At 60.0% G+C, this 56,450-nt stretch carries 62 protein-coding genes and 1 pseudogene (1 of these 63 only partly in view); 51 read left to right on the forward strand and 12 right to left on the reverse strand.

Annotation, left to right across the window (positions count from 1 at the left end; translation table 11 throughout):
• Window positions 1-11: 11 nt before the first annotated feature.
• The 50 genes and pseudogenes from H8K11_11365 (at window position 12) to H8K11_11610 (ending at window position 45,005) form a co-directional block, all read left to right on the forward strand.
• Window positions 12-3,359, forward strand: a complete 3,348-nt coding sequence (locus tag H8K11_11365) for an efflux RND transporter permease subunit (protein ID MCS6264344.1) — start codon at window positions 12-14, stop codon at window positions 3,357-3,359.
• Window positions 3,360-3,605: 246 nt separating this feature from the next.
• A complete protein-coding gene (locus tag H8K11_11370; GenBank protein ID MCS6264345.1) occupies window positions 3,606-4,964 on the forward strand; it encodes a TolC family protein in 1,359 nt (452 codons plus the stop codon).
• Between the two features lie 86 nt (window positions 4,965-5,050).
• A complete protein-coding gene (locus H8K11_11375) occupies window positions 5,051-5,389 on the forward strand; it encodes a cupin domain-containing protein (protein MCS6264346.1) in 339 nt (112 codons plus the stop codon).
• A 215-nt stretch (window positions 5,390-5,604) separates the two neighbouring features.
• Window positions 5,605-7,356, forward strand: a complete 1,752-nt coding sequence (locus tag H8K11_11380; GenBank protein MCS6264347.1) for a glycosyltransferase family 39 protein — start codon at window positions 5,605-5,607, stop codon at window positions 7,354-7,356.
• 317 nt (window positions 7,357-7,673) lie between these two features.
• Entirely contained in the window at window positions 7,674-8,099 is a 426-nt protein-coding gene (locus H8K11_11385) for a hypothetical protein (protein ID MCS6264348.1), read from the forward strand.
• Between the two features lie 50 nt (window positions 8,100-8,149).
• On the forward strand, window positions 8,150-9,304 hold the full coding sequence (locus tag H8K11_11390; protein MCS6264349.1) for a polymer-forming cytoskeletal protein: 1,155 nt from the start codon (window positions 8,150-8,152) through the stop codon (window positions 9,302-9,304).
• A gap of 39 nt (window positions 9,305-9,343) precedes the next feature.
• Entirely contained in the window at window positions 9,344-10,465 is a 1,122-nt protein-coding gene (locus H8K11_11395; GenBank protein ID MCS6264350.1) for an MlaE family lipid ABC transporter permease subunit, read from the forward strand.
• A 234-nt stretch (window positions 10,466-10,699) separates the two neighbouring features.
• Window positions 10,700-11,506: an ATP-binding cassette domain-containing protein gene (locus H8K11_11400; protein ID MCS6264351.1), complete on the forward strand. Its 807-nt coding sequence runs from the start codon at window positions 10,700-10,702 to the stop codon at window positions 11,504-11,506.
• 10 nt (window positions 11,507-11,516) lie between these two features.
• Entirely contained in the window at window positions 11,517-12,479 is a 963-nt protein-coding gene (locus H8K11_11405) for an MCE family protein (GenBank protein ID MCS6264352.1), read from the forward strand.
• Window positions 12,480-12,486: 7 nt separating this feature from the next.
• Window positions 12,487-13,137, forward strand: a complete 651-nt coding sequence (locus H8K11_11410; GenBank protein ID MCS6264353.1) for a membrane integrity-associated transporter subunit PqiC — start codon at window positions 12,487-12,489, stop codon at window positions 13,135-13,137.
• A 61-nt stretch (window positions 13,138-13,198) separates the two neighbouring features.
• Window positions 13,199-13,675 carry a hypothetical protein gene (locus H8K11_11415; protein MCS6264354.1) on the forward strand — a complete coding sequence of 159 codons (477 nt, stop codon included), beginning with the start codon at window positions 13,199-13,201 and terminating at the stop codon, window positions 13,673-13,675.
• Between the two features lie 52 nt (window positions 13,676-13,727).
• Complete coding sequence (locus H8K11_11420; GenBank protein MCS6264355.1) at window positions 13,728-15,002, forward strand: glycosyltransferase; 1,275 nt, start codon at window positions 13,728-13,730, stop codon at window positions 15,000-15,002.
• Window positions 14,999-16,720: an alpha-glucan family phosphorylase gene (gene glgP, locus H8K11_11425; GenBank protein MCS6264356.1), complete on the forward strand. Its 1,722-nt coding sequence runs from the start codon at window positions 14,999-15,001 to the stop codon at window positions 16,718-16,720. The genes H8K11_11420 and glgP overlap by 4 nt, the downstream gene beginning before the upstream one ends.
• A complete protein-coding gene (locus H8K11_11430) occupies window positions 16,710-17,264 on the forward strand; it encodes a hypothetical protein (protein MCS6264357.1) in 555 nt (184 codons plus the stop codon). The genes glgP and H8K11_11430 overlap by 11 nt, the downstream gene beginning before the upstream one ends.
• A gap of 454 nt (window positions 17,265-17,718) precedes the next feature.
• Window positions 17,719-17,889 (forward strand): hypothetical protein, encoded by a 171-nt coding sequence (locus H8K11_11435; GenBank protein MCS6264358.1) that lies wholly within the window; start codon window positions 17,719-17,721, stop codon window positions 17,887-17,889.
• Window positions 17,890-18,267: 378 nt separating this feature from the next.
• Entirely contained in the window at window positions 18,268-19,245 is a 978-nt protein-coding gene (locus tag H8K11_11440; GenBank protein MCS6264359.1) for a universal stress protein, read from the forward strand.
• On the forward strand, window positions 19,242-19,658 hold the full coding sequence (gene rnk / locus H8K11_11445) for a nucleoside diphosphate kinase regulator (protein ID MCS6264360.1): 417 nt from the start codon (window positions 19,242-19,244) through the stop codon (window positions 19,656-19,658). Before H8K11_11440 ends, rnk begins: the two co-directional genes overlap by 4 nt.
• A gap of 166 nt (window positions 19,659-19,824) precedes the next feature.
• Window positions 19,825-20,259, forward strand: coding sequence for an OsmC family protein (locus H8K11_11450; protein MCS6264361.1), 435 nt, complete (start codon window positions 19,825-19,827; stop codon window positions 20,257-20,259).
• 225 nt (window positions 20,260-20,484) lie between these two features.
• Window positions 20,485-20,853, forward strand: a complete 369-nt coding sequence (locus H8K11_11455) for a c-type cytochrome (GenBank protein ID MCS6264362.1) — start codon at window positions 20,485-20,487, stop codon at window positions 20,851-20,853.
• Window positions 20,854-20,874: 21 nt separating this feature from the next.
• Window positions 20,875-21,345, forward strand: coding sequence for a hypothetical protein (locus H8K11_11460; protein MCS6264363.1), 471 nt, complete (start codon window positions 20,875-20,877; stop codon window positions 21,343-21,345).
• A 197-nt stretch (window positions 21,346-21,542) separates the two neighbouring features.
• The gene (locus H8K11_11465) at window positions 21,543-21,761 is read left to right on the forward strand and encodes a DUF2892 domain-containing protein (protein ID MCS6264364.1); all 219 of its coding nucleotides are present in this window, start codon (window positions 21,543-21,545) and stop codon (window positions 21,759-21,761) included.
• A gap of 36 nt (window positions 21,762-21,797) precedes the next feature.
• Entirely contained in the window at window positions 21,798-22,349 is a 552-nt protein-coding gene (locus H8K11_11470) for a ubiquinol-cytochrome c reductase iron-sulfur subunit (GenBank protein ID MCS6264365.1), read from the forward strand.
• 19 nt (window positions 22,350-22,368) lie between these two features.
• Entirely contained in the window at window positions 22,369-23,694 is a 1,326-nt protein-coding gene (locus H8K11_11475; protein ID MCS6264366.1) for a cytochrome b N-terminal domain-containing protein, read from the forward strand.
• A gap of 50 nt (window positions 23,695-23,744) precedes the next feature.
• Window positions 23,745-24,095, forward strand: coding sequence for a cytochrome c (locus H8K11_11480; protein ID MCS6264367.1), 351 nt, complete (start codon window positions 23,745-23,747; stop codon window positions 24,093-24,095).
• A gap of 214 nt (window positions 24,096-24,309) precedes the next feature.
• Window positions 24,310-25,185 (forward strand): c-type cytochrome, encoded by an 876-nt coding sequence (locus tag H8K11_11485; GenBank protein ID MCS6264368.1) that lies wholly within the window; start codon window positions 24,310-24,312, stop codon window positions 25,183-25,185.
• Between the two features lie 99 nt (window positions 25,186-25,284).
• On the forward strand, window positions 25,285-25,719 hold the full coding sequence (locus H8K11_11490) for an OsmC family protein (protein ID MCS6264369.1): 435 nt from the start codon (window positions 25,285-25,287) through the stop codon (window positions 25,717-25,719).
• The gene (locus tag H8K11_11495) at window positions 25,719-26,900 is read left to right on the forward strand and encodes a sulfite oxidase (protein ID MCS6264370.1); all 1,182 of its coding nucleotides are present in this window, start codon (window positions 25,719-25,721) and stop codon (window positions 26,898-26,900) included. The genes H8K11_11490 and H8K11_11495 overlap by 1 nt, the downstream gene beginning before the upstream one ends.
• The gene (locus tag H8K11_11500) at window positions 26,897-27,532 is read left to right on the forward strand and encodes a c-type cytochrome (protein ID MCS6264371.1); all 636 of its coding nucleotides are present in this window, start codon (window positions 26,897-26,899) and stop codon (window positions 27,530-27,532) included. The genes H8K11_11495 and H8K11_11500 overlap by 4 nt, the downstream gene beginning before the upstream one ends.
• 37 nt (window positions 27,533-27,569) lie before the next feature.
• Complete coding sequence (locus H8K11_11505) at window positions 27,570-28,979, forward strand: c-type cytochrome (protein ID MCS6264372.1); 1,410 nt, start codon at window positions 27,570-27,572, stop codon at window positions 28,977-28,979.
• 87 nt (window positions 28,980-29,066) lie between these two features.
• A complete protein-coding gene (locus H8K11_11510) occupies window positions 29,067-29,426 on the forward strand; it encodes a DsrE family protein (GenBank protein MCS6264373.1) in 360 nt (119 codons plus the stop codon).
• Between the two features lie 105 nt (window positions 29,427-29,531).
• Window positions 29,532-30,515: a polyphosphate kinase 2 gene (gene ppk2, locus H8K11_11515; protein ID MCS6264374.1), complete on the forward strand. Its 984-nt coding sequence runs from the start codon at window positions 29,532-29,534 to the stop codon at window positions 30,513-30,515.
• Window positions 30,515-31,075 carry a c-type cytochrome gene (locus tag H8K11_11520; protein ID MCS6264375.1) on the forward strand — a complete coding sequence of 187 codons (561 nt, stop codon included), beginning with the start codon at window positions 30,515-30,517 and terminating at the stop codon, window positions 31,073-31,075. Before ppk2 ends, H8K11_11520 begins: the two co-directional genes overlap by 1 nt.
• Before the next feature lie 33 nt (window positions 31,076-31,108).
• Complete coding sequence (gene trxC / locus H8K11_11525) at window positions 31,109-31,543, forward strand: thioredoxin TrxC (GenBank protein ID MCS6264376.1); 435 nt, start codon at window positions 31,109-31,111, stop codon at window positions 31,541-31,543.
• A 321-nt stretch (window positions 31,544-31,864) separates the two neighbouring features.
• Window positions 31,865-32,173 (forward strand): YtxH domain-containing protein, encoded by a 309-nt coding sequence (locus H8K11_11530; protein MCS6264377.1) that lies wholly within the window; start codon window positions 31,865-31,867, stop codon window positions 32,171-32,173.
• 1 nt (window position 32,174) lies between these two features.
• Entirely contained in the window at window positions 32,175-33,092 is a 918-nt protein-coding gene (locus tag H8K11_11535) for a 2-oxoacid:acceptor oxidoreductase family protein (GenBank protein MCS6264378.1), read from the forward strand.
• Window positions 33,077-34,315 (forward strand): pyruvate synthase, encoded by a 1,239-nt coding sequence (locus H8K11_11540; GenBank protein ID MCS6264379.1) that lies wholly within the window; start codon window positions 33,077-33,079, stop codon window positions 34,313-34,315. Before H8K11_11535 ends, H8K11_11540 begins: the two co-directional genes overlap by 16 nt.
• A 63-nt stretch (window positions 34,316-34,378) precedes the next feature.
• Complete coding sequence (locus H8K11_11545) at window positions 34,379-35,308, forward strand: pyruvate synthase (protein ID MCS6264380.1); 930 nt, start codon at window positions 34,379-34,381, stop codon at window positions 35,306-35,308.
• A 684-nt stretch (window positions 35,309-35,992) separates the two neighbouring features.
• Entirely contained in the window at window positions 35,993-36,823 is an 831-nt protein-coding gene (locus H8K11_11550) for an arsenite methyltransferase (protein MCS6264381.1), read from the forward strand.
• Between the two features lie 53 nt (window positions 36,824-36,876).
• Complete coding sequence (locus H8K11_11555) at window positions 36,877-37,353, forward strand: arsenate reductase ArsC (GenBank protein MCS6264382.1); 477 nt, start codon at window positions 36,877-36,879, stop codon at window positions 37,351-37,353.
• Between the two features lie 47 nt (window positions 37,354-37,400).
• Window positions 37,401-37,763 (forward strand): arsenite efflux transporter metallochaperone ArsD, encoded by a 363-nt coding sequence (gene arsD / locus H8K11_11560; protein ID MCS6264383.1) that lies wholly within the window; start codon window positions 37,401-37,403, stop codon window positions 37,761-37,763.
• A 25-nt stretch (window positions 37,764-37,788) separates the two neighbouring features.
• Window positions 37,789-39,582, forward strand: coding sequence for an arsenical pump-driving ATPase (gene arsA, locus H8K11_11565; protein ID MCS6264384.1), 1,794 nt, complete (start codon window positions 37,789-37,791; stop codon window positions 39,580-39,582).
• Between the two features lie 480 nt (window positions 39,583-40,062).
• The gene (locus tag H8K11_11570; GenBank protein ID MCS6264385.1) at window positions 40,063-40,548 is read left to right on the forward strand and encodes a cytochrome c; all 486 of its coding nucleotides are present in this window, start codon (window positions 40,063-40,065) and stop codon (window positions 40,546-40,548) included.
• Window positions 40,549-40,562: 14 nt separating this feature from the next.
• The gene (locus tag H8K11_11575) at window positions 40,563-41,045 is read left to right on the forward strand and encodes a hemerythrin domain-containing protein (GenBank protein MCS6264386.1); all 483 of its coding nucleotides are present in this window, start codon (window positions 40,563-40,565) and stop codon (window positions 41,043-41,045) included.
• Complete coding sequence (locus H8K11_11580; GenBank protein ID MCS6264387.1) at window positions 41,042-41,428, forward strand: hypothetical protein; 387 nt, start codon at window positions 41,042-41,044, stop codon at window positions 41,426-41,428. Before H8K11_11575 ends, H8K11_11580 begins: the two co-directional genes overlap by 4 nt.
• Before the next feature lie 100 nt (window positions 41,429-41,528).
• Window positions 41,529-42,116, forward strand: coding sequence for a hypothetical protein (locus H8K11_11585; protein MCS6264388.1), 588 nt, complete (start codon window positions 41,529-41,531; stop codon window positions 42,114-42,116).
• A 3-nt stretch (window positions 42,117-42,119) separates the two neighbouring features.
• Window positions 42,120-42,674, forward strand: coding sequence for a hypothetical protein (locus H8K11_11590; protein ID MCS6264389.1), 555 nt, complete (start codon window positions 42,120-42,122; stop codon window positions 42,672-42,674).
• Between the two features lie 21 nt (window positions 42,675-42,695).
• Window positions 42,696-43,229, forward strand: coding sequence for a hypothetical protein (locus tag H8K11_11595; protein MCS6264390.1), 534 nt, complete (start codon window positions 42,696-42,698; stop codon window positions 43,227-43,229).
• Window positions 43,230-43,334: 105 nt separating this feature from the next.
• Window positions 43,335-43,625: a BrnT family toxin gene (locus tag H8K11_11600; protein ID MCS6264391.1), complete on the forward strand. Its 291-nt coding sequence runs from the start codon at window positions 43,335-43,337 to the stop codon at window positions 43,623-43,625.
• Window positions 43,597-43,818: pseudogene (locus H8K11_11605) on the forward strand (CopG family transcriptional regulator). Before H8K11_11600 ends, H8K11_11605 begins: the two are co-directional and overlap by 29 nt.
• A gap of 203 nt (window positions 43,819-44,021) precedes the next feature.
• On the forward strand, window positions 44,022-45,005 hold the full coding sequence (locus H8K11_11610; GenBank protein MCS6264392.1) for a hypothetical protein: 984 nt from the start codon (window positions 44,022-44,024) through the stop codon (window positions 45,003-45,005).
• Window positions 45,006-45,013: 8 nt separating this feature from the next.
• On the opposite strand, the gene H8K11_11615 is transcribed toward H8K11_11610, so the two are convergent.
• The 9 genes from H8K11_11615 to H8K11_11655 all read right to left on the reverse strand — a co-directional run bounded on the left by H8K11_11615 (window position 45,014) and on the right by H8K11_11655 (window position 53,053).
• Window positions 45,014-47,749 (reverse strand): GNAT family N-acetyltransferase, encoded by a 2,736-nt coding sequence (locus tag H8K11_11615; protein MCS6264393.1) that lies wholly within the window; start codon window positions 47,747-47,749, stop codon window positions 45,014-45,016.
• 3 nt (window positions 47,750-47,752) lie between these two features.
• The gene (locus H8K11_11620) at window positions 47,753-48,955 is read right to left on the reverse strand and encodes an NrdH-redoxin (GenBank protein ID MCS6264394.1); all 1,203 of its coding nucleotides are present in this window, start codon (window positions 48,953-48,955) and stop codon (window positions 47,753-47,755) included.
• 24 nt (window positions 48,956-48,979) lie between these two features.
• Window positions 48,980-49,342 carry a cytochrome c gene (locus tag H8K11_11625; protein MCS6264395.1) on the reverse strand — a complete coding sequence of 121 codons (363 nt, stop codon included), beginning with the start codon at window positions 49,340-49,342 and terminating at the stop codon, window positions 48,980-48,982.
• Window positions 49,343-49,391: 49 nt separating this feature from the next.
• Window positions 49,392-50,249: a universal stress protein gene (locus H8K11_11630; protein MCS6264396.1), complete on the reverse strand. Its 858-nt coding sequence runs from the start codon at window positions 50,247-50,249 to the stop codon at window positions 49,392-49,394.
• Window positions 50,250-50,575: 326 nt separating this feature from the next.
• Window positions 50,576-51,127: a nuclear transport factor 2 family protein gene (locus H8K11_11635; protein ID MCS6264397.1), complete on the reverse strand. Its 552-nt coding sequence runs from the start codon at window positions 51,125-51,127 to the stop codon at window positions 50,576-50,578.
• 31 nt (window positions 51,128-51,158) lie between these two features.
• On the reverse strand, window positions 51,159-51,653 hold the full coding sequence (locus H8K11_11640; protein ID MCS6264398.1) for an ATPase: 495 nt from the start codon (window positions 51,651-51,653) through the stop codon (window positions 51,159-51,161).
• Window positions 51,654-51,708: 55 nt separating this feature from the next.
• Entirely contained in the window at window positions 51,709-52,362 is a 654-nt protein-coding gene (locus H8K11_11645; GenBank protein MCS6264399.1) for a phosphoribosyltransferase, read from the reverse strand.
• A 51-nt stretch (window positions 52,363-52,413) separates the two neighbouring features.
• Complete coding sequence (locus H8K11_11650) at window positions 52,414-52,563, reverse strand: hypothetical protein (GenBank protein MCS6264400.1); 150 nt, start codon at window positions 52,561-52,563, stop codon at window positions 52,414-52,416.
• 16 nt (window positions 52,564-52,579) lie between these two features.
• Complete coding sequence (locus H8K11_11655; protein MCS6264401.1) at window positions 52,580-53,053, reverse strand: Hsp20/alpha crystallin family protein; 474 nt, start codon at window positions 53,051-53,053, stop codon at window positions 52,580-52,582.
• A gap of 1,149 nt (window positions 53,054-54,202) precedes the next feature.
• Here H8K11_11655 and H8K11_11660 point away from each other — a divergent pair.
• Window positions 54,203-54,679 (forward strand): hypothetical protein, encoded by a 477-nt coding sequence (locus H8K11_11660; GenBank protein ID MCS6264402.1) that lies wholly within the window; start codon window positions 54,203-54,205, stop codon window positions 54,677-54,679.
• A gap of 209 nt (window positions 54,680-54,888) precedes the next feature.
• Here H8K11_11660 and H8K11_11665 read toward each other — a convergent pair whose 3' ends face one another.
• The 3 genes in view from H8K11_11665 to H8K11_11675 are tightly spaced (each overlapping or abutting the next) and all read right to left on the reverse strand, a layout consistent with a single transcriptional unit that may run on beyond the window.
• Entirely contained in the window at window positions 54,889-55,569 is a 681-nt protein-coding gene (locus H8K11_11665) for a nucleotidyltransferase domain-containing protein (GenBank protein ID MCS6264403.1), read from the reverse strand.
• Window positions 55,566-55,823 (reverse strand): acyl carrier protein, encoded by a 258-nt coding sequence (locus H8K11_11670; GenBank protein ID MCS6264404.1) that lies wholly within the window; start codon window positions 55,821-55,823, stop codon window positions 55,566-55,568. The genes H8K11_11665 and H8K11_11670 overlap by 4 nt, the downstream gene beginning before the upstream one ends.
• A protein-coding gene (locus H8K11_11675) for a 2-oxo acid dehydrogenase subunit E2 (protein ID MCS6264405.1) crosses the window boundary here: on the reverse strand, window positions 55,820-56,450 show its 3' portion. The gene runs 542 nt beyond the window's last position; only the last 631 of its 1,173 coding nucleotides appear in the window; its start codon lies off the right edge, out of view; its stop codon occupies window positions 55,820-55,822. Before H8K11_11675 ends, H8K11_11670 begins: the two co-directional genes overlap by 4 nt.

The following is a 56,450-nucleotide window of genomic DNA, read 5'->3' on the forward strand; positions in this document are numbered from 1 at the left end:
CTATAAGCCATATGCTATCAGCTCCCCCACAGTCCCCGGCTCCCCTTGGAGTAAGCGGCCGCCTCGCGGCGCTCTTCGTCGGCAGCAAACTCACCCCATTGATCATCATCGCCAGTCTCCTGCTGGGGCTGTTTGCCATTGTTCTGACCCCGCGCGAAGAAGAGCCGCAGATCGTGGTGCCTATGGCCGACGTCTGGCTCTCGTTTCCCGGGGCCTCCGCGAAGGTGGTCGAAGAGCAGCTCACCAAGCCCATCGAGCGCAAGTTGTCAGAAATCAAGACCGTCGAATATGTCTACTCCATCTCCCGTCCCGGCGGGGCGTTGATCATCGTCCGCTTTTATGTCGGCGAACCGATGGAACAGAGTCTGGTGGATCTCTACGACAAATTGATGTCGAACCAGGATCTGCTGCCGCCGGGCGCACAACCGTTTCAAGTCAAACCGAGGGATGTGAACGATGTGCCGATCGTCACCCTGACCCTGTCCAGTGAAAGATATACGGATTTTCAGTTGCGGCAACTGGGCGATCAGGTCTTGGAAGATGCGAAGAAGGTCCCCGGCACTGCCGCTGGTTTCGTGGTGGGCGGTCGCGGCCGCGAGTTGCGTGTGCAGATCGATCCGTCACGCTTGAAGGCCTATGGCCTCACGCCGCTGCGGGTCGCCGGCGTCATTCAGGGCGAAAACCTCGCGTTGCCCACCGGCCGGTTCGAAAGCCGGAATGAAAGTTTTCTGGTGGAGACCGGCCGGTTCATCCGCTCGAAAGAGGATCTGGAGGGGGTCGTTGTCGGCGTCAACGAACAACGGCCGGTGTACCTTCGCCAGGTGGCCGAGGTGACCGATGGACCGACCGAAGCGACCAGTTATGTGTGGCATGGCGAGGGGCCCGGCGCTGCGCATGACACGGTAGACGTAAACGGTGAAACGAATACTCCCGCGTCTCACCTTGTACCGTTCACGTCTCACGAAAATCAGGCCGTCACCGTGGCGATTGCTAAACAGGCCGGCACCAACGCCGTGACGATTGCGCAGGGCGTCATTCGAAAAATCGAGGAACTCAAAGGAACCCTGATTCCCGACGATGTGCGGGTGACGGTCACGCGCGATTACGGAGAAACCGCCGATGAAAAAGCCAACGAGCTGCTCTGGCATCTCCTGATCGCCGTGGTCGCCGTCGTGGTGTTTCTCGGACTGACACTGGGGCTGCGTCCTGCACTCGTGGTCTCCATCGCCATTCCGCTCACGCTCGCCCTGACCCTGTTCATTTCCATGCTCATCGGCTACAGCATCAACCGCGTGACGCTGTTCGCGTTGATCTTTTCCATCGGCATACTCGTGGATGACGCCATCGTGGTGGTGGAGAACACCTACCGGCATCTCACGCTGCGGATTCGCCCGCACCGCGAAGCCTCGCTGTTTGCCGTCGACGAGGTCGGCAACCCGACGATTCTGGCCACCCTGACGGTGATTGCCGCGCTCCTGCCCATGGCGTTTGTTTCGGGCTTGATGGGGCCCTACATGCGGCCCATCCCGGTGAATGCGTCGATTGCCATGTTCGTGTCTCTGCTCGTCGCGTTCATTGTCATCCCCTGGTTCTGCCAGACCTGTTACCGGCCCGGTGTACACATGGCCGGGGTCGATCACGACTCGTTCGAGGGCAGCCGCAGTTATCGCCTGTATCAGCGGCTCCTGGCTCCGGTGTTGTCCCATCCGGTCGTGGCCTACCTGGTGTTGGCGGTCATTGCGCTCTTGCTGGTCGGGTCGGTTGCGCTGTTCTATACCCGGGCGGTGGTGGTGAAGATGCTACCGTTCGACAACAAGAGCGAGCTGCAGCTGGTGATCGATATGCCGGAGGGCACGACGCTTGAGGAAACGGCCCGGGTGACGAAGGCCTTGACGCAGTACGTGCGAACGATTCCGGAGACCCGCGATTACCAGGCCTATGTCGGCACGGCCTCGCCGTTCAATTTCAACGGACTGGTGCGGCACTACTATCTGCGCGACCAACCGTACGAGGCCGACATTCAAATCAATCTGGTCGCCAAAGAACGACGGAAGACGCAAAGTCATGACATCGCGCAACGGATTCGTTCCGCGGTGCAGGACATCGGGCGGCCCTTCGGAGCGAATGTGAAAGTGCTGGAGGTGCCACCCGGCCCGCCGGTGCAATCTGTGCTGGTGGCGGAGATCTATGGGCCCGACTACGAGCGGCAGAGGGCGATTGCGCGAGAGGTCCGCGGACTGTTCGAGACGACAGCCGGCGTCGTCGATGTCGATGACTACCTCGAAGCCGACCAGGTGAAGTATGTGTTCAGCGTGGATCGCGCGAAGGCGGCGCTGGCCGGGATTCCGTCGGAGGAAATCGTCCGGACGTTACGACTGGCATTGGAAGGCGCCGACATAGGACTGGTGCACATTCCCAAAGAGAATCGGCCGGTGCAGGTGCGACTACGCCTGCCGGTCATCGAACGGACCGGTTTGGAGCATCTCGGGGAGATTTCGTTGCGAACCACTGCCGGCCACATGGTGCCGTTGTCTGAGCTGATTCGAGTGGAACAGACCGTGCGGGATACAGCGATCTATCACAAGAACCAAAAGCCGGTCGTCTATGTGATTGCGGATGTCGGAGGAGTAGGCCCGGACAAAGGTGAGAGTCCGGTCTATGGTGTGATGGGCATCGGGAAGAAACTGGAGCAGCTGGTGTTGCCGGAAGGATATGCATTGACGCAGCACTATGCCGTGCAGCCCTGGTCGGAACAGCGGTTTGCGATGAAGTGGGACGGCGAATGGCACATCACCTATGAAACATTTCGCGATATGGGCATCGCCTTTGCGGCGGCGCTGCTGTTGATCTATTTGCTGATCGTGGCGCAGTTCCAATCGTTTCTCACGCCGGTCGTCATCATGGCGCCCATTCCGCTCACACTCATCGGCATTCTCCCCGGTCACTGGCTCACCGGCTCTTATTTCACGGCCACGTCGATGATCGGGTTTATCGCCCTCGCCGGTATCATCGTGCGCAATTCGATTCTGCTGGTCGATTTCATCCAACATCAGGAGGCGGAGGGGGTCTCGCTGTTGGAGGCCGTGATCCGCGCGGGCGCGATCCGCACGCGTCCCATTCTGTTGACGGCTGCGGCATTGATGGTCGGGGCGTTCGTGATTATTCTCGACCCGATTTTCCAAGGGTTGGCGGTCTCGCTGTTGTTCGGCGTCGGCGCCTCGACGGTTCTGACGCTGGTGGTCATTCCCGTGCTCTACTACCTGTGGATCGGCGGCCCTCCAAATTCGCCTGCCGGACTCATGCCGAAACCCGAGCACGCAGAGCTGCCGCAGCCGGTCGCGGGAAGCCAACCTCGATGAGCCGAAGCTGATTTCGTCCTGCCGGTCTGCCGCCATCTGCCACAACCCCGCGAGGAAGCCTGTAGCGAACCTCCACGATTCGGCGCGACGCCGGTCTCCGATCGACGACGATCCGCCCGTTCCATCGGCGATGATGCGGGCTTGGATGTCGAGGCGTCGGAGGGTGTCATCTTTGCACATCGATACGCTGTGGACGGGGATGTCGGAATGGTCCGTCTGCCTGTTCAGCGTTGAAAGGAGGGTACCGTGAGGCGGTTATGGAGACGCTGTGTATTGGTGCTGGTGTGTTCTGTCTTCATCGTCCTGCCATGGATTTCCAGCCCGGCGGCCGAGCCGACACCAGGGCCGCCCGAACTGCGATTGAGTTTGCACGAGGCGATTCAGGCAGCCATCGACAACAATGCGAATGTGCGGTTGTTGAAAGAGCGGATCGTGGCGGCCCAATCGGCGGCCAGCACCAGCCTGGGGGCACTATTGCCGAACGTATCCGGGTTCATGAGCGGGAGCAATCAAACCGTCAATCTCGCGGCCTTTGGATTTCCACCTGACAGATTGTCCGGTTTGGGGCTGCAGCGACCCGTGACCGAACCGTTCGATGTCTACAATGCACGGGCCAGTCTCGTGCAGAACCTATTCAGCCTGAGTCTGATTCAACGCTGGCGGGCGGCGAAAACCGGCGTCGATGTGGCGGGATTTGAAGCCGAAGTCACCAAGCGCGACGTGATGGCTACGGCGGGACTCTTGTATATGGAAGCCTCCCGGGCTGCAGCGGCGGTGAAGGCCCGGCTGGCGGATCTCGAACTTAGTCAACAACTGTTGAAACTGGCGCAGGATCGTAAGCAGGCGGGTGTCGCCACGGGGCTGGATGTCACGCGTGAAGAAGTGCAGCTGGAAAATACACGTCAGCGACTCCTTGTGGCCCAGAACGATCACGAGAGCGCGAAGCTGAACCTCATCCGTGCGTTGGGTATTGATTTTAACGTCACCGTCACCTTGACCGACGAGCTCACCCTCGCCACCGTCGAATCTCAAACTCCCGAAACGGCCCTGTCGGTAGCCCGCGAGAATCGCGCCGAACTGAAGGCGCAGCTCACACGCCAAAAGCTGGCGTCGCTCAGTCTCAGTTCCGTGACCAGTGAGCGGATTCCTTCTCTGTCCTTGAACGGCGACTACGGGTGGATCGGGCTCAAGCCGGATGAAGCCTTGGCGACGCGATCCGTCGGGCTGATGCTGTCGGTGCCCATCTTCGACGGCGGACAACGGGAGGGACGGATTTCAGAAAGCCGGAGTCGTGTGCGGCAGGAACTGATCCGTATGAAGGACGTCTCGGATCAGGTGACACTTGAAGTCCGAAATGCGCTGCTCACGCTCGACTCATCCACGCAGCAAGTGGCGGTGGCCGAGAAAGGATTATCCCTGGCGATGAAGGAACTGACCTTTGCGCGGGACCGGTTCGCTGCCGGACTCGCGACCAATATTGAAATTACGAACGCCCAGACCTCGGTGGCGCGCGCGCGTGACAATCTGATCGAAGCGCTGTTCCGCTTCAATGCGTCCCGCATCAATCTTGCGCGGGCGAAGGGCGAAATCGAGCAATTGTTCTGACTCCGCGCATGCCATCGTGCTCAACCATGCCGGATAAATCGCCGGCCGGTATAGTGTGCACCTTGTAGAGCCATAGGAGGCGAACCATGGAAGTGGTCAACGCACGAGAGGCCGATCTCACGGAGAATCCTCATCAGGTCAAGGCGAGTCGGTTGTACGACACGGAGCATGCCCAGGTCGTTCATATCACGTTGGAACCGGGTGAATCGCTCAAGAAGCACGTGACACCCGTCGATGTCTTTTTCTATGTCCTGGAAGGACGAGGGATCGTCGAGATTGGAGACGACACGAAGGAAGTCGGGCCGGACATGCTCATTCCCAGCCCGGCTCGCATTCCGCACAGGTGGTCCAACCGGAGCGACAAGCCGTTTCGCGTGCTGGTGGTCAAGGTTCCGCGCCCGACCGAAGCCACGAAGTTGCTGTGAGAGACCGATTGGGTCAGCAGTGACAGGTGCGTGATGAATTTGGTGCCAGAGCGCCGCCGCTCTGGCTATTTCCCCGTCGGTCTGGCATGCTTTTCCGCCGGATCGAAGCGCCGGGTTCCATGCCCGGTGCATCATTCTGCGCAGGCGAAGAAACCCGCCCTATACGTCGTGCCATAGGATCGTCTTCTTCGGGAGGCGCTTGTGATGGAACAGCCGTGACGTGCGTGGGCATATCGGACAACGGGGGGAGTGCTGAGGTGTTGGTCGAACAGATGATGAACCGGGACGGAGCGGATGAGCGGCCGCAGTCGAATACCGCCATTCGCCGGTACGTTGAAATTGCGCTGCTGGCGTTGGTCGGCGGGTGGGCCTATTTTGCCAATCTCCATCTGTCGTTATTGGAGGGGAGCGAAGGACTGTATGCCGGCATTGCGGGAGAAATGGGGCGCCGGCGTGAATTCTTCGACCTGACCTATCACGATGTGCCGTACTTCAATAAGCCACCGCTGTTTTTTTGGTTGCTCAACTTCTCGACATCGATATGGGGCGATCACGAAGTGGCCTTGCGTCTGCCCGGCTCGCTGGCTGCCGTGGGCACCATCATCCTAACCTATGTGCTTGGAGCCAGGCTGGTGTCTCCGACTGCGGGATTCTGGGCGGCGCTGGTCGTCGCCACCAGCCATGTATTTCTTTGGTACGGACGTCGCGTGCTGTTCGATTCGACCCTCACATTTCTGGTCACACTCGCCCTCTTCGCGTGGATTCAGGTGCAACTGCTGGGGCGAAGCTCACGCTGGTATCTGCTCGCCTTCATCAGCATGGCGCTCGGTGCGATGTTGAAAGAGATGCACGGGTTTTTTCTGCCGTTGCTCGTGATGGCGCTGTATGCCGCCATTCAGCGCGATACGCGGATGCTGAAAGACAGATACTTCTGGGCCGGTCTGGCCTTGGCTGTCGCGATGATAGGGACATACGCGCAGATGCTGGGGCCCGGGTATCAGCACCATTTTCGAATCGGCAAAGCCATCGAATCGACGTGGAATACCGGATTCATCGGCAAAACCGGCCCGGCCACCGACGGGCATCCCCTCTATTGGTATCTGGGAATGATGTGGGCCGACTTTTTCCCCTGGTGCGCGGTGCTTCCGTCGGCGCTCCTGTTGCTCCGGGCCCAACGCCCGTTTCGGGCTCATCCCACGGAGTTGCTCCTATTGGTTTGGGTGTTAGGCCTCTTTACGGCCTTCAGCCTGGCGACCCTCAAGCGGGAGCCCTATTTGACGACGATCGTGCCCGGTATCGGCTTGATGATCGGGTACTACTATCACCGGCTGTTTTCGTCGGCTGAGGACTCTGCTGCGATGACGCCCCTGCTCCGCCTGTTGCTGGGTGTATTGGCCGTGACGTTCGCCGCCGGGATGTTCTTCGGCGCAGCCCCGCTTCGCCGACGCTGGCTGGTGTCGTCCCCCATGGTGTCTCCGATGTTCATTGTAACGATCGTCTCATTGGCCGGCGTGCTCCTCTATGCCGTGGTCCGATCTCGATTACGTCTGGCACTCGGCATGGTCGGAGCCCTGGCGATAGCCTATGTGGTGCTGGTGGTGAACTACGTGTTTCCCGCGATCGATCAGGCCGCATCGCCCCGAAAGGCCGTGGAGGAAATCAAAACCCTGGCTCTGGGCACTCAGCCCGCCCTGTTCATGTATATCCCGGGGTGGCCGAAGAATGAAGATGCCCTGTATTATCTGAAGCGGGACAATGTGGTGCCGGATCTACCGAGTCAGGATGCGGTGCGTGATGCGGTGCGCACACATGGGACCATCCGGGTGGTGACTGAGGAGCAACATGCCGCTGCGCTGCAAGCACAAGCGGGGTTGGTCGTGGGAACGCTGCAGGAGTTTCGACAACCCGGCCGCAAACATCTATTCTTGCTTTCTGTGCAGGAACAGACCTCAGCTCCGGTGCTGTGAGCGGGGCGAGCGACGCGCCGTTCGATGCCAGGTTAATTGCGGTGTCATGTTTTGATCCCTTGGCTCTGTTGCATTCTGCCACAGAGCCAAGGAGTCCCTCTGTAGCAGTCCTCCCCGATTCCGGCCTCTCGTCTCATACTCTCGAATATCCTTCTCCGGTCTTGCTGTAAGCTTTCGGCTGCCTCTGCGCCGAGAAGGAGGAAGGTTCCATCCTTGCACTTCCGATCTGGATGGCGCCGATCTTCGGCCAGTCATCGGCGCGTTAGCGATTCCGGATGGGCCCAGGCTGAGTGACCCTGTTGAGCAAAGGAGCAAACGTGCATCCGATTCATCCGATGGTCGTCCATTTTCCTATTGCATTGCTGTTGGCAAGCACACTGTTCGATGCGTTGGCGTTTCGATGGCGGACTGAACAGTTCCGGGAGACCAGTTTATCCCTCCTGATCCTCGGTATTCTGGCAGCCGGAGCGGCGGTGCTCACCGGGCACTTCGCCGAGGAGGCGGTGGAGCGCAGCGGCATCCCGAAACAGGCCATTGAAATTCATGAGGAGCTGGGCGGCTCGGTGTTCTGGATATTTCTCGGCCTGCTCGGGTTGCGGCTGGCCTCCTTTTGGGGCTGGATTCGCGAACAGCCGAGGCTGGTGCTGGTCATCGGCCTGAGCGGCGGGCTATTGTTGTTGATTGCGAGTTATTTCGGCGGGGATCTGGTCTATCGATTCGGTGCCGGCGTCCTGCCACGTTGAGTGCGGTTCAAGGGTCGGGTGTGCCTGCGGCACTTTCGGAGGGAACTCACATGACGACACGTATCATGATGTTGTTGCTCCTGTGCATGCTGCCTGCCACGGCTCAGGCCGATGAACCGTCGTCTCGCGCGCCGTGGAAGGAGCGGGCCGTGTTACGCGCGGGGCAGGTTGTGCAGGGGGACTATTTCGCCTTCGGCCCGCATGTGGAAATTTCCGGCATCGTCAACGGCGATCTCTATGCCGCCGGTGGTGAGGTGCTGATCGATGGAGTGGTCAACGGCGATGTGATCGTGGCGGGAGCCAAAGTGATCCTGTCCGGCACCGTGGCTCAGGATGCCAGAATTGCCGGTGCGCAGGTGACGGTGAGTGGAACCATCGGGAGGAATGCCACCCTCGGCGGCGCAGACGTGCATCTGACCGAGACGGCCAAGGTGCGGGACAACCTCATCGCCGGCGGAGGCCATGTGCAACTTGCCGGGTCTGTGGGTCGGGATGCGAGGGTCGGTGCCTGGAAGGCGACGCTTTCAAACCAGATTGAGCGAGATTTGATCGTGGCGGCGGGGTCGGTGCGTCTCACCTCGAAGGCCGCGGTCGGTGGCAGGCTGAGGTACTGGGGTGAAGCGGCCCCCTCCATCGATGAAGAGGCGACGGTTCGGGGCCCGATTACGCAACGGCCGTTGCCCGAAGGGTGGAGCATTGAACGGGCGCGCCAGGGGCTCGTCGGCATCCGGCTCATGGCTGCATTCATCGGATTCGTCTCGACGTTGATCTTGGGATTGGTGCTCTTACGGGTCTACCCGCTGTTTGCCAGGCGGGCCACCGCGATGATTCGTGAACGTCCGACAGCCGCTCTCGGTTGGGGCACGGCCGCTCTGGTCGCGACGCCGGTGATAGCGCTGAGTTTCGTTGTTACCTTGTTTGCGCTTCCGATCGGCTTGTTTCTGCTCGCCCTGTATGGCGCGACGGTCTATCTGGCGAGAGTCTACGCCATCACCTATGTGGGACAAATGCTGATTCGCCGGCAGGATGATTCGTCGTCGCTTGCCTGGCCCTTCGTGGCGGGGCTGGTCCTGTATTCGGTGCTGTCGCTCATTCCGGTGGTCGGAGGGCTGTTGACGTTGTTGACGGTGCTGTTCGGGCTGGGTGCGCTGCTGGTCAGTAAAAAAGAACTCATTACGGCGTTGCGCGAACAGAATCAGGTCTAAGGCGCGAGTCGAAGCGGCGAATGAAGCGCGGTCAACCAAATGGCTAACCAGCAGCAGCCGGCGGGTGTGACGTGGCTGGAGGGCCGGACGCTCCGTTGTCGGGGAGCCTGGACCATGCCCGATGTGGCGCCGGTTGAACGTGCGCTCAGAGGAATGGCTTGGCCCGCTCGAAACCCGCTGGTCTTTGAGACGAGCGGCATTGAGGCCTTCGATACCGGCGGGGCGGTCGTGTTGTATCGCGCATTGATGGACGCCAGGCGGCAGGGGTGCGAGGTCTCGATCGAAGGCCTGCGGCCTGATTATGCGCAGCTGATGAGTCTGGTGTCGTCCCATTGGGCCGCGATGGTGGCTGAGGTCGCCCCGCGGTCGAACGGGAGTGAACGGTTTCGGGTGTCGATCCGGAATCGTGTCGCCCAGGGCGCCCGGGCGCTGGAGTTTCTCGGGGAGAGTGCGACGGCGCTGGTGCGATTGGTGGCGTCGCCCGGTCGCATGCGTTGGCGCAGTTGCCTGAATAGCCTTCGACTGGACGGGGTCAATGCGTTGCCGATCACCGGACTGCTGACGTTTCTCATTGGTGTGGTGATTGCCTACCAGGGCGCCGAGCAGCTACGGAAGTTCGGAACGAATATTTTTATCGTGGATCTGGTGGGCATCTCGCTGTTGCGGGAAATCGCCCCGCTGATTGCCGCGATTCTGATCGCCGGGCGGTCCGGGTCGGCCTATGCGGCGCAGATCGGCACGATGAAGGTGACCGAGGAGCTGGATGCGCTGCAAACCTTCGGCCTGTCGCCGATCGAGCTGTTGGTGTTGCCGCGGGTCCTGGCATTGGTCGTGGCGCTGCCGCTTCTGACGGCCTATGCCGATGTGCTGGGTGTCTTCGGCGGCATGTTGATCGCGTCGAATCAGCTCAACGTGAGTTTCACCGCCTTTCTTTCGCGCTTTGAGGAGGCCGTGGCGCTACGACATATGCTCATCGGTCTCGGCAAGGCGCCCTTCTTTGCTGTCATCATCGCGCTGGTCGGCTGTTATCAGGGGTTCCAGATTCGCGGCGGGGTGGATGATGTGGGCCGGCATACGACGATCAGTGTGGTGCAAAGTATTTTTCTCGTCATCATCTTCGATGCGATTTGCAGCATCTTGCTCAACTGGTGGGACCTATAGCCCGGACCACTCATGAATACCTGCTGCGTCATCCGATACTTTCGTCCGGCAGGGCGTTTCTCGTTCGGCCTCCTCAACGTATCGCGGATACGCCTGCGTCGGCCTCGCTTGCGAGACGCCCTGGCGGACTTCGGTCTCGGATGCCTCGCGACGGCATTCATGAGTAATCCGGGCTACCAAGATGTTTGAAATCCGTTCTCCGGCCCGACCTAATCTTGGGGAGTGACAGGTGTCATGTCTGTAGCTGTGCAAACTGAGACTCCCGTGATCGAGGTCAGCCATGTCTCCACGCGGTTCGGCACGGCGGTCGTGCATCGGGATGTGAGCCTTACGGTCGTGCGTGGCGAGGTGTTCGCCATTGCAGGCGGCAACGGTTGCGGAAAATCGACCTTGTTGCGGGAAATCATCGGATTGCTGACTCCGACGACGGGGACGATTCGTCTGTTGGGCACAGACAGTCGTCAACTGACACATTCGAACGGAAGCCCGCTGCATCGCCGGTTCGGCGTGATGTTCCAGCATGGCGCCCTGTTCAGTTCCATGACCCTGGCGGAAAACGTGGCGGTGCCGCTTCGTGAGCATACGCCGTTGAGCGCTGAAGCGATTCGGGATATCGTGGCGCTCAAAATCGCCCTGGTCGGATTGCCTCCGGACAGCGCGATCAAATTCCCGAGTGAGCTCAGCGGCGGGATGAGGAGACGCGCGGCGCTGGCCCGTGCGATCGTCATGGATCCGGAGCTGCTGTTTCTCGACGAACCGACGGCCGGACTCGACCCGATGATTGCCGCAGGATTCGACGATCTGGTCCTGGAGTTGAAACGATTGTTGGGTCTGACCGTCGTGATGGTGACGCACGATCTGGATTCGTTGTGGCGCATTGCAGATCGGGTGGCGGTCCTGGGCGAAGGGCAGGTGCTTGGGTTGGGAACGATGGACGCGCTGGCCCGTTCGGACGATCCGGTGATCCGGAGCTATTTCCACGGTCCCCGCGGGCGTGCGGCCCATCTGAATCATTCCGGAACGGGGCTGCACCGGGATTGAGAGGTGGCGGATGGAACCGAAGGTCAACTATATCCTGGTCGGCGCGTTCGTCGTCCTGCTGGGCGCCACGATCCTCGGTGCGATTTTCTGGTTGGGTAAAACCGATTATCGCGGGATCTACGATCGGTATTATGTCTATACGCGTGAATCCGTCGCCGGACTCAGCGTCGATTCGACCGTGAAGTATCGCGGGGTGGATGTCGGGCGGGTGAAACAAGTCATTCTCAACCCTGAGAATGCCGAAGAGGTGCGAGTGATGCTGGACATCGTCGTCGGGACACCCATCAAGACCGATACGCAGGCTGTGCTGGTCACGCAAGGGCTCACGGGATTGGTCACGCTCAATTTGACCGGTGGTTCCCGGGAGGCGCCTCTCCTGACGTCGATTGCCGGGCAAGACTATCCGGTCATCAAGAGCGTGCCCTCGTTATTCGGTCGTCTGGACGGGACGCTGGCGAAACTGTTGTCGGATCAAGGCCTGTCGACCCTCGTGGCCAATCTGAACGGGCTCGCCCAAAATGCTTCTTCTGCGCTGGATGAAGACAATCGGACGGCCCTGAAGCAGATCCTGAAAGATCTGTCGGAGGTCACAAAAGTGCTGGCGGAGCGCAGCGGCCAGATGGACCGCGGAGTTCAGCAGGCGGTGCAGGCGGCCGATCAGTCGGCGCGTATGACGGAGCAACTCGGTAAACAGCTTCCCGCGCTGGTGGAGCGTCTGAGCAGGAGCGCGGCCGGATTGCAGCAGATGACGGAAGACTTATCGCGGACAAGCCGCTCGGTCGGAGAGATGGTCGGCGCCAGTCGGCCCGGCATCGAACAGTTTTCGCGGCAGACGCTGGCCGATACGGGGCTGCTCGTCACGGAGCTCCGGCAACTGACCGCCACCTTGAATCGTGTGGCGCAGCAGGTCGAACGGCAACCGAATGTGTTGGTCCTTGGCCGATCCGCTCAAACGAAGGGACCCGGCGAGTGAGGGGCATGTGGGTGTGAACCGGCGCGTCATGAACTGGGTCGGAGTCCTGCTGTGGTCCTGCGCGCTGACGGCCTGTGTCGTGCCGCGATCGGGAGACAACCCAGTCCATACGTTCGTGCTGGCGATCGACGAGGCTGTTTCGTCGGCGAGCTCTCGAATGGGGCCGCCGGGAGTCCATGGCGTTCTGGTCGTGGGAGTGCCGCAGGCGGAAGCCGGATTCGAACAGCCGCGTATGGCCTATCTCCAGCGGCCGTATGAAGTGAACTACTACGCCACCCATGTGTGGGTCGATACCCCGCCACGGATGTTGGCGCCCTTGCTGTTGCAGTCGCTGGCGCGCGCGAGCGTCTGGCGTGTGGTGGTACCGATGCCGACGGCGGCCCGGGGAGATTACCGGCTGGACATTTCCGGCCTGGTGGTGCAACAGGAGTTTCTGCAGCGCCCGAGCGGCACCAGGATACGGTTGCGCGCCCAACTGACGGAAACGAAAGAGCAACGCATCATGGGCGCCAGGAGTCTTGAATCGTTCGAGTCGGCTCCGAGTGAGGATGCCTATGGAGGCGTGCTGGCGGCCAATCGGGCGGTGACCCGGGTGCTTGAATCGCTGAATGACTGGATCTCATCCTGTCTGAGAGGAGCGGGGAAGGACGCCTGTTGATCCTCGACTCCGACATCCTGCTCCCTCTGAGACGGTCTGCCGCGATGACAAGGTATGGGGTATGCGCACCGCGTTTAAGATCGGGTTCAGTTTCGGGCTTACCTCCGGCGTGATTACCACGTTGGGGTTGATGGTGGGACTGCATGCGGGCACCCATTCGAAGTCCGTGGTCCTGGGCGGGCTGCTCACCATTGCGGTCGCCGACGCCATGTCCGATGCGTTGGGCATCCACATCGCGGAGGAATCCAAGAATCACGGGAATACGAATGAGATTTGGGAGTCGACTCTGGCGACCTTCACGGCGAAATTCGTGATCGCCGCAACCTTTGCGGTTCCGGTGTTGTTCATGCCGTTGGATCTGGCTGTAGCGGCCAGCCTCGTCTGGGGGTTGTCGCTGTTGGCGGTGCTCAGTTATGCGTTGGCGCGTGCGCAGCGGGTCCCGCCTTGGAAGGTGATCGGGGAGCATGTCGTGATCGGACTCTGTGTGGTCGCGATCACGCACTACCTTGGTGATTGGGTTCGCGTGACGTTCGGGTAGAAGAGCAGCGATAGAAGTTCGGAGACGGATTCATGAGGGAGATTCAGGGACAATGGAATTGAAGACGCAGTTGCCGAAAGTCGGCATCGGACGACGATGCGGATCGATACAAGCCAATCTGGATGGGTACCGAAAACTGATGAGCGAGGAGGCCTATGAGGAGCTGAGGACGCTCGCGAAAGAACTGCAGGGCGTCAAAGTCTGTCATGTGAACTCTACGGCGGCCGGCGGGGGCGTGGCGGAACTATTGGCGCGGTATGTGCCGATGTTACAGGCGCTCGGTGTGCAGGCGGACTGGCGCTTGATCCATGGCGAACCGGATTTTTTTGCCATCACCAAGGCGTTCCATAACGCACTGCAAGGCGGGCACTACGGCTTAGGGAAAGCGGCGCAGGACCTGTACCTCAAGGTCAATGAACGCAGCGCCAAGGCGCTCGGCAATGACTACGATGTGTATATCGTGCACGACCCGCAGCCGGCGGCCATTCGACATTTTGCCGGGCCCCGTGATGCCAAATGGATCTGGCGGTGCCATATCGACAGCTCGGCGCCTGATAAAGAGGTCAGTCAGTTTTTGCGGCCGTTGCTTGAAGAGTATGAGGCGGTCGTCTTTACCCTGAGCCAGTTCGTCCTACCTCAGTTGGCGGCGAAGCGGGTGGCCTTCATTGCCCCGGCCATCGATCCCCTGGCCACGAAGAACATGGACTTGCCTGAAGACTTGTGTCGGCGCGCGATCGCGGACTCCGGGGTGGATCCGGCGAGGCCGTTGCTGTTGCAGGTTTCGCGGTTCGATCCCTGGAAGGATCCGCTCGGGGTCGTCCGGGCCTACCGCCTGGTGAAAGAGGCCATTCCAACCGTTCAACTGGTACTCATCGGTGCGATGGCGGGCGACGATCCGGAGGGCTGGGAGATTCTGGATCGAGTTGAAGAAGAAGCCGCGAAGGACCCGGACCTATTCGTCTTCACGAATCTCGCCGGGGTGGGGAGCATGGAGGTCAATGCGTTCCAGCGTGGCTGTGATGTGGTGATCCAGAAGTCCTTGCGGGAGGGATTCGGGTTGGTCGTGTCCGAAGCGTTATGGAAGGAGAAGCCGGTGGTTGCCGGGAACACCGGAGGCATTCCCATGCAATTCCCCGAGCCCTTTCAGAAGAATCTGGTCGACAGTGTGGACGCCTGCGCGGAGCGGCTGCTCCATCTGCTGCAGCGACCGGGCGAACGTGGAGAGTTCGGCCGGGCCGGGCGTGAACATGTGCGCCGGCATTTTCTCATGCCGCGGCTGGTGCGCGATGAGCTTCGGCTGATCAAGCAGGTGCTGGAGGCCTCATGACCCAGCAGAACAGCCACACCCTCGTGGCGTATTTTTCCATGGAGATCGGCCTAAATCCGTTGATGCCGACCTACTCGGGAGGACTCGGGGTGCTGGCCGGCGACACCATTCGTTCCGCGGCCGATCTGGGCGTGCCGATGGTCGGTGTCACGCTGCTCCACCGGCGGGGTTATTTTTATCAGCGACTCGATCAGAAGGGGTGGCAGTCGGAGGAGCCGGTGGCCTGGGCGGTCGACGATTTCGCCGAACCGATGGAGCCGCGAGTCTCTGTCGAAATCGAGGGCCGGGCCGTGCACGTGCGTGCCTGGCAGCATCACGTTACCGGCATGTCGGGCCATACCGTGCCGGTGTATCTGCTCGATACCGATCTGCCCGAAAACAGTCCCTGGGATCGGACCATCACGGATACGCTCTACGGCGGAGACTCGCATTACCGCTTGTGCCAGGAAATGATCCTGGGGTTCGGGGGGTTCGCTCTCCTGCGCGCGTTGGGGTACGGAAACATCTTTCGCTACCACCTCAACGAAGGGCATGCGGCGCTGCTGGTCCTGGCGTTGATCGAGGCGGCCATCGGGACGGAACTGCGGAACGGAGATGTGCCGCCGGAGGTGATCGAGCAGGTGCGGGAACAGTGCGTGTTCACCACGCACACTCCGGTGCCGGCGGGGCACGACCAGTTTCCCGTGGAACTCGCGCATCGGGTGTTGGGGAGTCGGCGATGCGATCTCGTGCAGGCCTGCCAGCACCAGGGCGCGTTGAACATGACCTTGCTGGCCTTGCGAGGATCCCGGTTCGTCAACGGGGTCGCCATGCGGCACGGAGAGGTGTCCCACTCGTTGTATCCCGGCTATCCGATCCATTCCATTACCAACGGCGTGCATGCCGTGACCTGGACCGCGCCTTCGTTTCAAAATCTCTATGACCGTCATTTGCCCGACTGGCGCTACGATCAATTGTCGCTTCGTTATGCCATCAGTATTCCCGGCGCTGAAGTCTGGAGGGCCCATCAGGACGCCAAGTTGGCCTTGGTGGACGAAGTGAACCGTCAGACCAACGCGGGATTCGATCGCGATGTCCTCACCATCGGTTTCGCCCGCCGCGCGACTGCGTATAAGCGGGGGACCCTGGTGTTTCACGATGTCGAACGGTTGCGGCGGCTCCTGAAAGAGGCAGGCCCGATTCAATTCGTCTTTGCGGGAAAGGCGCACCCGCAGGATCAGGCGGGCAAAGACATGATCCATCGCATTTACGGCATGCGCGGGCAGCTGTCGGTGGCCTATCTCGCCAATTACGACATGACGCTGGCACGTCTCCTCTGCGCCGGCGTCGATGTGTGGTTGAATACGCCGCTTCCGCCTATGGAAGCCTCCGGTACGAGCGGCATGAAGGCGGCGATGAACGGGGTTCCGAGTTTCAGCGTGTTGGACGGCTGGTGGGTCGAGGGCCATATCGAAGGGGTCACGGGCTGGTCGATCGGTGAGAAGATCGAGGCCTGCGGTTCGCCCGCGGAGGACATGGAGGCCTGCCATGCCCGGGCTCTGTACGACAAGCTTGAGCAGCGGGTCATGCCCTGTTTCTACAAAGACCGGGAGGGGTTCATCGAGATCATGAAGCATGCCATTGCCGTGAACGGGGCGTTCTTCAACACGCAGCGCATGGTGGGGCAGTATCTGCGCAATGCGTATCGGCTGGTCGGACAGGACGTCAATGGAGCGTAAGATGATGGCCCAGGAGCAAGATGGGTTACGATCCGATTACGCCCATCTGCTGACGTTGTGGACGTCCGGCGTGCGGGACTATCACACGATGCTGTCGGACTATCTGACCGCCAATTCGATTTTTGTCGCAGTGATCGGATTGCTGGTGTCACGAGAATCACTGGCGCTTCCCTTTACCCTCATCATCGTATTGTTCAGTGTCATCGGGATCCTCATGAGTGTGCAGATGGCGATCGTGCTCGGGCGGTTCTCCGGGCAAAATGCGCTCTGGGAGTGGCAGCTACGGGGTATCGAGACTATGCCTGAATGGCGCGAACGAAAGCCGGTGAGCAGTCTCTATCGACTCCGCGAACATCGTGAGACGATCGTCGAGGACACGAATGAGCCGCGCTCCTTCGAGCCCTCCTGGGCATTCAGGCAACATCGTCAATGGTGGGCGCATCGTGCGATCAGCTTCCCCTGGTTCTTCGGTACGGTCTATGGGCTTTTTCTGCTCTGGGGGCTGACCCAGGTTCTGCGCGCGAGCACGTTGTCGTGGGGATAACAGGCCCTGCCTGATCGAAGGTCTCTGCATCACCATGAGCACCAGCCGTAGGGATTGAGAGCGGTACCGTCAACAACGACCGCCGCCTGTCGCAGCCCCCTTCCAAGTGCCTCGCCTTCCGACGCTTGATACCAGACGAATCTCACGTGCGAATGGAGCCTCCATGAAACAATATTCATGGAGGAATTCTTCATGCTCTGTTCATCGGCGATTCATGTTCTGCGGCTACAGTGACATCGTGACGGGGCGGGGCGACGAGGATCCCGTCTCGGGCGGATCATGAAAGGTGAACGAGATGAACAAACAGACTACCATCGTGCCGGTCACGCTGCTGCTGTTGTTGGTCGTTGGCGCAATGGGGGTGATGGTCTTCTGGGGTTTGTCTCTGCTGAATCTGTCTCAGTAAGAGCCCCCTCGGCCTATATCGAGCGGCCGAGCGAGAAGGGGTGACGACATGCTTGTGCTGTTGGCAGTGGGAGGGATCACCTGTGTTGTGTGGGGGACAATGCTGTGGCTGTCCTTCCTCGACGAAAAACAGGTCCGATTACTGAGGCGGCCCGTGAAGCTCAGCAAGACGCCGTTCAAGACGGCGGAGGCCGAGCACCGGTCGACGGAGATATCGTAAGGAAGAGGATGAAACGCATGTCGTGTAGATCGGAATCGCACGCACCGGCACAATGCGACCAGGTGATGCAATCTCGTCGTGGCGGGGTGTATTGCCTCATGGTGCGAAGGGCCTCTGCTGCAAATGGCAACAGTGGGGGATTGGAATCGGGGCCCTCTGCCTGCTACCTGCCCAGAAAATAAGCAAGAGACCAAGCGCGCAAACGGGAGCGTCGCTGGCACTTGTCTTGCTCGTGAAGGGCGCTATCAGCCGTTGATCGTCGGCGTTCCGATTGCCACCACTCACGCGCACCGCTCCTTGATCGACCCGCCGTCGCCGCTTGCCGGAGACCGGTCGCCTCCACGGGAACAGTCGCCCAACCGTTTCAGGGGAGCTATCATGACTAAGCCACTGATGACACGGATCCTTCTGGCGACCGATTTTTCTGATGGCGCAGTCTGTGCGCAGGACTATGCCGTCTATCTTGCCTCCCGCTGGGGAGCCAGGTTGGAGGTTCTGCATGTGATCGAGGCACCCCACCGGTTGAGTGCCGAGGCGGAATCCCTGGTCGCGGTTGTGCAGGCGCGGGCTGAGGCTGCGCGGCAGTTGGAGCAGGTGCGTGACGATCTGGCGCGGTGTGGCGTCTCCGCCAAGGTGCGGCTGGTTCTGGGGAATCCGGCAGAGCACATTAGTGTGGCTGCAAAGAACGAGGGGGCAGAGCTTATCGTGTTGGGCGTCCAGGGACGTACCAACTTGCTGTATGGGCTGATCGGCAGCACAGTAGAACAGGTGGTAACAGAAGGGCCCTGTCCGGTGCTCGCGGTACCAGGGCTGCGTGAAGAAGGAGGCAAGCCCTCTGCGGCAATCGGAGAGACGTCGATCCGGCACATCCTGGCGCCGGTGGATTTTTCAAGTCCCTCGCTGGATGCCGTCGAATATGCCATTCAACTTGCGAACGGCCTCGGCGCCACCGTTACGCTGATGCATGTGTTGGAACCGGTCTGCTACGACTTGGATTGCGGCCTGGGTGTAGTCGAACAGGAGGCGCGAAAACGAGACCATTGGAACAGGCAACTGGCGGAACTCCAGACCCTCGTGACCTCGTTCGGATTGGCAGCCGACGTCGAGATTTCAGGGGGTATGGCTTCCGATGCGATTCTTGCCTCCGCGTTGCGCCATCGCTCCGATCTGATCGTGATGGGGACCCATGGCCGCCGCGGCATCTCCGCGCAACGGTTCGGAAGCGTGGCGGAGGCGGTGTTGCGCCGGGCAACCTGTCCGATCTTAACGGTGAAGACGCCGAAATTCGCCGCGGGCCACCGTCGGATCGTGCCGCAAGCGATGAGTGCGGCGGACATTAAGGGAGTAGAGCCATGAACCAGCGCGATATTTATATTACCGAAGTTGACTTGAGCCGACTCAGAGACGTCCTGAAGGCTCGCATCAGTATCGAGGCGCGCGACCGGGATCATCTGGAGAGCTTGGAGAATGAGCTCGATCGCGCCCATGTCGTGGACCCGTCCGCCGTTCCCCATGATGTGGTCACGATGAATTCCCAAGTCCGGATCGAAGACGTCGAGACCGGCATGGAAACGGTCTACACGCTCGTATTTCCTTCTGATGCCGGGATCCAGGAGAAGAAGCTGTCCATCCTTGCGCCGATCGGGACCGCTCTGTTGGGGGCCCGCGCGGGTGAGACGGTGGACTGGTCCGTGCCGGCGGGGGTGCGAACCGTGCGTATCAAGGAAGTCTTGTACCAGCCGGAAGCTGCAGGGGATTTTCACCTATAGGCCAGGCGGTAATGAAGGCATTCGCATGAGGTGCGGGTGAGGGGGCCGGCGATCAACGATTGCCGGGCCTGGTGCGCCAAAAATATCTGGCCGTCCGATCGATCGCAGGGGCGGTGATGCGGTGGTAGGCTGTGGTCCCACATCATAAACCATACCGGAGGGAACGATGGAAGTTCGCAGTAAGGTCTATACGTATCGAACGGCCGTGAAATGGACGGAACAGAAAAAAGGAACGATTACCTGCGAAGGAAAACCGGATATCCAGGTGGCGACACCTCCGGAGTTCAAAGGACATGAGGGGATCTGGTCGCCGGAGGACTTGTATGTGGCGTCGGCCAATATCTGCCTGATGACGACGTTTCTGGCGGTCGCCGAACGGGCCGGATTGACCTTCACGTCGTACCACTGTGAGGCGGAAGGACGATTGGAACTCGTAGAGGGAAAGTTTCAGGTCACCGTGATTACGTTGCGTCCGCAGATTGCGCTTCAGTCGGGAAGCGATGCGGCGAAAGCCAAGGAGCTCATCGAGAAGGCGGAAGCCAACTGCCTGATCTCGAATTCGATGAAAACACGCATCACCCTTGAACCGACCATCGCCTGACGTTCCGGATTGTGGCATCCTGCGCCAGCCGGGATCGGGTGGTGGGGTGATTCTCTCCACGGCCCGCCCGGCTGGGCGTCGAGTTCTTCCGCGAATCGGTTACTCTCACCCTGTTTCTCTTATTTCCCTTGGTTGTCCCTTCCTGTTCAACTGGCACGAGGATCGCATTCTCATCGTCGTATGTGGGGTGCCACGGGTGTGCGGCAGCTCCTTGCAAAGGAGAAGATGATGAACGCCAGAGTCACCGGTCCGGTTCTCCTGTCGATGCTCCTCATTGCGGCGGTCGGCAGCGGTTCGTATGCGGCCGGGGGGAATGTGGCCAAAGGCAAAGTGCTTTTTACCAATCTCTGTATCCGTTGCCATGGAGTCGATGGGAAGGGCGATGCCTACATGAAGTTTAATCCGCCGGTCGCCGATCTCAGCGCTCCGGCCGTGCAGAGCAAGCTGGATGGATCTCTCATGAAAGCCATTCACGACGGACGGAAAGATACTGCCATGGGAGCCTGGAAATTCGTCCTCTCCGACGAGGAGATCCGTGACGTGACGGCCTACGTACGAGTGCTCGGGAGTAACGCCAATCGCACACTACCGTAACCGAATGGAAGGGATTGTCTGATGAACTGGCGCGTGCTTGGGCTGGGAACCGCAGTGTTATGGATGGTCACGGTGGGCGTGATTGTGGCGTTGTTCGTACAGGGGCATACCAGGCCGGGGGCCGACGGGCGCACGGAAATTCTCCTGGCGCCGGCGGAGCGGGATCTGATCCTGGCGGAGATGCGGCAATTGCTCAAGTCGGTGCATGGGGTGGTGACGGTATTGGGAAGCCCGGACCAAAACCTCAAGGCCGCAGAAGCCGCAGCCCGCTCGGCAGGCATGGCGATGGCGGCAGACGTCAATCCCGCCGTCATGTTGAAACTCCCTCTGCCGTTTAAACAAATGGGCATGTCCATTCATAAGGATATGGATCATCTGGCTGACGGCATTGCGCAGGGGGAATCCTCCGTACAAATTCTCAATCGTCTGTCGAGTATGACGGCGCGCTGCACCACCTGCCATGACATGTATCGGTTTGCGACAACGAAGTAGCGGTCCGCGATCAGGCGTCGGCATCGGGGGGAGATTTGGAGCGTCGAGAGCAGGTCGGTTGAGTGAACACTGAATCCATTTCTTCTGCGATGACTCATACCCATCGAGATAGCGAGTAACCGGCAGTCTGTGAATCCGAATGCGCATGGTCGAAAGCCGGCGGCCGAGAGCGTGATCGCAACCAAGGAGGTGCTGTGATGTCATGCAATGTAGGTGGTATTGAACGGCCGGTCCGGATTGTGCTCGGCATCCTGTTGATCGGCATCGGTGTTTTCGCCGGGCTACCGCCGGTCGGTATGGGGATTGCGCTGGCAATGGGAACGATTGCGCTGGTCACAGGCGCGCTGGGGTTCTGCCCGGTATGGACGTTGTTGGGGATTAATACCTGTCCGCTCAATGCGGGGAAAAAGTCGTAAGCAGTAAGGCGATCGAGCGGCAGGCAGGAATGACTTGTGAGCCATCAAGAAGAGCCTGATCACCGGCCGGAGGGAGGATTTTCCACTCCGGTCGGGTCACGGCGGACATTTTTTCACTGGGTGACGGTTGCCGCGGCTGCTGTGGTCGGGGTGGGGTTGGCTGTTCCGCTGCTCGGCTCGCTGATCTCTCCGGCCTTCATACGCCGCCGACGGGCGTGGGTGGATGTCGGTCCTGTCGATGCATTGCCGGCGGGGCGCCCCACACAATTGGATCATGTCACGACTGTGCGTGACGGTTGGCTGGAAGCCACGTCGCATAAAGCGGTGTGGGCCGTGAAGCAACCGCAAGGCGAGGTGACGGTGTTTTCGCCGATCTGCACCCATTTGGGATGCGGGTATCGCTGGGACGACGCAGAAAAGAAGTTTCTGTGCCCCTGCCACGGCAGTTCGTTTGATGTGAACGGCCAGGTGTTAGGGGGGCCTGCTCCGCGCCCGCTGGACAGGCTTCCTGCAAAGGTGGAGGGCGGCCGGCTCCTCGTGATGTACCAAGACTTCAAATCCGGTCTTCCACAGAGTGTGGAGTTATAACCCGCGTCCCACGAGGAATATGCCGTCTCGCCTGTACGATTGGCTCGACCGTCGGTTGAACCTGAAGCCGGTGCAACGTACGCTGCTCGATGAGCCGATCCCCGGTGGAGCCAGTTGGATTTACGTCTTCGGTTCCGTGACGCTGTTTCTGTTCGTCCTCCAGGCGGCCACCGGTATGTTCCTCGCGCTCTATTATGCCCCCACGCCGGACCACGCCTACGACAGCGTCAGATTCATTGAAACCGACATCACGTTCGGCTGGTTCGTGCGCGGGCTTCACCACTGGGGCGCGTCGTCGATGGTCGTGGCGATCGGCCTCCACATGCTCCAGACGTTTCTCTATGGCGCCTACAAAAAACCTCGTGAAGTGATGTGGATGGTCGGGGTGGTGCTGTTCCTCGTCGTGATGACCTTTGCGTTTACCGGCTACCTGCTGCCCTGGGACCAAACTGCCTATTGGGCGACGCAGATCGGCATCAACATGGTGGGCACGGTTCCGCTCATCGGTGATTTCTTTTCACGGGTCTTGCGAGGAGGAGAAATCCTCGGGGCATTGACGCTCTCGCGGTTTTTTGCGATCCACGTGTTGTTTCTCCCCGCCATCCTGATCGGCGGGATCGCGCTGCATCTCTTTGTGCTGCGGCGGGTGGGGCCGGCCGGACCCTGGACCGACGATCGGGCCTCGCTGAGCAGCGAGACCTTCGCTCCCAGGCAGGTCTACATGGATGCGGTAGTGATCGCCGCGGTGTTTCTCGTGGTTGCTACGCTGGCGTTCAGCATCCCCCTGCCCCTGACGGATAAAGCCAACCCGTCCGATACGAACTTCGTGCCGGTGCCCGAATGGTACTTTCTCTTCTACTACGAGTTGCTCAAATACGTACACGGGCCGCTTGAGCCGCTTGCGACTTGGGTCCTGCCTCTTTGCGTGATTTTGATCATGTTGTGCTGGCCGTTCATCGATCGCAATCCGGTTCGCAACCCCATCCGGCGTCCGGTAGCGCTGGGCAGCGGCCTGCTCTTTCTGTTCGTCGTGTTCGGCCTCTTAGGCATCTCGCTCAAGAATCTGTACGCCGTGCCGAGAACCGATCCGGCCATCGCTCAGGGGCGGGCGATGTATGCCCAGCTCGGTTGTGTCGGCTGTCATCGCATTCACGGTGAAGGAGGCGCCGTCGCCCCCGACCTGTCCACGATCGGGGACACCAGGCCGGACCGGGCGTGGCATCTGAAGCATTTCCGCGATCCGCAATCCGTATCGCCGGGATCGTTCATGCCGAAGTTCCCGCTCACCGATCAACAGCTCAATGACTTGACCAGCTACATGTTGAGTTTGAAGCGGGCGACGTAAGGCGGGAGCAGATGAGTCTATTCCTGGAAACCTTTTGGGGGAGAATCGTCATGCGAACTACAGTTAGTTTGAGCCTCACGCTGCTGTGTGCGCTGGGAACGATTCCGATCAGTTTGGCCGCCTCCGGAAAGGGGAATCCCGAGGCCGGTCAGAAGTTGTATCGCGAGAGTTGCCAGAATTGTCATGGGCCGGCTGGAAAAGGTGACAGCGACATGGCGGCCTACCTGGCGCCGCCCCCCGCCAATCTCACGGCCAAGGCGACGCAGGAGAAGACCGATGCGCAGTTGCGCAAGGTGATTGAGGAGGGGCGTCCCGGCACAGCCATGATCGGCTATGCGGCCGCCTTCAATGAGGAGAAGTTGGCCGATGTGATTGCCTACATTCGCTCGCTCAAACCCTGATCTGGCAGTGGATCCGCGAGACTGATTATTTCCCGAATCCTTTTCCACAAACCTGTCCCTAATCACCACATTCAAGACGGTGGTGTCTGAGTTCTCTGTAGCACGATGCCGCAGGCGGGCGGGAGGGACTGTGGCTTTTGTCGCCAAGTATGCCGGTACGCATGCCCCGTAGGGCAAGTCGAAAGCTAATTCTCGTAGGTGAGCTCCTGTCGACGTGGTATGTAGTTTGCGAGACTATCTACGTATGAAACACATATTGTTCAGCGCCATCATGATCGTCGCGTTCATGGCAGGTTGCGTCGACTCGAAGGAAACACGCAGCGGCGCACAGTCTGCCATGAGTCAAGCCGAGCCGGACAGGCTTGATGCCCTCTTCAGCCATCCCTCCCCCGATTCCATCCCCGGCGGCCAGCGCGGGGAGCAGATCCGGCTGGGGTATGAGCTCGTCGTTCATACGCAGGAATTCGCCGCACCCTACGTAGGGAATCGGCTCACGTGCGCCAATTGTCATTTGGACGCAGGGCTCGATCCCAATTCGGCGTCCTATGTCGGGCTCTCGCGGGCCTATCCGGAATATCGCGCGCGGACCGGTCGTGTTGTGACCTTGGCCGACCGTATCAATGAATGTTTTGAACGCAGCTTGAACGGCAAGCCGATTCCGTCGGACAGCCACAAGCTCCGGGCCATCGTGGACTACATCGAATGGTTGTCGAAAGATGTTCCGGCCGGAAGCCGGATGGCCTGGCGCGGCATCCCGCGGATTCAAGCGCCCAAGCCGCCGGATGTGGCGAACGGCGCCAAGGTGTTCACGTCCCGTTGCGCATTTTGTCATGGAGCGGACGGGCAGGGCACCATGGCGGCTCCTCCCGTGTGGGGGCCTCAGTCTTACAACATCGGCGCGGAGATGGCGCGCATTCCGGTGGCCGCTGCCTTCATCAAATCCAACATGCCTCGCACCAGAGGATGGGCCCTGTCGGATCAGGATGCCTATGACGTCGCGGCGTATATCAACTCCCAGCCACGCCCGGATTTTCCCGACAAGGGCAATGACTGGCCGAAGGGAGGGAAACCGGCGGATGCACCCTATTGAACGAGTGAAACGCTCTTCGTGGCGCGTATCTCGTGGCACACCCCTCTTGGGAAAGAACAACGAGATGCGACGTATGAGATGCGAGCGGAGGAGGACGAAATGAAACTCAGTGTGGCGTATCAGGGGGGAGCGCGGTACGACATCCTGAGCGACCGGCATCGCGTGGTCACGGATCAGCCGGTTGAAGATGGGGGGGCCGATGCCGGCATGAGTCCCGTGGAATTATTTGTCGGTTCGGTGGCGAGTTGTGTCGGGTACTTTGTCGGCCAGTTCTGCGCGCGACACGATATCTCTCGCGAGGGACTGAAGGTAGAAGCGGAGTGGACGATAGCCGAAGCGCCGCATCGAGTCGGGCAGATCCAACTCGCCATTCGCCTGCCCCATCGAATTACGCCCGAGCTGAGAGAACGGCTGCTGAAGGTGGCGCACGGGTGTACGGTCCATCAATCGATCGTGGTCCCTGCCGCTATCGCCATCGAGCTGAATCCGCACGGGCATCCGGCGACGGTATCTGATCTTACGGAGGAACAGTGATGACAGTGTCCCGACGGGAATGGTTGCGAACGGTGCTGCAAGGAATCGGCATCGGAATGGCGGCCGGGTCAGGGGTTTCCTCGATCGCCACCGCGCAGGGGAGTGAGGCGGGGCAGGGAACCGGGCCTCTGACCGTGCGAGTGACCAGGCCGTTCGACGCAGAAACACCGGTCCGGGAATTTGCCTCCTGGCTCACACCCAATGAGCGATTTTTCACGCGCAGTCACTTCGGCCCTCCCCCGGCCGACTCGGTGAAGCCGGACGCCTGGCAACTGACGGTCAAGGGGCTGGTCAAAGAGGAGCTGACGCTCAACCTCAAAGACTTACAACAACTCGAAGCCGTCACCCTGACCGCCGTCCTGCAATGCAGCGGAAACGGACGCGCGCACCATCGTCCCAAAGTGCCCGGGGTGCAGTGGGAGCGCGGGGCGGTCGGCAATGCGCAATGGACCGGCGTGCGGCTTCGCGATGTGCTGCAGCGAGCCGGCGTGAAACCGCAGGGAGTCCACGTGCAATTGCAGGGGGCGGACCGGCCGGCGCTGGCGACGGTGCCGCTGTTCACCCGAAGTATTCCCCTCGCAAAGGCCCTCCATCCCGATACACTTCTGGCCTATGAGATGAACGGCCGTCCGCTGCCCCTGCTGCATGGCGCGCCGCTGCGGGTGATTACCCCCGGCTGGATGGCGGAGTCCTGCATGAAGTGGCTGACCGAGATTACGGTTCGGTCTGATGAAACGCCCGGCTACTACATGCAGCAGGCCTATCGTATTCCGGAAACGGCCGTTCGCCTATCATCCGGGTTGCCGGGAAGCGCAATGGTTCCGGTCGAGCAGATGCCCGTTAAGTCGCTCATCGCCGCTCCGGCGGAGGGAGACACGGTACGGATCGGGCCGGTCACGGTTCAAGGTGTCGCCTGGGCCGGCGAGGCGCCGGTGGTGAAGGTCGAAGTGTCCTGCGACGACGGAAAGACCTGGGAGCAGGCCCGGTTATTGGGAGAGGGGCAGCCCTATGCCTGGCGACAATGGCAGGTTGTGTGGAACGCCCGCACGCCAGGGCCCACTGCGATTCTCTGCCGCGCCACCGATGCGCAGGGGCAGGAACAACCGGCCACCAGCCCTTGGAATCCCGGTGGATTTTTATGGAACGGATGGGATCGCCTGTCTGTCACGGTGGCGGCATGACCCTGAGAACGGCGAAAAAGACCTCCGGGTTCGTGCTCGCTGCAGGGCTCTGTACGCTGCTTGGATGGGTGGTGATCACGGCGGCTCAGGAAGAGGACCGCGGAACGATTCAGCCGGCCCAGGCTCGTCAAGCCCTGACATTGATTCATGCCCGGTGCGCCGTCTGTCACACGACCGACCTGATCGTGCAGCAACGGCTGCCGGCCGACCGATGGAACGTGACGGTTGAAAAGATGATGCATTGGGGAGCGGATCTGTCCAAGGACGAGGCGGCCGCGGTCTTGCAATTCGTGACGGCACGGTATCATTCCGGTGCGCCGGACCATCTGCCGTCGATCGAAGAAGAGTTGGCCATGATGGCGCCTGCGGGAGGCCCACGTCAGGGATCTGAGGGGCCGGTGACCGGAGTGGCATCGAGAGGCGCGGGGCTCTACGCGCACAATTGCCAGGCCTGCCATGGCGAAGGAGCGGCCGGTGGCGCCGGACCGAAACTCGCGCGCAATACGATTCTGAAAAATGACGGTGCCTTTTGGGAAACGGTGCTCCACGGGCGGGGGCCGATGCCGGCCTGGGGCGCAGTGCTGAGTCATCAGGAGATCGCGGATATTCATGCCTGGTTGGCAACTCGCTGATCGGGACAGCAGTGGGAGCGAAAGAAAGGGGTGTTTCATGGGTGGAAGACGGACGGTAATTGTCGGATGCGCGTTGGTCATATTGGTGGGGTTGTTCTCCTTCCCCCGCTTGCTGTTAGGCAGTGATCAGACTCGCGTCAAGGAGCTGATTCAGAACAATTGCGCCGGTTGTCACCGCCTGGAAGGAAAAGCGGATTCGCGTTTCAATTTGAAGGCGCCTGATCTGATTTGGGCCGGGAGCAAATATCAGCGCTCGTGGCTGCTTCGTTACCTGACGGGGAAAGAGGCGCCGCTGTATCCAAAGGGATATCGCTGGGATTTGCCTGAGGGGCCGACGCGGCATCCGGTGGTCAGCGAAGACGACGCCCTGGGTATTGCCGAGTATTTCGAACAGCACAACAAAGACCCGCGGGTAAAAGTCGGGGCCTTCGATCTCTCGAAGGTCAGCAAGTTCGATGCGACGTTCGGCGGCATGGCGTACAAGGCCCACGCCTGTCTCGGCTGTCACCTGATCGAAGAGAACGGCAAACTCATCGGCGGGCCGCAGAGTGCCTCGCTCGTGGCGGCCGGTCAACGGTACGACAAGGATTGGCTGTTCCGGTTCGGGTTGAATCCGCAGGACTTTGTCCCGCACAGCGGCGAGTTTCTGGCCGATGCGACGGAACCGCAACTCCGTGCCGTCATCGGGTTCCTGATGGTGCAGGGCGTCAAGGACTTCAAGTATTACGAGCCCTGGACGGCGCCTGAGTTTGGAATGGCGAGTGCCGATCGCGGGAAGGTCTTGTACAAGGAATATTGCTCGCAATGTCATGGCGCGACCGGAAAGGGCGATGGGCCCGCCGCATCCGGCCTGGAGCCGAAGCCGGCGATCCATGCGAACATTCCGTTCGACAAGGTGCCGACGGACTATCTCTACAATGTGATCAATCACGGCGGTGCGGCGATGGGTAAATCGCCGAATATGCCCTACTGGGGTTTGACCATCGGACAACAGGGTGTCGCGGATGTGATGGCCTATTTGCGAGTTACGTTCAAAGGGGGAGCCGACGTGGCGCAGGCGGGCAGTGCTGAAGGCCCGAGCGGTGTGTGCCCGCAGCCGAGGAAAACGGCGAAGGCGCCGGCTGACTTCCTGTCCAAAACCAATCCGTTGCCGCATTCGGACGCGACCGTTCAGGCGGGCAAAACGCTGTTTCTCCAGACGGCCCAGCCGGTGGCGTGCGCGATGTGTCATGGGGAGAAGGGCAATGGACAGGGCTTCATGGGGGCGGCGCTGATTCCACCGCCCCGAAACTTTACGTGCGGCTCGATGATGAAAGATCTTCCGGACGGGCAACTGTTCTGGATCATCAAGAACGGGTCTCCAGGAACCGGCATGATGTCATTCGCCGGATTGCCGGATGAGCAGGTCTGGCAATTGATTGCCTATGTAAGAAGTTTGGCGAAGTAAGAACGGGAAGCGTGAAACGTATCTCGTGAAACGTTCCGGACGAACGACGAGATACGAACGACGAATGGCAGACGAAGGAGGTTGCTAGTGGCGACGTTTATCATTTCCGGGAGTCGGGGCACAGACGATCCGACCATGGCGACCCTTCCCTTTATGGCGGCCAAGACCGCCAAGGAGCAGGGCCACGACGTGGTGTTGTGGTTGTGGAACGAGGCGGTGACTTCAGCGCGTAAGGGCTCGGCGGATCATGTCGTCGGGGTGAATTTGACGCCGCTGAAAGACCTGTTGGCAGCCGTTCAGGCTGCCAACATTCCCATCTGGGTCTGCGGGGCCTGTGCCGTTGCCAGGCAGATCGGGCAGGGTGATCTCGTAGCCGGAGCTGTTATCAAAGGCATGCCGGACTACATCAAGGCTGTGGCTGAGCGCGACCGGACCGTGGCGTTCTAATTCAGCAGGAAGGGGACGGGTGTTCGCATGGCGGCCGACGGACAACCGAGTGGGAAAGTGAAAATTCGGAAAGATCGCGCAGGGGCAGCAGCGACGGACGCGGTCGTGCGGGGCAACGGGCAACTTGAGACCGATGACCTGGAGATCATTCCGACGGCTGTGCCGAAGGAAGGGGATGGTTACCATCCTCCTGCTCAAGCCGGTGGGGAAGTGACGGCCGGACTGATCGGCGAGGTCGGTCGATCGCTGACCGAAGATGATCTACGGCGCGTCAACACGCGGCGCGGGTTGCTGCAGTTGATCAAGAGCAAGAACATCGACCTTGAAGACGTGCGGAAGACGCTGCTGTATGAACAGGAATTGCAGCAGCTGCAGGTCGAGCTGGTCCGCCTTCAACGCTGGGTGCAGGCGGATGGGCAGCGTATTGCGATTCTTGTCGAAGGACGGGATGCGGCCGGAAAGGGCGGCACGATCCGCCGGTTTACCGAGCATTTGAATCCGCGCGCCATGCGGGTGGTGGCGTTACCGAAGCCGACGGACGATGAGCGGGGCCAGTGGTATTTCCAGCGCTACATCCGGCAACTGCCCAACAAGGGGGAGATCGTCTTTTTCGACCGCAGTTGGTACAACCGTGCGGTCGTCGAGCCGGTGATGGGATTTTGCAGCAAGAAGGAACATCAGCGGTTCTTGCAACAGGTGACGGAATTTGAGCACATGCTCTACGAGGACGGCGTGACGATCATCAAGTTCTGGTTCTCGATTTCCAAAGAGGAGCAGGCCAGTCGATTCGAAGCGCGCCGGCAGAATCCCCTCAAGCAGTGGAAGCTCAGTCCTGTCGATGAAAAGGCGCAGGAGCTGTGGGATTCGTACACGCGATACAAAGAAGAAATGTTCAGCAAAACCCATACGACCTTCAGCCCCTGGATCATCGTCAAGGCGAACGACAAGCAGGCCGCGCGATTGGAAAGTTTGCGCCACGTGCTCAACCTCCTGGCGTACAAGGGGAAAGATGAGGCGCAGATCCGTCTGACGCCGGATCCCAACGTCATCACTCGGTTCCATCGCAAGATGGTGGAATTGGATTTCTGATGCAGAAGCTGCTGGGTGTCACATTGGCGATCATGGCGGCGGCCGTGGTGACGGGTGTCCCTGCAGTCGCCCAACATATGCAGCCGCCCCGCGTCCCGATCGAGCACCTCGAGGAGGCGCGTGCGCTCAAGAGTCCATTGCCTGATTCGCCTGAAGTGGTCGAAAAGGGCAAGGCCCTCTATCACGGGAAAGGGACATGCGCCAACTGTCATGGACCGGAGGGAGCGGGCGATGGTCCTGTGGCGTCGCAGCTGAATCCATCCCCCCGCAATTTTCAGCATCACGGATTCTGGCGGCATCGGACCGACGGCGAACTGTTCTGGGTGATTAAGAACGGGTCGCCCGGAACCAGCATGGTCGGATTTGCGGGGCAGCTGACGGATGAAGAAATGTGGGCCGTGATCCAGTATGAACGCACCTTCGCTGAGGGCCATGGTCACGGGAGAGGAATGGGGCCTGCTGGGGGGATGGGGCATAAGGGGGGGCGGGAAGGTATGGGCGGTATGGGGCATCGAGGAGCCGGAAGCGGTGGCTGTGAAGGAGAACATTGCGATCGGTAATGGGGCTGGATGTCGCATGGACCAGGTGAAGCGGTGACGGAGAAACTCCATCTGGTCTGTCCGCATTGCCGGAGTATCAATCGTGTTCCGGCGGCTCGTCTGGCGGAACAGCCCAATTGCGGTCAGTGCCATGCTCCCTTGTTTGCCGGTCACCCGATCGCGTTGACGGCGGCGGATTTCGATCTCCATGCGCAGCGAGCGGAGATTCCCCTGGTGGTGGATTTCTGGGCCCCCTGGTGCGGACCCTGCCGCATGATGGCCCCGGCCTATGAACAGGCGGCGCAGATGCTGGAACCTCAGGTTCGCCTGGCCAAGGTGAATACGGAAGAGGAACAGTCCCTGGCCGCGAGGTTCGGCATCTCCAGCATCCCCACGCTGGTGCTGTTGCGAGGAGGGCGCGAATTGGCGCGTCAGCCGGGGGCGCTGGGGCTTCAAGATATTGTGCGGTGGGTTCGCAGCAAGATCTGACCGGTCCCTTCTTGCGTTCGCGCTTCGTTCGCATCCGTTCTCCTTTTCCTCGGTGCAACCTTCAGCCCTCCGGATTCTGAGAGATCCTGATAGCTGGCGCGTTTTGCGCCAGTGCCGAGTCCGGGCCGGTTCTGGAATTCCCCAATCGACATCCCCCTCCGTTGTTGCGGTGTGCTGGTCCCTGAAAACCCTTGCCAAAGCGGGTATTTTGTTGTTGCGCCGGCATCCTTGCCTGGCACGTCCTCTGCTTTCTTCCAAGAGGGGTATCGAGGGATAGGCTGAATTCCTGAGCAATCAATAGAGCAGGGAGGAAACATCATCATGGCGGACCATCATGACAGCTGTTCGGGACTGGGGGTGTCGATCGCGTTTTTGAGCGGGGCGATGCTGGGTGCGATGGCGGCGATACTGTATGCGCCCAGTTCCGGCGAGGAAACCCGTCGGGCGATCAAAGGCTATGCGCGTCGGACGGAGGACGAGGTCTTGGAAAGGGCCAAAGAGATCCGAGCGGATCTTTCCCACACCGTTGATGAGGCCAAGCGGTATCTGAAGGAGACCGAGGCGACGATTGCCGCGGCTTTGGCGGCGGGAAAGGAAGCGTTCAAGAAAGAAAAGACGGATCGGGCCTGAAATGTATGCCGTGCGATTTCACGGGCGCGGGGGGCAGGGCGCCAAGACGGCGAGCCGGATTCTCGGCACGGCGGCGTTTCTGAGCGGGTACCAGGCTCAGGATTCCCCGATCTATGGAGCCGAGCGCCGCGGGGCGCCGGTCGCGGCATTCACGCGGTTCGGCCGGGAGCCGATCCGCGAACGAGGGGTCATTGCCCATCCCGATCTGGTGGTGGTGGCCGATGCATCGCTGCTGAAGGATCCTGCAGCTCGTGTGTCGGACGGCATCACCGACCAGACCATCCTGTTCGTCAATTCGCCGCTGCATGCAGAGCAGATTCGCACGCAGAGCGGGTTGCCCGGTCGCATCACGACGTTGGGGGTGACGGAGATTGCCCTGCAGCATTTCGGCCAGCGGGAGGCGATCAGCGCATTGCTCGGTGCCGTCGCCGCTCGGTTGTCCGACTTGCAACAGGAGCCGCTCCGGCAGGCCATTGCGCGGGAGTTGGGAGACCTCGGAGTAGCCCCGCTGATCATTGAGCGGAATCAAACCGTCGCGCTCACGTGTTATGAGTCGGTGCAGGTGATGGAGCGGGAGTCTGTGGCAGAGTCGGCGACTATCGCGACGACTTTCCACATACCGGTCTATGAATCGCCGAGCAGGGGGACGGCCAGGATCAGCGCCACCGGGAATTCCGTGCTGCGTGAAACCGGCGGGTGGCGGACGTTTAGGCCTGTGCTGGTCGCCGGCAAGTGTAACGGCTGCTGGCTTTGTTTCGTCTATTGCCCCGACGGGGTGATTTCGATGAACAAGGATGACCGGCCAATGATCGATTATGCCCATTGCAAAGGCTGTCAGATCTGCGTGCACGAGTGCCCCACGCATGCCCTCGTCGCGGAGCGGGAACAGGAAGGCGGAGTGGCATGGACAGCCAAATGATGACCGGCAACCTGGCGGCGGCCTGGGGAGCGAGGCTGGCCGACGTGGATTACATTCCTGCGTTTCCCATCACGCCGCAAACGGAAATTGTGGAAGCGCTGGCCAAATGGTGTGAAGGCGGTGAACTGGCGGCGCGGTTCGTCACGATGGACTCTGAGCATTCGATGATGACGGCGGCGGGCGCGGCAGAGGCCACGGGGGCACGGGTCTTCACCGCCACATCCAGCCAGGGATTGCTCTATGCCTTCGAAGTGCTCTACTCGATCTCGGGCTGGCGTGCCCCGCTCGTGCTGGTCAACGTATCGCGGGCACTGGCTGCGCCCATTACGTTGGAGTCGGATCATAACGATGTGTTGGCGGCGCGTGATTCCGGTTTTCTGCAGATCCATGCCGAGACCTGCCAGGAGGTGTTGGATTCGATTTTGATGGCCTATCGGATCGCAGAGGATGAGCGGGTGATGTTGCCGGTCATTGTGAATCTGGACGGCTTTTCGCTCTCGTTCACGCGTGAGCCTGTTAGCATCCCGGATGCGGAGCAAGTGCGGACGTTTCTGCCACCGTTCCGTCCCGCTCACCTCGGGTTCAGCGCGTCTGTGCCCCACTCGTTAGGGGTGGCGGTGATCGGCGGGACGCCCTATGCCTATTTCCGGCATCAAATGCATCTGGCCTCGATCAATGCCCTAGAGGTGCACGGTGAAGCCGCTGCGTCCTTCGAGCAGGTATTCGGTCGGCGCTACGATGTGGTCGAGGGATATCGGCTGGACGATGCGGAGGATGTGCTCGTGATGACGAATTCCTGTGCCGGTACAGGCAAGGCGGCGGTCGATGCTGCCAGGGCAGAGGGGAAACGGGTGGGCCTGTTGCGGCTCCGGATGATTCGGCCCTGGCCGGCGGATGCCATCCGTGATGCATTGCGAGGGCGTCGCGCTGTGGCTGTGTTGGATCAGAATCTCGCGCCGGGGCAGGGTGGCATTCTGTTTCAGGAGATTGCCGCTTCCCTGTACCATGAAGTGGAACGGCCGCGGGCACTCTGTTCCTTCATCGGAGGGCTCGGGGGCCAGAATTTGTCGGTGGAGGAGTTGCGCGCGATCTTCGAGCAAACAGCGAAAGCCGGAGTCAGCAGAAAAGGAATCGGTCCGGTTCTCCTCTACACTCAAGCCGAACATCGGGAGATGACTCAGCTCCAGATGGTAGCGGCAGGAAGCGTGAAACGTGAAACGTGAAGAAGAAATCCTGCTGACCGTTCGGACGCGGCGAGATACGAACCGCGAGATACGAGAGACGCCATGTGGCAACGAGAGACGTTTAAGAAGATCAAGCAGGTTCCAGGTGAGGAGCATGTGCTTCCGGGAAGCGCGCTCTGCGCAGGGTGCGGCGGGTTGGAGTCGTTGCGACTTGCGGCGAAGGTGCTCGGCGACGAGGTCGTGTATGTCAACGCGGCCGGTTGCTTCACCATGTTGGCGGCCTATCCCTATACGTCATTCAAGGGCTCATGGCTCTATACGACGATGGGCTCCGCGCCTGCCGGTGCGCAGGGCGTACGTGATGCGTTGGACGTATTGATCGCCAAGGGTCGGTTACCGAAGAGCGACAACCTGAAAGTCGTGGTGCTGGGGGGCGACGGTTCAACCTACGATATGGCGCTGTCGTCCACCTCGGGCGCGATGAATCGCGGACTCGATTTCTATTACATCTGTTACGACAACGAGGCGTACGGGAACACCGGCATGCAGCTGTCCCCGGCGACTCCTTATGGGGCGCGGACGGCGACGTCGCCCTGCAGCCTGCAGCATCCGAACGGGGCATCTCAAGAGAAGAAAGACATCTTTGAAATCTGGCGCGCGCACAAGCCGCCGTACATCGCGACCGTCGCGCCGCGCTATCCGCTCGATTTGGAGGAGAAATTCGCGCGGGCGGCTGCGTACACGGGACCGAAGATGTTTCTCGCCTTAGCGGCCTGTCCGACTGGCTGGCTCTACGATCCCGGGGAAACGCCGGAAGTCGCGAAGCTGGCGGTCGAGACCGGGCTCTGGCCGCTGAAGGAAGCCATCAATGGAGTGGTCACCCACACTTACATTCCGAAGCGCAGGCCGGTCGAGGCCTATCTCAAGTTGCAAGGGCGTTTTCGGCACCTCTTCGAACCGACCGTGCAGACGGAGGCGATTCAGCACATTCAAGGGCGCGTGGACGCCTATTGGCTACAGGTGAAGGGCTAACAAATTAATCCCCGAAGGAGAGCGCATCATGGAAATTAAAGTATTGCTGTGTAATTGCAAAGGCCTTTGTGATTCATTCAAAGATTCTGACATGAATAAGCTCCCTTTAAGGTCGAATCGGACCTGGACGTCAAGTACACCGTCCTCAGCCCGCAGTTATGTGGTCAGGGGGGGAACGCCATTTTGGAGGAGGCAATGAAGACGTCCAAGCCTGACGGTTACTTGCTCGTGGGCGCCTGCCCCCGAAGGCTCAGGAGAAGCTGTTCAAGAAACTCATTCGCGCGACCGGCTTCAATGAGAAGCATTTCGTTCCAGTCGATATCCGGGGCACGGACAACGCGGGAATTTTGGAGCGGTTGCGCGAATCTGTGGAAGGGATTTTCAAGGAGGAGAAACCCACACCCAATCCTACGACATAAGGAACGTGACCTGTGTTGCGGAATCGGTCGCTCAGCCGCCCTGCCTGCCTATCCGCGGGATGTGAACGTGTGCGCTTCGTATCTGTACCCCGGTTGATCCCACGCATCGTCTTCTCCCCGCGTGTTCGACGCCTGTAAAGTCCCTCTTGATATATCAAGAAATCTTGTTATGATGTTGAAGCCTGGCCACAGGGCTTCGTGCCGAGGTTGTGCTGGGTTTGGCGCCGATGGTTCACTATTCGATGATGGCAAGAGGGAATGCGTGATGAACAGCGAGGAGATCAAGGAGTGTGTGAAGGCAGAGTACGGGCAAGCGGCGCGGCAAGCGAAGCGCGGCGGGAGTTCCTGTTGTGGATCGCTTCCCGAGCGGGTCGACTTCATCACCTCGAATCTTTACGGGGAGAACGAAAGGGAATCGCTCCCGACGGAGGCGGTGCTGGCTTCGCTCGGGTGCGGGAATCCGACGGCATTGACTCAGATAAATCCCGGCGAGACGGTTCTCGATCTCGGCTCAGGCGGTGGGATCGATGTCCTGCTTTCCGCTCGTCGGGTCGGACCGGCTGGCAAGGTGTATGGACTCGATATGACCGACGAGATGCTCACGTTAGCGCGGGAGAATCAGCAGAAAGCCGGAGTCCGGAATGTGGAGTTTCTCAAGGGCGAGATCGAGGACATTCCATTGGGAGATCAGGTGGTCGATGTGATCATCTCCAACTGTGTCATCAACCTTTCCTCCGACAAAGATCGCGTGCTGGCCGAGGCGTTCCGGGTCTTGAGGCCGGGCGGTCGGCTCGCCGTTTCCGATGTCGTCGTGCGCGGCGACGTCCCGGCGGAGATTCGCCACAGCGTCGAACTGTGGATGGGCTGTGTCGCGGGTGCCTTAGAAGAGTCCGCTTACCGGGACAAGCTCGCGAAAGCGGGGTTTTGCGACATTGAGATTGTCCCCACTCGCATCTATCGCGCCGAGGATGCGAAAGACTTCTTGGCCGGTGCAGGGCTCGATGTGGAGACGCTCGGGCCGCAGATGGATGGCAAGTTCATGAGTGCCTTCATCCGCGCAACGAAGCCAGGGGAATCTGCGCAGAGGGCTCTCTAGCGGCTCCCCGGTGACCGTGCGAGGCTTGGCTGTTTCCCGCAGGAGATGCGATTGTGAATATTCTCTTTCTCTGTACCGGCAACTCCTGCCGCTCTGTGTTGGCCGAGGCCACGTTCAACGCTCTGGCAGGCCCTGAATGGCGCGCGATGAGTGCGGGGAGTCAACCGACCGGTACGGTCCATCCACGGTCCCTGGCGCTCCTGCGGCGTGAAGGCATTTCGACGGAGGGCTTATACAGTAAATCGTGGACTGACCTTCCGGCCATTCCGGATATCGTCATCACGGTGTGCGGCAACGCAGCGGGTGAAACCTGCCCGGCCTACCTTGGCCAGGTGTTGCGTGCCCATTGGGGTGTGGAAGATCCGGCCAAAGCGATCGGAAGCGACGCCGAAATTGAGGCGAAGTTTGAGCAGGCGTATCGCATCTTGCGCACCCGCATCGAAGCATTCTTGAAATTGCCGCTCGACCGGCTCCGGACGGATCGGGAGCAGTTCACGGTTGAACTCGACCGCATTGCACAGCTCCCGTAACAGGGATTGGTGTTCATTCTTCTTTCACGATTTCATGGAGGTTCAACATGACGACGATTGAGGTGTACGATGGAGCCATGTGCTGCAGTACGGGTGTGTGCGGAGTCGATGTGGATCAGGCGTTGGTAACCTTTGCGGCCGATGTTGAGTGGGTGAAGCAGCAGGGTGTCATGATCGAACGCTTTAACCTGGGACAACAACCGTTGCAGTTCGCGAACAATCCCAGGGTCAAAAGCTTTTTAGAGCGCTCGGGTGAGGGTTCACTCCCGCTGATACTCGTGGACGGTGAAGTGGCCCTGGCCGGGCGGTATCCCAGCCGGGCTGAGCTGACCCGTTGGGCTCGTTTAGTCGCTGTCCCCACGGTGAGCCAGGTAGAAGGCAGCTGCTGTAGTGGCAACTCCTGTTGCTGAGGTCATCCTGGTAAAGACGTACATCATGCGGTTTCTAGACCATGCCCCCACCTTCCTGTTTTTCACCGGCAAGGGTGGCGTGGGGAAAACATCGCTTTCCTGCGCCACGGCCATTCGTCTGGCTCAACAAGGGAAGAACGTCCTCCTGGTCAGTACTGATCCGGCCTCTAACGTTGGGCAGGTGTTCAGTCAGACCATCGGCAACAGCATCACCGCGATTGCCAACGTCGCCGGCCTCTCCGCTCTGGAAATCGATCCGCAACTGGCGGCACAGCAGTATCGCGAACGTATCGTCGGCCCGGTTCGTGGACAGTTACCGGACTCCGTGGTCAGGAGCATTGAGGAGCAGCTTTCCGGAGCCTGCACCACGGAGATTGCCGCCTTCGACGAATTTACTGCGCTGTTGACCGATGAGGCGCTGATCAGCTCATACGACCATATTATCTTCGACACGGCACCGACTGGCCATACCATCCGACTGCTGCAACTGCCTGGCGCCTGGAGCGGCTTTATCGAAACCAACCCGGGGGGCGCTTCCTGTCTCGGTCCCTTGTCAGGACTGGAAAAGCAGCGGCAGCGCTACGCGGACGCAGTCACGGCGCTGTCCGATCCCGACCGTACCCGGTTGATCCTCGTGGCTCGCGCACAGAAGGGCACGTTGGACGAGGTGGCCCGCACGCATCAGGAATTAGCCGCCATCGGCCTGGCCAGGCAGCATCTCGTCATCAATGGAGTCTTGCCGGAACGCGAAGCGGCGCAGGACGCACTGGCCTCCGCCATCCGTCGCCATGAGCAAGAGGCGCTCGCCGCAATGCCTGCCGCCCTGCAAGCACTGCCGACCGATTATCTCCCGCTCAAGGCCGCCAATCTCGTCGGAGTCGAGGCGCTGAGCAGCCTCTTCTCTGATCGAAACGAAGCCATTCCGGTGACCACTGGTCCGGCCAATCAATCCTTTGATCTGACGCGGTTATCGACCCTGGTCGATGAGATCGCGAAAACCGGCCACGGCCTCGTCCTGATGATGGGCAAAGGCGGGGTCGGCAAAACCACACTTGCCGCGGCGGTGGCGGTAGCACTGGCCCAACGCGGACTGCCCGTCCATTTGACCACGTCCGATCCCGCCGCCCACTTGGCCGACACGTTGTCCGGATCCTTGGACAACCTGGAAGTCAGCCGAATCGACCCGCACGCGGAGATCATGCGTTATCGGCAACATGTCCTCGATACCAAGGGCAAGGATCTCGATGACCAGGGCCGTGCCATGCTGGAAGAGGATCTGCGCTCGCCCTGCACCGAAGAAATCGCGGTGTTTCAGGCGTTCTCCCGAATCATTCGCGAGGCCGGCAAGAAATTCGTCGTCATGGACACGGCGCCGACCGGGCACACGCTGCTGTTGCTTGATGCCACTGGGGCCTATCACCGCGAGGCCACCCGTCATATCGATCCACTTCTGCATCACACCACGCCGATGATGCGGTTACAGGACCCTGAACGGACGAAGGTCATGATTGTGACCTTGGCGGAAACCACGCCGGTTTTGGAGGCCGCAGGGCTGCAAGACGAGCTGCGCCGAGCCGGTATTGAACCCTGGGCCTGGCTCATCAACAACAGCCTGTCCGCAGCGCTTACCTCGTCGCCCCTGCTGAAGCAGCGAGCCGCGTTCGAGCTCGCCCAGATTGAGGCGGTGCGGACCAGGTACGCCGCCCGCGTCGCGCTGGTGCCGATGCAAACCGAAGAGCCGATCGGCATCGAACGGCTGCTCCGGCTCGTCAAACCGCAGCCTGCGCCGGACTATACCGGCGCAACTCACGACTCATAGACGCTCTCCCCTCAGAATCCACTCTCGCTGAAGCTCGAAGCGGCGCTGACTTGTGTCTCCGGTGCCGGGCATCCGGCTGTGGCGTCTCGCAACAGCGAAGGTTCCGAAAGTGGGTCATTCCTCCTCGCCTCACCGGATGTCATGGTAGATTGGCGGTCTCTTATTTCCGTTTCTTTTCACGCTCTTGGAGGAGGCGTCCCCCGGTCATTCCTCCCTGACCCCTTGGCATCATACCTGTAATATGAGAGAGCGTGGAGGAGGGTCGCTCGGATGTACGGGACGGCAGGAGCGTCTAGTGCGTGAACGAACAGGAGGTAGCGTGGGAAGCAAGCACTGTCCTCAATAGGTTGAGCCGAAGGGCGGTGTGCCGCCAGCGGAATAGCACATGAGGTCTGTATGATGTTTCGATACCTATCTGTTCACGAGATCCGGACAGGATGGAATCAAGCTGGTTGTCGCTTCCCATCGACGAATAGGACCATGCGAATGTGGCTGAATGGAGGCGCCTGGATCTTGACCCTGGCGGCGATCATACCGATCGGAGGCTGTGTGGACCATGGTGTCGGATCGCAGAGGCGTGATCCTCCTCCCGTTCACCTCCCGGATGTGCGCACGCCGGTCCGACTCGATGCCGAGGCCCGACAGGAACATCGCGCCGTCATGCTGCAACATTTGGAGACGGTTCAAGCCATCGTTGCCGCGTTGGTCGACGAGGACTACCGGCTCGCTCAAGGCTTGACCGAAACGCACTTGGGCTTTTTCATGCACCGGCACGCGATGGCTCGCCAGCAGCCGGAGAACTTTCCCCCGGCCTATCATGACCTGGCGATGGCGCATCATGCCGCCGCGGAGAAGTTGGCCGATGCGATGCCGTCGCGGGATCTAAAGCAGATCCTGCCCGAGTTCAACAAGGTGTTGAAAGCCTGCGTTGCCTGTCACCTGGAGTACAAACTGCGTAGTTCATAACCAAGGAGAGCCGCATGTCCGACGGAAAGATCAGCGTCACGTTCGAGCAGGATCACGACCGACTCGATGCCCTGTTCACCACGTTTCAGGAGCAGAAGCGAAAGGATTTCGCCAAGGCCAAAGAGGCGTTCGCCGCCTTCAAGTTCGGTCTGCAACGCCACATCGTCTGGGAGGAAGACGTGCTGTTTCCCAAATGGGAGGAGAACTCCGGTATGGCGGAAGGCGGTCCGACGCAGGTCATGCGAACCGAGCATCGGATGATCGGCGATTGCCTGGAAGCGATTCACCAGAAGGTCCAGGCGCAGGATCCGGAGAGCGATCGGGACGAGCAGCGGTTGTTGGATATTCTGAAATCGCACAACATGAAGGAGGAACGGATTCTCTATCCGTCGATCGATCAGGTGATCAGCGATCAAGAACGGGCAGAGCTGTATCAAGCGATGAAAGACATCCCTGAAGAGCGATACCGGACCTGTTGCGGGAGCGGGCACTCATGAGCCGCCCGGGCCTGGGTGCTGCGTTGTGCCTCCTGGGATTGCTGATCGTTGCCACTGTGCCGCGATGGACCTATGCGGTGCCGTACAATGGTGTGATTGCGTCGGAGGCGGAAGGGTCGTCGATTGAGTGGACGATAGCTGACGCCGGTGGCATGGTGGCCAATCCGCACAGCGATTTGATCTTTCGGGCGACGGGCGCCACCACCTGCCTGGATTGTCACCGAGCAGGCAAAGAGGGGGCGGTGAGTCCGCACGTGCAGGATAATGCCTTGGTCCAAGAACTCAAAGCCAAGGCCAAGGGGGTTCATGGCCCCGGGCGATTCGCAGACTGTCTGCGGTGCCATGCCGGCGGCAATAAAGGCGTGGAAAAGTACCGGAAGTAAGTGAGGGAGCGAATGGCGTATGGCCGATGATGGCTTGCGTTGAGTTACTTACTATAAGCCATACGCTATCAGCTCTCCTCTTGTTCTGAGCGAGCGAGGTATGACGTCTGTGCGGCTGCGTGTCCTTGTCGTGACTGTCGTCGTGGTCGTGGCGGTGTCGAGCGCCCTGATGTTCGAGGCCCTGCTCAGTCTCGGGGAGACCACCCCCTTCGGGCATACGCGGTATGGCCATGCAGCCGGCTGGGTCGGCCTCGCCGTGACCCTGCTGGTATTTGTGTATCCGTTGCGCAAGCGAATCAGCCCGGCCCGCCGCTGGCCGCGAGGCTGGTTTCGAGTTCATATGGTGGCGGGGGTGGTGGGCCCGTTGCTGATTTTTCTGCACTCCGGCGCACATTATCACGCGTTGGTGCCGATTCTCGCGATGCTGTCCATGGTGATCGTGGTCGTCAGCGGGATCGTCGGGCAGGCGGTACATGCATTCAGCCTGAGAGCGCTCAACGATCAACGCCGCCGACTCCAGCACGAAGGATTATCCGACAGCGATATAGACGCGCAGTTGCATGGCATGGCGTCCCAAGAGGAAGCGTTCCGCATGTGGCAAGCGATCCACGCGCCGATGACGTTGATGTTTCTCGTGTTCACGCTGTTGCATGTGGCGGGGGCGTTGTTCTTCGCAGGAATCTCGTGACGGATGCGATACCATCCGCTGCCAAGAACTGCGGTGCCGGTGGTGGCTCTCACGACGCTTGTGCTCCTCGTCTGGATCGGCTGGGGATCGGTGAGAAGTCCCGCCTCATTCTGGGCGCCGGGAGATCTGAGTCGGTACCACGTCGATCAGGCCGGGTGCCTCCACTGCCACGAACCATTCCGCGGGCCCAATCCGGCCCGCTGTGTGAGTTGCCATTCGGATCGGTATTTCGCGGATCGAGCGACGCCTGCCGTGACGACCTGGCATCGTGACCTGGTGGCGCAACGGACGGCCTGCACGGCCTGCCACACGGAACATCGCGGGGCGCTTGCTCAAATTACCGAGCGCACGAGGACCAACCCTCACGGGGAATTTGTCTTCCGTGCAACCGGCACCGGTTCCTGCACGGCCTGTCACGAGTTCGGCGCGAGGGTTGCGACCAGGCCGACGCTGAGAGATGAGCCGATCGTGCGGCAGTTGTATGAACACGGGCGTGGCGCGCATCAGCCTGGTCGTATCGCCGAGTGCTTGGCTTGTCATGGCAGGGGAGCATCCTGAAGGGAGTATGATGGAGTGGCGATGCGATTGAATCTCGAACAAGCCTTTCCCACCGAACAAGCCCTGCGCGATATGATCGTGACGCGCAGAGTCTGTTTCGATCACGACCCGTTCTATGTGAAGACCGGTGCCGGTCATGTGGTCCAGATCGGATTCCAACTGAATCTCTATGCGGCGTTTCGCGATCCGACCCAGTTGCCGCTCAATGATGATGCCGAGCATCGTGAAATTCTTATCGACCTGCAACGGCTTTGCCGGGTGTTCTTTCAGACGCTGGATCTTCTGAAGCCCTGCGAGCATCCGCAGCCTCCCGCGCATCGCATCGTCTTCTCCCCGGAGCGAAACAATCGCGCGGAGGTCTGCCTCCAGATCCCGATCTTCGATCTGGCGCATTATGCCGACCGCTCGGCTCGCCAGGTGCAGGATCTTCTTGCGACGGCGGAATGCCTGCTGACCCATGTCGGAGCAAGACGGCGGGTGTGGGATGAAGAGGGGCGCAAACCGGAATCTTCCACCACTGGTTGTGAAGGCCGTGCGGCTGCAGAAGGAGGCTAGGTTTGCGCACGCGTGCAAAGCCGGATTGAGGTGGAATCTCTTCCCAAATCGCCATATGGTCATATGGCAGGAAATATTGCCTTATGGTAGTCTCTGCGGAAGGCAATGGCTAAGACACGTTTTGAGTGGGATCAGGCCAAAGACGCGACGAACCAGGAAAAGCATGGGGTGTCATTTCAGTTAGCTCAATATGCTTTTGCTGACTCACGACGTGTCATCGCCAAAGATGTCACCCATAGCAGGTCAGAGGACCGCTTCTACTGCTTCGGGGAGGTCGAGGGCGGCATTATGACCGTCCGGTTTACCTATCGAGCTTCGGTTATTCGAATCATCGGCGCCGGCTATTGGCGAAAGGGAAAGGCAGTCTATGAGCACGAAAATAAGATATCGCGATGAGCCCATGGGCGAGATTCGTGTCGTTCCAGACTTTCTCCCTTCTCCCGCCGAATTAGCGTTTCGCGATGAGGGGGTTAAAGTGACGTTGGCCCTGAGCAGGAAGAGCGTGGACTTCTTCAAGGCTGAGGCATCCCGGCATCACACCCAATACCAGCGCATGATTCGCCGCTTGCTCGATGCCTATGTCGAGAGGCAGCCTCAGGACCGTCCCTCAGGTTCACCGCGGGCCGCACGCGGACGAGCGGCTCGCAAGCGCACTGCTGCGTAACTCACGAATCACAACGGGCGATCGCCCAAGATCATTCGTTGAGCAACTTCAACCCTAGAATGAGAGAGCCTCATCTAGAGGCAAGCGGAAGACCTCGTAGGTCTACCTCTGCAATGACGTGGTGTGATGTGTTCAACGAAGTACAACAGCCAGGGGTGGGAAACCGCCATGTTGTCATTTTAGGTGCCGGTTGCAGCAGAGCTGCTTTACCTGATGGGGATGCTAATGGTCTGTGCTTGCCGTTGATGCAAGATTTTGTTCAAACGGTTACCCCCTTGAGAGATCTGCTTGAGAAAAACGGGATCAGCTTTGAAAAACTGAACTTTGAAGAAATCTATTCGGATTTGGCCGAAACTGATTCTCGTGAAGTTCTTGACGCCGCCAAGACTATTATTTATGACTATTTTTCGTCCTTGGTTCTTCCTGCCCAACCTACCCTGTATGATCATCTACTGGTTAGCCTAAGAAAAAATGATGTGGTAGCCACCTTCAATTGGGATCCTTTCTTGATCCAGGCGGTTAACCGAAACCCAATCTTATATACATCCGGACCTCAGTTAATTTTTCTGCATGGGAATGTCATGGCTGGTTTCTGTGCTAAGCATTCGAATCAGGGGCCGGTAGGAAACTCCTGTCTTGTATGCGGTGATGCTCTCAAGAAATCAAAACTACTCTATCCGATTAGGAGGAAGAACTATGACGACGACCCTCTGATAGCAGCCTCCTGGAAACAGTTACGCTCAGACTTAGCAGAATCTTTTATGATCACAATATTTGGCTATGGTGCTCCAGCTTCGGATTTTGCAGCAGTCGAATTGTTGAAGGAAGGCTTAGGAGCGCATCGAGAACTTAATACTATCGAGATTATAGATACGAAGCCTCGCGAGCAGCTCTACGACACATGGGAGCCTTTTATCCAGGTTCATAACCATCACTATAAGATTCATGCGAACTTCGAACAATCGTGGATTGCCAGACATCCAGGAAGAACTAGGGAGGCCTATATCAGACAGTATCTCAATGGAGAGTGGCTTTCAGACGAGAGAATCCCTGCTGGCGCAGGGTTTAGTGACCTTCAGAGGTGGGCATCAAGACTTATTGAAAGTGAATGACCGGGCATTTATCTCTTCCCCGCTACCCTGATCCTCGCATCCACGATGCGACAACCCTGGCCGGGCGGCAGGATGAAGATGGGATTCAAATCGAGTTCCACGATCTCCGGCACCTCTTCGACCAGCCGTGACAACCTGAGCAAGAGCTCTTGAACCGCATCGACATCGCCCGGTGGATGGCCGCGATAGCCTTGCAGTAGACGATACCCCTTGATGCTGCGGATCAGATCGGCGGCGTCCAGTTCCGTCAACGGCGTGATGCGGAAGCGCACGTCCCCCAGAATTTCGACGTGAATCCCGCCCAGCCCGAATCCGATCAGGGGACCGAACGAGGGATCCTGGACCATGCCCGCCATCACCTCGATGCCGCCGGTCACCATCGGTTGGATCAGGACCCCTTCCATGGCGTCAAGGCTCTGATCCTGCGCGAGTCGTGCGGCGATCTGTTCAAACGCGCGGCGAACCTCAGTCTTCGTGTTGAGGTTCAAATGTACACCGCCGATCTCCGTTTTATGGACGAGGGTATGGGAGGCCAGTTTGACGGCGACCGGAAATCCGATCTGCTCGGCAAGCAGGGCAGCCTCCTCAGCGCCGGTCGCGACGCCGCCAGGCGGCAGTGATATGGACATTGCGCTCAACAGGGCCCGCGTTTCGGCAGTCGTCAGCCAGCCCTCTCCGCGTGCGGCCAGGGCGTCATGACAGATGCGGCTCACGGTCGGGAGGTCCAGATCATCGAAATCCGGCACCATGCCGGCGGGGCGTTCTCGCCACTGCACATAGCCGGAGATTTTTCCCAGGGCGCGCGCGGGGAGTTCCGGCAGTGCAAAGGTGGGGATGGTGTCACCCGTGAAGGAGAATCTCCGCTCGCGATCCGTTTCCACCATCCACCCGATGTAGATCGGCTTCTTGATGGATGCCGTGGCTCGCGCGTCGAGGATGCCCTTCTTGATGCCTTCGGCAATCGGGTCCACGTCGGTGGCCGTGACGGCAATGTAGAGAATGATGAGGGCATCGATATCGTCGGATTTCAAGAGCGCGGCTATGGCCTGGGCGTATTGTTCGGGATCGGCCGAGGCGATCAGGTCCACCGGGTTGCGCAAGGCCGCAGCCGGCGGCAGAAACGAGGCCAGGTGAGTCATGGTCGCTTGCGACAATTCAGGAACATCCAGGCCGCTCGCCTCGCAGGCATCGGCGCAGAGGATGGCCGGTCCGCCGGCGTTCGTGATGATCCCGACGCGGTTGCCCTTCGGCAGCGGCTGATCCGAGAGGCCTGCCGCCAATGCGAACATGTCTTCGAGGGTCTCGGCGCGCAGGATCCCGGTCTGCTGAAACAGGGCCTCCACCGCGACATCATTGGCGGCCAGCGCGGCTGTGTGGGATCCCGCGGCGCGTTTGCCCGAAGAGGTACGGCCTGCTTTCAGGACGACGATCGGTTTGTTGCGGCTGACCCGGCGGGCGATCTGCGCAAACCGTCTCGGATTGCCGAACGATTCCACATACAGCAGGATGACGTTCGTCGCGGGATCGTTCTCCCAGTATTGCAGCAGGTCGTTGACCGACACATCCGCCTTGTTGCCGACGCTGACGAAGGTGGAAAGACCGAGCTGCAATCGTTCGGATGCGGCGAGCAGGGCCAACCCCAGGGCGCCGCTTTGTGACGACATGGCAATGGAGCCGGTGAGGGGAAACGTGGAGGTGAACGTGGCATTGAGCCGCACGGCCGGATCGGTGTTCAAGATCCCGAAGCAATTGGGGCCGACCATGCGCAGGCCCTGTTGCCGAACCTTTGCGAGAAGCTGGTCTTGCAGACGGCGTCCCTCTGCTCCGACTTCGGCGAATCCCGCGGTGATGACCACCAGCGCACGGACACCGGTCGCCGCACAGTCGTCTACGACAGAGAGGACGGCGTCTTTGGGGACGGCGATGACGGCCAGATCGACCGGCTCCGGCAATGCCCGGAGCGACGGATAGGTCTGCATGCCGGCGATGGTGGCGGCATGCGGGTTGATTGCGTAACAGCGGCCACAAAAGCCATTGCTGCTCAGCGCATCGAGCAACCGGTAGCCGATACTCTGGGGAGCGCGCGAGGCGCCGATCACGGCGACGGCCTGAGGATGGAAGAGCGGCCGGAGCGAAGCCGTGGTGGCGACCCGTTCACGCCACTCGGATTGACGTACGCTATGGTCGGTCGGTGTCAGCGAGAGCTCGACCTCCATGTCGCCGCCTTCGACATGTTCTTCCATGGGAAGTCCGGAGGAGGCGAACACCTCGCGCATGGCCACATTGTCTGCGTGGGTGATGGCCCAGAGCCTCGTGAAGCCATGGCGGATCGCCAGCAGCGCCAGTCGCTCCAGGAGCAGCGTGCCCAAGCCATGCCCATGGAGCCGGTCGTCCACGGCCATGGCCACTTCTGCCTGGTGCGAGTCCCGCGCATGATACGAACCGGATGCGATGACACGGAGGGCGCCGTCCTGCCGGCGAAGGGCAATCACGGTGAGGCTACGCCGCGGGTCGGATGGGTCGCAGAGTTTGCGGATTACCTCGGCGGGTGGCGCAGTTTCGGAGAAAAACCGGTGGCGTCTGGCTTCCGGCGACAGGCGTTCGACGAAGTGCTGCAATTCATCCGCGTCGGATGGCTGCGCAATACGCAGAAGCGCCGTCGTGCCGTCGCTCAAGACGACATGACCGGCGTCAGGACCCTCGTCACGGGAGGGCGGCATGTGGAGTGGGCGGATACGTTGCATGAATTACCCCGAGAGCAGGTCCGGTTTCACGAGCAGCAGCAGGCCGAGCCCGATCATGACTGCCCCGCTGATCAGTTTCAACCACCGCCCTTCGCGTTCCTCCAGCTTGTGGCGGCTCAGGGTGATCACCGCGATCGTCACCATCAACGCGTCATCGAAAATGTAGGCCGCGTTGTAGAGGGCAAGGTAGCCATAATATTGCCAGGTGGCGAGCGCCTGCGTGCTGAGAATGTGCGTGTAGAGTGCGGGAAATCCGGCGGTACACAGCAGCTCGACCACGTTCACCAGCCCGGCCAGGATCACGATCCCGATCAGGGCGCCGGTGAGATTTTCCGCCTGAACGATCCGGCGCAGCCGCGCATAGAGCCCCGGTTTGGCCGCGGCCGGAATACTCAACGACAACCCCTGCCGGAAGGCGAAGAAATCTTTCACGTTGACCGCGCCGATTAGGATCGCCACGCCGCCCAGCGTGAGTTGGACCGTACGGGAGAGGCCCACGATGAGAAACATATTCAGCCAGGCGGCCATGAAGATAAAATACAGCAACCCGCTCATCAGGACGAAGGTGCCGGCCACGAGCGACATCTTGACGCGGTCCTGCAATGAGACCAGGAGCGACAGGAGAAACAACAGCACCCACATCGCGCAGGGATTGAAGCCGTCGAGAAGCCCGATGGCCAGCGTGAAGAGGGGGAGGCCGATGTCCGGATAACTGAGGCGGCCGAACCAGGGGAGCAGGATGCTGTCTTCTCCGGCGGAGGTGTGATCTGCAGGCGTGCTGCAGGCCGGTTGTGTCGGGCGGCAGGCGGACAACGGTTCGGAATCCAGGGAGGGAGCCGCCCGATCAAGGAGTGCAAGCAGGCGGGTGCCGGTGGTCCCGGCATCTTGATAGCCGATGATCAATTCGCCTTGCAGATAAAAAGCCGGAACGCCGATCAGCGTCACCGCCTGCCGCCTTGCCAACGTCTCTAAACGGGTGAGCGCGGTCTGATCCTGACCGACATCCCGAACCAGAATGTGCAGGGCGGGGCGACGTTGCCGAAGCTCGCGAAGAAATGCCTTGGCGGCTTCGCAATGCGGACAGCCGGCGCGGACGAAGACTTCCACGTCCGCAGTCGGTTCGGAGGCGTGAACAGACACCTCTGAACCGAGGAGCCACAGGCAGACGAACACGAGGCCTGCGTAAAGAATCCTCCGCCGACGCATCGCTGTGCCTGTGGCGCCTATCGGCTAGCTGACGAAGTCCGGTGTTGCGACCGATCGGATATAGGACAAGACGTCCAGCATCTGTTGGTCGGTCAGTTTGCCTCGATACCCATGCATGGGGCTGAAGAGCGCTCCGTTCGCGATCGTGATCAGCAGTTCCCAATCGGTTTTGGCGCGCGAGTTGACGGATTGAAAATTCGCGGGCCTCACAATCAGGTATTGGCCGTCGGGCCCGGCCCCGTCCAGTTTGTCTCCGTGGCAACGCAGACATTGTTTTTCATAAATGGCCTGTCCGTCGCGCGGATTGCCCCGGTTGGTTTGTGCGGTGGCCCAGGTGCTGCCCAGGATGACGAGGCAAACGGCAGAAAGAATGCTGAACGTTTTCATGCGCAGGCTCCTTTATGGTTCGGCGCAGTGCGCCGGATTGGTCACAGACTCATCGGACGATCAAGACCGGACAGGGCACGTGGTGCAGGAGGGCGTGGGAGATGCTTCCCAGGAGAAATCGCTCCAGCCCCTTGCGTCCATGGGAACCGATGACCAGAAGATCCGCCGACTTGGCGCGCTCCGTCAGGATGTCGGTCGGATCGCCGACGGTCACCTGGGTGCCGACCGTATAGCGGTGATTCATGACCGAGGCGGCCAAATTCTTCACCAGGTCTTCGGCCGAGCGTACGGCGATCCCGGTCCAATCCTGCAGCGGAAACAGGCTGAATGGATCGGTGGACGGAATCTGCCGTACGACGCTCACGATAGTGAGATCGACCGGATTCTTGAACGGATGGCTGAGGAGCCAGGCCTTGATCCGGGCGCCATCCTCATGTCCTTCGACGGCGACCGTCACGCGCTTGACCGGCCCCTCGCGCTCCTTCACGATCAAGGTCGTGCAGTCTGCATGGAGTGCGACGCGATGGGAGACGCTGCCGAGGACGAATTCGCCGACGCGTCCCCGCCCGCGCGCACCGATCACGATCAGGTCTGCATGCGTTTCCCGCGCCTTGTCTAGAATCAGCGAGGCCGGTTTGCCGAATTCGCACACCCGTGTGACGGCGAGGCCCTCGGAGGGCAGCAGGGTGGAGGTGTGGTCGAGCAACTGTTCTCCCGCTTTCTCCATGGCCTTCCGGAATTCGTCGTACCCCTGCATGTTGCTCACTTCTGCGACGATCGGATACTGAAACATGCCCAAGTCGATCCCATGCACCAGGATGACCTCGTGCAGATCGTACAGATAGGAAACTTCACGAACGGCTGCGAACGCCTGTTCCGACCAGTCGAGTGCGATCAGGGCACGCATAAGACTCCTTTCGCCGGCAGGATGCTGAAACAGTCCTCCACCCTCGCTCCCGTCACTCGTGAAGCGTGAAGCGTATCTCATCGGAGTCGGAGCCTATGGCTCGTGGCCTAGAGCTGAGAGTTGCGACGCCCACACTCGATTTCCGGCTATAGGCTATGAGCTGGATACCATACGCCCTTTTCCGCGGACAAGAGGCGAACGACCTTTCACGAACGACGGACGAAGCCGGCGGAATGCTTGAGCCCCCTGCGAAGAGATTCATCAGTCTTCCCCTACGCCGTGCTCTTGGATCACGCAGGATCTATGCACAGCTGTTCTGCAGCCGCCTAGAACAACGGGTGCGGTGACGTGCCGAATGGCATGAACCGCGGGGAATCGCCGACGTTGCCGCGAATGCGCCACTGCCCGTCATCGAGCGTCATGTAGTGCACTTCTTCATACCAACTGTCGATCGGCACACGTAACCCGCCGGTTTTCGACAGGCCCGACAAACTACCTGTACAGGTGACCTCGATGATGGTCTTGGAGCCGGATCCGACTCTGATCATCCGGGAAAAGTGATGGGTATCGGACAGTTCCCGGAATTCGTCGAACAGGTTGATCCAGACCTTCCGCATGTCGGCCTTCTTCAGTCCGTGATAATTGTACTGCTCCGAATACAGGGCCATGATGCCGTCCACGTCGCCGGCACGAAGCGCCTGTTCGGCTTGCCTGAAGGTTGCCAGCACGTGATCGACGGTGGCCTGATCGAGGTCTGCTGCCGCTCCGGGAAGGAGCTGCATCTCGGCGGTTGCCGGAGACCATGTCAGGGTGACCATCAGAAGTCCGCCGATGAGAAACCTGCTCCATCGATCCCACGTCCGTTCCCCTCCACCCATGACCACTCCTTCTTGCCGATGGTGCGGTTGCCTACCCGACCCAGGTGACGCGGATAAAATCTTCATCCTTATCGTATTGCAGTTCCAATTCGCCGTGATGCGCATGTTTCAGCGCTTCGCCGATTCGTCTCGGTAAGTGGGTATCGGTCGTGAGAACGACAAGCCCCTCTGCCCGGTTCTCGATCGTCATGATGCGGGCCAGCGGGTATTCCTTTTTTTCCTGCGCCTCGGCGTTATGGATCAGGCCCATGACTTGGTCCCGGTGCTGGTCTTTGTAGGCTCCCTTGAGCGTGACGAACCCTTTCGGGTTTTTGTCTTCGATGCGCAGACAAGCCGGACAGACGATCTCATCGGCCCCCGCCGGTTTGGGTCCCCAGGTCCAGCGCCCCTTATGGAACAGCGCCCCGCAGGTCTTGCAGACCGTGGGCTCCTTCAACTTCCCCGGCATCTTGTAGGTGTCGTGTTGACCTTCCTGCACGAATCGATCGCGGCGCGCGGCGTGGCCGCCTTCAGTTTGTTTGTTCATCGGTGCGATTCCTTTTCTGTGCCGGGTCATCCGCTCTGTGGCCCGCACTGTGATGTTACGATCGGTTGATAGACGCTTCTTCCGCCAGGTTGAGATATTGCAGCACCTCACGGTCTTCGACCTGTTCGAAGTCCCGATAGAAGTTACCGACGGCATAAAACGGATCCGGTACCCGCAGCACGATCAATTGGTCGACCAGTTTTCGCGCCTCCTCCACGGTCGAGTGCGGGCCCACCGGAATGGCCCCGATCACGCGACGCGGGTTTCCCTGGCGGGCGGTCGCAACGGAGGCAAAGAACGTCGCGCCTGTAGCGAGACCGTCATCGACGAGAATCACGGTCCGGTCCTTCAGGTCGGGGAACGGGCGTCCCTGCCGGTACAGGGCGACACGCCTGGTGACTTCCTTTTGCTGCGCCTGCACGGCGGCTGAAAGTTGTCGTTCTGTGAGCGACAAGCCGACGAGCGCCTCTCGATTCCAATAGACGGCGCCTGTTTCGCTGACGGCTCCCAGGGCATATTCAGGATTACCGGGCGCGCCGATTTTTCGCGTAATGAGCACATCAAGCGGCAGATGCAGGGCCAGGCTCAATTGATAGGCCACTGCCACTCCTCCGCGCGGCAACGCGAGGAGAATGGCGGTGGGATCGCTGCGAAAGGGGATCAATTCCTGTGCGAGGAGTTCTCCGGCTTCTTCACGGTTCTTGAACATGACCCTCTACTCCCACTGCCGTTTGCCCTGCATGCTGTGGCCCGAACGGGGCTACCACAGTCCGCCCGTGACCCCTACGCCGATCAGGAACAGTGCCACGACGATCACCAGGACGATCAGCCACCGGTGATGGTGTGTTGCACCCTCGGGATGCCAATGGATTTCCCAGGGGATGTCCAGGTATCGAGGATGTCGGAACATGGCAGGCTCCTTCCGTTTAGGACACCTTCACGTCGATCGATTTCGGCTTGGCTTTCTCCGATTTCGGGAGATGCACTTTGAGGACGCCGTCTTTGTATTCCGCCGCGACCTTGCTGCCGTCGGCATCTTCCGGCAGGGTGAAGCTGCGCAAGAAGCTGCCGTACGCGCGTTCTACGCGATGATATTTCTTGTCTTTTTCTTCCTTCTCGTATTTGCGCTCGCCGGAGATCGCGAGCACATTGTCCTGCACCGTGAGTTTCACGTCTTCCTTCTTGACCTCGGGCAGTTCCGCCTTGATCAGATATTCCTTGTCGTCTTCGGTGATGTCGACCAAGGGAGACCATTCCGCGACCGAAATCGACTCCTTCTGGCCTTCCGCTTTGGTCGGTGTCCGACCCCAGAGGGCGGACAAGCGCTGTTCCATGTCCTCAAGTTCCCGCCATGGATTCAACTGTCTCCGAAATGGTTCCCAACGGGTGAGTCCACTCATGGTCAGGTCTCCTTTACGGTCTGGGTAGGTGGAGCGTGAACCCTGTCCTGTCATACGTTCAAGATGGTGTTCCGGAACCGTCATTCTGCATTGGCACTGTTGCAGACTCGATGCCAGCGGAATATGCGGTGGGTATTCAGGGGGGAGGTGCGAAAGTTCACTTGCTTAGGAGCATGGGCAGGCGGTTTCGATCGTCGACCATGCTGCGGGGTGGGGCGTTACGGGACAGCGGTCGGGGGCCGCAATGGTGCCAATTACCTCATTGATTTCAATCCGGCCATGGTTACCCAATGAATGAAGGGAAATGAAGGGAGGTGGATCCAGGATAAGGTCGAAACCCCCGCTTCCGTGCCGCGTCAGTGGGTTCGGGGGTCGCTCCTGTCGCAATTTCGGGGTCCGGTCCGAAGGGACGCGCTTCCATCTCGGTGCCAGTAGGAGGCACGGCTCGCACAAGGAGCCCGATGAATGGGAAGCGCGGGACATCCAGGTTGTGTGACTCGCCGGGATGTCCGGAGGGATTCCGCTCAGTGGGCAGGCCTGATCTCCACACGGGAGCGGGTTTTTTAGCGGAAAGATGAAGGGAGCGGACAGGGGATCCGCTTGCGGGGCAGAGGGTTTTGAGGAGTGTTAAGCGGGTGTGGGAAGGAGAGCATGTGTTCTCCTCGTGGCGATTTACCATAGGTCATCAGAAGTCATGTCACGCGCATTGAAGTCGAGAGGGGCTCTGCGCTCTCCGTTTTCCCATCCGAGCTTCCGAACTGACCTTCAGCGCAGCGTGAAAGTCTTTCTCTCAGGAAAGTGACCCTTGTTTCGCGGGTGGTTGTCGCAAGGTTCTAGAGGGTGAGGTGCGGCATTGTGGTAGAGGGCCAGATGAGAAAGGGGATCGCTTTTTCATTCCTGGACGAGTCGTATGATCGGGCAACGTTGGTAGAGAATCAGAGCAATACTAAGCAGATGCCCTCAAGGGAGAGCGGAGGAAAAAGTTGCGATGTAGCATCCAGCTGCACGAGGAGGGAGGTATAGGCGCTGCGAATGAGAAAAGTGTGTGTTGCATCCGACTCAAGGGCAACTCATGGTGGCCGGATCATAGAGGAGTTCTCCAGGGTCGGCGGTGATAGTCGGGGTCACTACCAACCAGAGGAGGGTATTATGAAACGGTCGGGTCACGCATGTCGTGGGTTTTTGGTTCCCTTCGCATTGAGTGTGGTGTCGCTCGCGGGAATAGCTCCCGGCATCCCGACACTCGCTCAAGCTGATGAAGGCAAGATAGAGGTTGTTATCAAGGACGATGGATATCATGTGAAAGGGCATACGACACCTGGCGCGCTGACGAGAATCATTCTTCGCAACGAAGGGTCTATGACGCACGGATTCAGCTCGCGAATTTTAAAAGATGTGCAGGTTCGCAAAGAAGGGGATACGAGGGAGGTCGTCGCCCACGGGGTAAAGTCATTCCACGTGGATGCGGGAAAAATCGCGACGCTGGTTTTCACCAAACCGGTCAAACATGATCCGTCGACCGGCATTAGTGAAACCGAACAGTATGCGTTCTGGTGTGATCTGCACCCGCAAATGAGGGGTGAGTTTCTGATCGTTGAGACCAGGGGGGAAGTGGGTGGCGGGTGAGACGTTGAAGGATCAGTCGTGTCACAGTTTGCGAAGGACGGTGCTCGTGAATCGCAGGGGGAGAGAGGGCGTCTTGGGGCGCCCTCTCTTTTATTTTCGGCGTGAGAGGAGAACCGGATGTTCGGGGCCTGTCCCGTCGGAGAAAGAACGGGCGGGCAGCAGGTGAGGAGGCGCTGTTTTCATTCTGCCGCTCTGGACACAGACCTTCCCTATGTCAGAAAAGCCTTTCGAACCTTGAGGAGGAAGGCATCGGCCAGTTCCGGACGGGCCTGTTGGGAGCAGGTGCGGAGTCGCCGCGCCGCTTCTGCGGTCCAGTGTTCTCCCATGTCGATGACCTCGCCGGGGCGAAAGTGCCCGGCTTTGATCCTGGCCACGGCTTCACCCACCGGGGTTTCCGAAATTCTGATGCTGAACGTCCCCCGTTCCAACAATTCACAGAGGTTGAAGAGCACCCGCACATAGGCCGCCGCGTATTTGGCGGGCCGTCCATCCTTTTTCTCCAACATTTTCTTGCGCTGGTTGTCGCAGTAGTTGAGGAACGACTCATAGGCCGCCTGCGCCGACCAGAGACGCGGAAAGAGTTGGCGTAGCTCCGCGCCCCAATCATCCATCGTCACCACCGGCGCCACCAGTGTTTCGAGCACCAGGGGATGACCCTGCAGGGCCAATTGGAGAAAGTGCCCGATCTCCCAGGACGTTTCGTCCGCTTCCTCCTTCATCATCCTCGTGCCCTGATACTTAAACCCGACACGAAACAGTTCGGCGGTGGGCAGGACGAAGACACTGCGGTAGTCCTTGTCGCTTTCGGGACCGGCCAGGCCGTGGGCGTGCGAACCGACCACCACTTTCAAAATGCAGGCATCGGTCGACGACGTAGCTGCGTCTCTCATGATCGCGCGGCGGAGAGTTGGGTAAGACAGCCGTTCAAGGTCATGTATTTGGGGTAGTCGGCTTCAGGAATCTCGATATGGAACTCCTTGTGAAGCGCCACCACGAAGTTGAGGAAGTCCATCGAGTCGAGGTCGAGTTGGTCGCGGAAGCTGACATCCGGGCGTAGGGAGGTTGTATCCGCTTCCGGTGCGATCTCACCGAGAAGACGAAGGACCTGGCTGCGCGTTTCGTCTTCCGACGATGGCGTGCTCATAATGATTGGGGCTCCTGTAACAAGCGATCGATCTCAGCCAGGAACAATCCTCCACGGTGGCCGTCCGTGACGCGGTGGTCGGCGGAGAGCGACGCCATGAGAACCGGCCTCGGCACAACCAGGCCATCGGCAACCCAGGGGCGTTCGACGACTTTGCCGAATCCGACCAGCGCGACTTGGGGAGGATAAATGACTCCGAACACAGTTTCCACTCCCTGTTCCCCCAGACTCGTGACGGTAATGGTCGGGTCGGACAGTTCCGAGCTCCGTAACGAACCGGCCCGGGCGCGCTTCACCAGGTCTTGAAAGTTCTGCATCAATTCGCTGAGGCTCAGCCGGTCGGCGTCGTGCAACGCCGGCGCGACCAGTCCACCCTGGCGGAGAGAAATGGCGGTGCCGATATGAATCCGTTCGCTTCGGCTGGCCTCGCCGTCCTTCCACAGCGCGTTGAGTTCGGGAACCCGACGCAGTGCGAAGGCGACCGCTTTGATCAGCAAGACACCGTAGAGAAGACGCTCTGTGACCGGACGCTGCTCGTTCGAGTCCTTCAGCCAGGTGATTGCCCGGCCCATGTCGATGGTGGTGCTGAGGTAATAGTGGGGGATCTCGCGTTTGGATCGGGCCATG

This window comes from Nitrospira sp., assembly GCA_024998565.1.
GTDB lineage: Bacteria > Nitrospirota > Nitrospiria > Nitrospirales > Nitrospiraceae > Nitrospira_A.

Bases quoted from the DNA above. Each gene is read 5' to 3' on its own strand.
- H8K11_11450 (MCS6264361.1), top strand. From the start codon at position 19,825: ATGGAAGTTCGCAGTAAGGTCTATACGTATCGAACGGCCGTGAAATGG.
- H8K11_11580 (MCS6264387.1), top strand. From the start codon at position 41,042: ATGAGCCGCCCGGGCCTGGGTGCTGCGTTGTGCCTCCTGGGATTGCTG.
- H8K11_11505 (MCS6264372.1), top strand. From the start codon at position 27,570: ATGGGTGGAAGACGGACGGTAATTGTCGGATGCGCGTTGGTCATATTG.
- H8K11_11455 (MCS6264362.1), top strand. From the start codon at position 20,485: ATGATGAACGCCAGAGTCACCGGTCCGGTTCTCCTGTCGATGCTCCTC.
- H8K11_11645 (MCS6264399.1), bottom strand. From the start codon at position 52,362: ATGTTCAAGAACCGTGAAGAAGCCGGAGAACTCCTCGCACAGGAATTG.
- arsA (MCS6264384.1), top strand. From the start codon at position 37,789: ATGCGGTTTCTAGACCATGCCCCCACCTTCCTGTTTTTCACCGGCAAG.
- H8K11_11630 (MCS6264396.1), bottom strand. From the start codon at position 50,249: ATGCGTGCCCTGATCGCACTCGACTGGTCGGAACAGGCGTTCGCAGCC.
- H8K11_11640 (MCS6264398.1), bottom strand. From the start codon at position 51,653: ATGAACAAACAAACTGAAGGCGGCCACGCCGCGCGCCGCGATCGATTC.
- arsD (MCS6264383.1), top strand. From the start codon at position 37,401: ATGACGACGATTGAGGTGTACGATGGAGCCATGTGCTGCAGTACGGGT.
- H8K11_11405 (MCS6264352.1), top strand. From the start codon at position 11,517: ATGGAACCGAAGGTCAACTATATCCTGGTCGGCGCGTTCGTCGTCCTG.
- H8K11_11460 (MCS6264363.1), top strand. From the start codon at position 20,875: ATGAACTGGCGCGTGCTTGGGCTGGGAACCGCAGTGTTATGGATGGTC.
- H8K11_11595 (MCS6264390.1), top strand. From the start codon at position 42,696: ATGCGATTGAATCTCGAACAAGCCTTTCCCACCGAACAAGCCCTGCGC.
- H8K11_11375 (MCS6264346.1), top strand. From the start codon at position 5,051: ATGGAAGTGGTCAACGCACGAGAGGCCGATCTCACGGAGAATCCTCAT.
- H8K11_11435 (MCS6264358.1), top strand. From the start codon at position 17,719: ATGCTTGTGCTGTTGGCAGTGGGAGGGATCACCTGTGTTGTGTGGGGG.
- H8K11_11420 (MCS6264355.1), top strand. From the start codon at position 13,728: ATGGAATTGAAGACGCAGTTGCCGAAAGTCGGCATCGGACGACGATGC.
- H8K11_11635 (MCS6264397.1), bottom strand. From the start codon at position 51,127: ATGGGTGGAGGGGAACGGACGTGGGATCGATGGAGCAGGTTTCTCATC.
- H8K11_11390 (MCS6264349.1), top strand. From the start codon at position 8,150: ATGACGACACGTATCATGATGTTGTTGCTCCTGTGCATGCTGCCTGCC.
- H8K11_11500 (MCS6264371.1), top strand. From the start codon at position 26,897: ATGACCCTGAGAACGGCGAAAAAGACCTCCGGGTTCGTGCTCGCTGCA.
- H8K11_11530 (MCS6264377.1), top strand. From the start codon at position 31,865: ATGGCGGACCATCATGACAGCTGTTCGGGACTGGGGGTGTCGATCGCG.
- H8K11_11570 (MCS6264385.1), top strand. From the start codon at position 40,063: ATGCGAATGTGGCTGAATGGAGGCGCCTGGATCTTGACCCTGGCGGCG.
- H8K11_11495 (MCS6264370.1), top strand. From the start codon at position 25,719: ATGACAGTGTCCCGACGGGAATGGTTGCGAACGGTGCTGCAAGGAATC.
- H8K11_11545 (MCS6264380.1), top strand. From the start codon at position 34,379: ATGTGGCAACGAGAGACGTTTAAGAAGATCAAGCAGGTTCCAGGTGAG.
- H8K11_11665 (MCS6264403.1), bottom strand. From the start codon at position 55,569: ATGAGAGACGCAGCTACGTCGTCGACCGATGCCTGCATTTTGAAAGTG.
- H8K11_11600 (MCS6264391.1), top strand. From the start codon at position 43,335: ATGGCTAAGACACGTTTTGAGTGGGATCAGGCCAAAGACGCGACGAAC.
- H8K11_11395 (MCS6264350.1), top strand. From the start codon at position 9,344: ATGGCTAACCAGCAGCAGCCGGCGGGTGTGACGTGGCTGGAGGGCCGG.
- H8K11_11575 (MCS6264386.1), top strand. From the start codon at position 40,563: ATGTCCGACGGAAAGATCAGCGTCACGTTCGAGCAGGATCACGACCGA.
- H8K11_11475 (MCS6264366.1), top strand. From the start codon at position 22,369: ATGCCGTCTCGCCTGTACGATTGGCTCGACCGTCGGTTGAACCTGAAG.
- H8K11_11540 (MCS6264379.1), top strand. From the start codon at position 33,077: ATGGACAGCCAAATGATGACCGGCAACCTGGCGGCGGCCTGGGGAGCG.
- H8K11_11670 (MCS6264404.1), bottom strand. From the start codon at position 55,823: ATGAGCACGCCATCGTCGGAAGACGAAACGCGCAGCCAGGTCCTTCGT.
- H8K11_11550 (MCS6264381.1), top strand. From the start codon at position 35,993: ATGAACAGCGAGGAGATCAAGGAGTGTGTGAAGGCAGAGTACGGGCAA.
- rnk (MCS6264360.1), top strand. From the start codon at position 19,242: ATGAACCAGCGCGATATTTATATTACCGAAGTTGACTTGAGCCGACTC.
- H8K11_11655 (MCS6264401.1), bottom strand. From the start codon at position 53,053: ATGAGTGGACTCACCCGTTGGGAACCATTTCGGAGACAGTTGAATCCA.
- H8K11_11365 (MCS6264344.1), top strand. From the start codon at position 12: ATGCTATCAGCTCCCCCACAGTCCCCGGCTCCCCTTGGAGTAAGCGGC.
- H8K11_11400 (MCS6264351.1), top strand. From the start codon at position 10,700: ATGTCTGTAGCTGTGCAAACTGAGACTCCCGTGATCGAGGTCAGCCAT.
- H8K11_11520 (MCS6264375.1), top strand. From the start codon at position 30,515: ATGCAGAAGCTGCTGGGTGTCACATTGGCGATCATGGCGGCGGCCGTG.
- H8K11_11615 (MCS6264393.1), bottom strand. From the start codon at position 47,749: ATGCAACGTATCCGCCCACTCCACATGCCGCCCTCCCGTGACGAGGGT.
- H8K11_11430 (MCS6264357.1), top strand. From the start codon at position 16,710: ATGGAGCGTAAGATGATGGCCCAGGAGCAAGATGGGTTACGATCCGAT.
- H8K11_11620 (MCS6264394.1), bottom strand. From the start codon at position 48,955: ATGCGTCGGCGGAGGATTCTTTACGCAGGCCTCGTGTTCGTCTGCCTG.
- H8K11_11465 (MCS6264364.1), top strand. From the start codon at position 21,543: ATGTCATGCAATGTAGGTGGTATTGAACGGCCGGTCCGGATTGTGCTC.
- H8K11_11480 (MCS6264367.1), top strand. From the start codon at position 23,745: ATGCGAACTACAGTTAGTTTGAGCCTCACGCTGCTGTGTGCGCTGGGA.
- H8K11_11535 (MCS6264378.1), top strand. From the start codon at position 32,175: ATGTATGCCGTGCGATTTCACGGGCGCGGGGGGCAGGGCGCCAAGACG.
- H8K11_11490 (MCS6264369.1), top strand. From the start codon at position 25,285: ATGAAACTCAGTGTGGCGTATCAGGGGGGAGCGCGGTACGACATCCTG.
- H8K11_11415 (MCS6264354.1), top strand. From the start codon at position 13,199: ATGCGCACCGCGTTTAAGATCGGGTTCAGTTTCGGGCTTACCTCCGGC.
- H8K11_11590 (MCS6264389.1), top strand. From the start codon at position 42,120: ATGCGATACCATCCGCTGCCAAGAACTGCGGTGCCGGTGGTGGCTCTC.
- H8K11_11650 (MCS6264400.1), bottom strand. From the start codon at position 52,563: ATGTTCCGACATCCTCGATACCTGGACATCCCCTGGGAAATCCATTGG.
- H8K11_11585 (MCS6264388.1), top strand. From the start codon at position 41,529: ATGACGTCTGTGCGGCTGCGTGTCCTTGTCGTGACTGTCGTCGTGGTC.
- H8K11_11660 (MCS6264402.1), top strand. From the start codon at position 54,203: ATGAAACGGTCGGGTCACGCATGTCGTGGGTTTTTGGTTCCCTTCGCA.
- H8K11_11625 (MCS6264395.1), bottom strand. From the start codon at position 49,342: ATGAAAACGTTCAGCATTCTTTCTGCCGTTTGCCTCGTCATCCTGGGC.
- H8K11_11440 (MCS6264359.1), top strand. From the start codon at position 18,268: ATGACTAAGCCACTGATGACACGGATCCTTCTGGCGACCGATTTTTCT.
- glgP (MCS6264356.1), top strand. From the start codon at position 14,999: ATGACCCAGCAGAACAGCCACACCCTCGTGGCGTATTTTTCCATGGAG.